The sequence below is a fragment of the Streptomyces sp. NPDC050508 genome, assembly GCF_040655155.1.
In the GTDB taxonomy this organism is placed as follows: domain Bacteria; phylum Actinomycetota; class Actinomycetes; order Streptomycetales; family Streptomycetaceae; genus Streptomyces.
Genome location: NZ_JBFAJJ010000003.1, coordinates 633,631 through 689,916 on the forward strand (window position 1 = coordinate 633,631; position 56,286 = coordinate 689,916).

Consider the following 56,286-nt stretch of genomic DNA (forward strand, 5'->3'; position numbering starts at 1 on the left):
CAGACGGCCAGATACCGCCTGGGCCTGGAGGGCGACGGGGGTGTCGTCGAGGCCCAGGCTTCTTCCGGGGTGCTCGTGGGAACGGGCACCGGGGCCACGGGTTGGCTCCGGTCGGTGTGGCAGGAGCGGGGCAGCGCCCTGTCCCTGCCACACCCCTCGGAAGACCGACTGGTGTGGTTCGTGCGGGAGGCGTGGCCGTCACCGGTCACCGGGACGTCGCTGGTGGCCGGTGAGCTGGCCGGTTCGGCATCGCTCCAACTCGTCGTCGAGTCCGAGCAGTTGATCGTGTTCGGGGACGGGATGGAGGGGGACGCGCTGGAGCTCACGTGGGGGCAGACGGTGCGTGTGGGGAGGGCGGCGACGGCTCTGCGGCTGACGGGCTGACGCCCTCCCGCGTCCCCGACGGCGCCCACATCGTCGCCGCCGACGCCAGTGCCACCGCCGCCGACGCGACGAGCACCGGCACATTGCCCAGCCAGGCCGCCAGCACCCCGCCGCCCAGCGCTCCGACCGGCACCGTCACCAGAAGCGCGGCCTGGGTGAAGCCCGCGACACGGCCCTGCATGTCCGCCGGTGTGGCCAGTTGCTGCGTGGTGGTCATGGAGATCGCCCAGACGGTGCCGGACAGTCCGTAGAAGAGCTGGTAGGCGAGCAGGAGCGGGAAGGCGGTGCCCCAGGACGCGGCCGGGATCAGGAACACCGAGGCGCCCGTGAGCAGCCCGCAGACCCGGGTCGCCCGCCACAGTCCCATGGTTCTGCCGAGGCGCCCGGCCAGCAGGATTCCGATCACCGTGGCCGCGCTCAGCGTGGCGTAGACGATGCCCAACTGCCAGGCGGGCAGCCCCAGATCACGGGTCGCGTAGAGCACGAAGAGGGCAGCCGCGGCCCCGCTGCCGAGGTTGAGCCCGGCGCCCGCGAGGACCATGCGCCACAGCTGCCATTCGCCGCGTACGACGGCAAGTCCCGCCCGTAGCGCGGCAGTCGGCGATTCGCCGGAGGCGCCCCGCCGGCCGACCGGGGCGTTGAGGGCGACGGGCAACGCGAACAGCAGCAGCGCCTCCACGGCGTACGCCGCGCTGCCCGCCTCCAGCGCGGGGGCGGCGCCGACGAGACCCACGAGCACACCGCCGAGCGCCGGTCCACCGATCTGGCCCGCTGTACGGGCCCCGGTCAGCACCGAGTTGGCGCCCAGCAGCCGCTCGGGGCCGACGACCCGGGGCAGCGCGGCCTGGAGACCGACCGAGAGGGTGAAGGTCAGGGCGCCGGAGACGCCCGCGACCACGTAGACGTGCGGCCAGGTCACCCGACCCACGGCAGCGGCGAACGGCACCGATCCGACGACGAGAGCCTGCGCGGACGTGGCCAGCGCCAGCAGCCGGCGCAGCCGCACCCGGTCGACCAGCACTCCGGCGAACGGGCTCAGCAGCGCTCCGGGCAGATACGTCAGCGCCAGGATCACCGCCGCGCCCAACGGCCCGGCGTCCAACTCGGTCACGGCCAGCAGCGTCAGTGCGAGCGCCGTGACCTGCCGGCCCACGGAGCCGGCGGTCTGCTCCGCGCACAGCAACACGAAGGGGCGGTGCCGCCGCAACGGGCGGTCGTCGAGCAGCAGGGACATCCGTCAGATACCTGTGCAGGGAACGGGCCAGCGCCGCAGACGCGGTGGCAGGGCCACCGCCCAGCCGTCGGTGACCAGGGCGAGCCGCTCGGCCGCCAGCAGATCGAGAGCCTCCCGGTGCACGGGGGTCAGCGCGTCGACGGGCGTGGCCGTCTGCAGGGTGTCGAACGCGGCGATCAGATCGGGGTGGTCGAGGGTGAACCGCGCCGAGGCGGGGCGGTTCCTGCGGTCCATGACGGAGACGAAGTCCGGGCCACGACGGTGATAGAACATCCCGTACGCATACCCGGCCCGCCAGTCCGTCAACTCGCCTGTCTCACCTGGGCGTTCGGCGGGCGGCGGAAGGTGGCGCAGGATCCGTACGTCGTACGCCGTCGCCCCGCCCGCCGTCTTCCCGTCCGCCGTCTCGTTGTCCGCCGTGCGCCAGTGCGTGTCGAGGCCGTGGCTCTGGCACTCGCGCAGGAACTGGACGGCCACCGCTGTCTCCCGCCCTCCCGCGCCCAGTCGGAGCGGCTCCGCCACGTCGATCCGCCGGCCGGTGGTGCGGTGCGCGACGCCCTCGGGCAGCCCGAGCCCGGTCATCCCGCCGCCGCCTGCGCGGCCGGGCCGCGGTCGATGCGGACCGGCAGATCACGCGTCGGCAGGGCCACGTACGTCCGCCCGTCACGGAACACCAGCCCCAGCGACAGGACTTGTCGCAGCCACTCGTCCAGCGCGCCGGCGGGGACGTCGTGTCCGTCTCCGGTCAGCAGCCGGTGCAGCGCGGGCCCGGTCCGGCCGTCCTCCAGGCGGCACAGCGCGTCGGCCTGCCAGCCGGTGAAGCGGTGGGTGCGGTGCGGCATTCCGTGTCGCCGGTCGTGGACCAACAGGGCGCTCCCACTGTCCCCTTCGTCCTCCATCAGCAGGCTCGATCCCGGATGCCCGGTGATCCAGGCCTCCACGGCCCTCTTGAGGGCCGCCTCCGTCTCCCCGCCGACGCCCGCGTCCTCCGTGTCGAACAGGTAGACCAGATCGGCGAGTTCGTCCTCGGGCAGGTCGTAGACGTGCTGGTACATCTCGGCCGGACGGCGTTTGCCGAAGCCGAGGCCGGGGTCGGTGAAGTGCGGGCTGAACCGTTCGAGCTGGATGCGGTGGGCGCCGCCCGGCGGCTGGAGGTGGACGAGCGCGGGCATCTGCTCGATGACGGCGGCGTAGTCCTCGGCGGTCTCGCCCGGGAATCCGTACAGGTAGTTCCAGGTGCAGGTTATCGAGTGGTTCTCGAACTCCCGGAGCGTACGGATGTTGCGGGCGCCGGCGACCCCTTTGTCCATGAGGTCGAGGACCCTGCTGCTCAGGCTCTCGATGCCGGGCTGCAGGAGCACCGCGCCCGCTCTGCCCAGGAGTTCGATCTGCTCGCGGGTGAGGTTGGACTTGACCTCGTAGTGCATCCGGAGGTCCCAGCCGCTCTCGGCGGCGAGCGGGAGGAAGTCCTTGAAGTACGCCATGTCGATGATGTTGTCGACGGTGACGACGTCGAGGATGCGGTGCCGGCGCACCAGGCGGTCGACCTCGCTCCACAGCCGCTCCCCCGGCTTGGCGCGGAAGGCCATGGCGGAGCCGTTGAGCCCGCAGAAGGTGCAGTGGTGCTTCTCCCCCCACCAGCAGCCCCGCGCCCCCTCGACGACCAGTTTCGGGTACACGTACTCGATGACCGGGGACGCCTCCAGGTCCGCCTGCCACTGGTCGTAGTCGGGCGAGGGGATGTCGGCGGGCGCCACGGTCCGCCGGGTCTCCGTGTTGGCCCGGGACACCTCGCCGTCCCGCCAGCACAGGCCGGGGACGTCCGCGGGCGGCGTGCCGTCGTCGAGGTGGCGCAGGAGGGCGGGGAAGGCGTACTCCCCTTCGCCGCGCACCACGTGGTCGACGAACGGGTGGTTGCGGTGCAGGGCGTGCCCCATGGGTCCGTCGCAGTTGCTGCCGCCGAAGACGACGACGAGTTCCGGGCGGCGGCGCTTGAGTTCCTTGGCCAGCGCGAGGGAGGGCACGTTCTGCATGAAGGTGGTGGTGAACCCGACGACCTCGGGGTCGTCCGCGAGCACCTCGGTGGCGCTGCGGTCGATGAACTCGGCCGCGTGGAGCCGCATTTCGGCAGCGGTGTCGACGGAGATCCCGCGCTGCGCCGCGTAGTCCCCGAGGCGGGCGACACCCCAGTCCGGGTCGTCGTACAGCACGCCCGAGAAGACCCAGTCGCCGAGCCCGTGGAAGATCGAGTCGCTGCCGACCGCCTCGTAGTCACCGGGACGCAGATGGCCGCCGGACCGCTCAAGGAGCAGCTCCGCCCAGCGCAGTGAGCCGTGGTACTCGCTCACCTCGTCGTCCGGACGGGCCTGCCGCAGCAGAGTGTGCAGCAGGCCCACCTGGAGCGAGGGCAGGTCGATCGGATGCCAGGGCATGGTCACCAGCCGAACGCGCATACCGCCCTCTCCGCGGACCTCCGCCTCCGCTCCTGGCCCGGTCAGCGGGTCGGCCGCTTCTCCATGACGGCCGGTCGGCGGTTCGTGCGCTCTTCCTCGCGGATCACGGTCTTCTTGATGTCCATCGACGCGCCCCTCCCGAACTCCCGTACGCAACAAGGCTGTTCACCCTACGGACGGAGACGGGAGGGACACAAGGGTGCCGTGCGCATCCTGTGGGCACCCCGGCCCACAGGCCAGGTCACAGCCGCGGGTCCACCGGCTCCGACTCCAGCGCCAGCACCCCGAACACCGCCTCGTGCACCCGCCACAGCGGCTCCCCCTCCGCCAGCCGGTCAAGGGCTTCCAGGCCGAGCGCGTACTCCCGGATCGCCAGCGACCGCTTGTGGTTGAGGAAACGGCCCCGCAGGCGGGCGAGGTTGTCGGCGCGCGTGTACTCCGGGCCGTAGATGATCCGCAGGTACTCACGGCCACGGCACTTGATACCCGGCTGCACCAACCGTCCCTGTTCGCTGCGCACCACCGCGCCGACCGGCTTGACGACCATGCCCTCGCCGCCCCGCCCGGTCATCTCCAGCCACCAGTCGACGCCGGCCTGTACCGACTCTGGGTCGCCGGTGTCGACGTACAGGCGGCGGGTGGTCTGCAGCAGGCCGGTGCTGTCGTGCTCCACCAGCCTGTCCAGCAGGGCGAGTTGCTCGTCGTGCGGGAGTGCGGCGAGGCTGCGGCCCTGGACCGCGAGGAGCTGGAACGGGGCGAGCCGGACGCCGTCGAGGCCGTCCGTGGTCCAGCAGTAACGGCGGTACGCGTCCGTGAACGCCGAGGCGTCGGCGGCGCGTTCGCGCTGCCGGGACAGCAGGGCGTCCACGTCGACGCCCCGCCCGGCGGCACCCTCCAGCGCGGCCAGGGCACCCGGGAACACCGCACCCGCCGCCGCGCCGACCGCCGCGTACTGACCGCGCAGCAGCCCGGACGCCTTCAGCGACCACGGCATCAACTCCGCGTCCAGCAGCAGCCAGTCGGTGTCCAGCTCTGCCCACAGGCCCGACTCGTCGAGCGCCGTCCGCAGTCGGCCGAGGATCTCTTCAGTGACCGCCTGGTCGTCGAAGAACGGTCGGCCCGTGCGCGTGTAGAGCGAACCGGTCGGACCGTCCACGCCGAAGCGCTTGGCCGCCGCCTCCGCGTCCCGGCACACCAGCGCCACCGCCCGCGAGCCCATGTGCTTCTCCTCGCACACGACCCGCGCGACCCCGTCCTGCGCATACTGCGCGAACGCCTCGGCCGGGTGCTCAAGGTAGCCCTCCACGTGCGAGGTCGCCGTCGGTGCCATCGTCGGCGGGAGGTACGGCAGCAGGCGCGGGTCGACCGCGAAACGGCTCATGACCTCCAGGGCCGCCGCCGCGTTCTCCTCACGGACCGACACCCGGCCGGAGTGCCGGGTCTCGACGACCCGTCGGCCGTGCACGTCCGGCAGGTCGAGTGGGCGGCCGTCCTGTCCACCGGGTGCTTCCGTGCGCAGCGGGCGGGTCGGCTCGTACCAGACCTGCTCGGCCGGTACGTCGACCAGTTCCCGCTCCGGCCAGCGCAGCGCGGTCAGCTTGCCGCCGAAGACGGCACCCGTGTCGAGGCAGATGGTGTTGTTCAGCCAGGTGGCGTCCGGGACCGGGGTGTGGCCGTAGACGACCGCGGCACGGCCCCGGTAGTCCTCGGCCCACGGGTAGCGCACCGGCAGGCCGAACTCGTCGGTCTCGCCGGTCGTGTCGCCGTAGAGCGCGTGCGAGCGGACCCGGCCGGAGGTGCGACCGTGATACTTCTCCGGCAGGCCGGCGTGGCAGACCACGAGCTTGCCGCCGTCGAGGACGTAGTGGCTGACGAGGCCGTCGATGAACTCCCTTACCTGGGCGTGGAATTCCTCGGTCTCCCCCTCCATCTGCTCGATGGTCTCGGCGAGGCCGTGGGTGTGCTGCACCTTGCGGCCCTTGAGGTAGCGGCCGTACTTGTTCTCGTGGTTGCCGGGCACGCACAGCGCGTTGCCCGAGCCGACCATCGACATCACGCGGCGCAGCACGCCGGGCGAGTCGGGGCCGCGGTCGACGAGGTCGCCGACGAAGACGGCCGTGCGGCCCGCCGGGTGGACGCCGTCGTCGTAGCCCAACTTGCCGAGCAGGGTCTCCAGTTCGGCGGCGCAGCCGTGGATGTCGCCGATGATGTCGAAGGGGCCGGTGAGGTGGGTCAGGTCGTTGAAGCGCTTCTCGGTGACGATGGTGGCGTTCTCGATGTCCTCCACGCCCCGCAGGATGTGCACCTTGCGGAAGCCCTCGCGCTCCAAGCCCCGTAGGGAGCGCCGGAGTTCGCGGGTGTGGCGGGTGATGACGCGGCGCGGCATGTCGGCCCGGTCGACGCGGGCGGCGTTGCGCTCGGCGCACACCTCCTCCGGTACGTCGAGCACGATGGCGATGGGCAGGACGTCGTACTGCTTTGCCAGGTCGATCAGTTGGCGTCGGCTGTCCGACTGCACGCTGGTCGCGTCGACGACCGTGCGGCGGCCCGCGGCGAGGCGCTTGCCGGCGATGTAGTGCAGGACGTCGAAGGCGTCCCGGGTGGCGCTCTGGTCGTTCTCGTCGTCGGAGACCAGGCCCCGGCAGAAGTCGGAGGAGATGATCTCGGTCGGCTTGAAGTGGCGGTGCGCGAAGGTGGACTTGCCGGAGCCGGAGGCGCCGATCAGCACCACGAGGGAGAGGTCGGTGACGGGCAGGGTGCGAACCTTCGCGGGGGTCTCGTTCGTCATGCGGCCTTCTCCTCCTTCACGGTACTTACGGTGAACACAGCCATCTGGGTGGGCGGTCCCACCTCGGGGTCGTCGGGCCCGACAGGCACGAACTCGACGTCGTAGCCGTGCCGTTGGGCCACCTTCCCCGCCCACTCCCCGAACTCGGCACGCGTCCACTCGAAGCGGTGGTCGCCGTGCCGGACGTGTCCGGCCGGGAGGGTCTCCCAGCGGACGTTGTACTCGACGTTCGGGGTCGTGACCACGACCGTCCTCGGGCGGGCTGCGCCGAACACCGCGTACTCCAGGGCCGGCAGTCGGGGCAGGTCGAGGTGTTCGATGACCTCGCTGAGCACGGCGGCGTCGTAGCCCTTGAGGCGGTTGTCGGTGTAGGCGAGCGAGCTCTGGAAGAGCTGGACGCGCGAGGCCTGTCGCTCTCCCATGCGGTCGAGCTTGAGGCGGCGCCCGGCGATGGTGAGCGCGCGCATCGACACGTCGGTGCCGACGATCTCCGTGAACCGGGTGTCCTTGAGCAGCGTCTGCACCAACTGGCCCTGCCCGCACCCGAGATCGAGCACGCGGGCGGCACCGGACGCCTTGAGCGCCTCGACGATCGCGTCCCGGCGCTGCACGGCGAGGGGCGTCGGCTTCTCCTCGGCCTCCGTCTCCGGCTCGACGGCGTTGTCGATCTCCTCGACCTCGCTGTCGTCGGCCTCTGCGAGCCGCACCAGTTCCAGGCGCTCCATGGCCTCCCGGGTGAGGGACCAACGGCGGGACAGATAGCGGCTGGTGATCAGCTTCTGCTCGGGGTGCGCGGGCAGCCAGCCCTCACCGGCGCGCAGCAGCTTGTCGACCTCGTCGGACGCCACCCAGTAGTGCTTGGCGTCGTCGAGCACGGGCAGCAGGACGTACAGGTGGCGCAGCGCCTCGGCGAGGGTCAGCGTCTCCGACTCCAGTACGAGGCCGACGTAGCGCGAGTCGCCCCACTCGGGGAACTCGGCGTCCAGCGCGACCGGTTCGACGGTGACCGTCCAGCCGAGCGGCGCGAAGAGCTTCCGTACGAGTTCGGTGCCGCCCCTGGCGGGCAGCGCGGGTACCTCGACGCGCAGCGGCAGCGGCTGCCCGGCGCGCTCGGGGCGGGCGTTGCACACGCCCCGCATGGCGCTGGAGAAGACCGCGCTCAGTGCCACGGCGAGCAGTGAAGAGGCCGCGTACGGACGGTCGTTGACGTACTGCGCGAGTGCCGCGTCGGGCGCGCCGCCGCGGCCCTTGCCCTTGCCGCGCCGGACCAGTGCCACCGCGTCGACCTCCAGCAACAGCGCCGCCGTGCAGCGCTGGGCATCCGCCTCGGGGTAGAGGACGTACGCCTTGCCGTAGGACGTGGAGAACGCCTGCGCCTTGTCGGGATGCTTGTGCAGCAGGAAGCCGAGGTCGGTGGCGGGGCGTTCGGGTGTGCCGGTGGTACTGATCGTCAGGAACATGCGGAGGACCTCTCCGACGGATGGACGGTTCTGGGCGCCGTGCGTACGAAAGCCCCCAGGGACGGTGATCCCGGGGGCTCGGCAGGACGACCGTCTCACCTTGGCACAAGGTGGGCGAACTGCGCCTTCGGTTATCCGGGGGCACGTTATCGCGCGGGCTTCGCCGCCAGGCGTTCCACCGTCGTGACCGTCTGGTCGAGGATCGTGTCGTAGAGACGCGCGTGGGCGGCGGGCAGGCCGGCGAGCAGGGGGCGCAGGGCGTTCGCCGTGGGGTCGGGGGCGGGGAGTTCGTCGAGCAGGGCCGTCATCTCCTCGTCGGGCCTGCGGTAGCCGTCGTAGACGACGTGGCCGAGCATCGTGGAGCAGATGAGCGCCACGGCGAGGGCCAGGTCCTCGTCGCAGAGGCCGGCCGGGGTGAGGATCTCGCGCAGCCGGGTCAGGCCGGGGAGCCAGGCGGGGTGCCGGGTGGTCGTCATGTACGGCATGAGCTGCGGGTAGGGGCGGAGGTTGGCGTGCCCCGCTCGCATCCAGGCGCGGAGCCGGTCCGGCCAGGGGCCGTCGGCGATGGGGTCGCGCTGCATGGCTTCCAGGACGTGGTCGGCGGTTGCCTGGAGGAGGGCGTCGCGGTCCGGGAAGTAGCGGTAGAGGGCCATGGGGGCGGCGCCTACGACGTCGGCCACGCGCTTGATGGTGACGGAGACGGCCGGTTCGGCGAGCAGCACCTCGACCGCGCCCTCGACGATCCGCTCCCGCGACAGCCGGGGCGGGCGCCCTCTGCCCCTGCGGCCCGGACCCGTCGCCACCTGCGTCATCGACTGCGCCTCTCCGTCCACGACGGCCTCGCCCGGACAGCAGAAGGCTACCGCTCCGGTACCTCTCCCTCCGGGCTCCGACTATTTTGCGTACGTCATACGAAAAACATGCCAGACTCATTTCGTCCAGCCCCGCCCCGTGTCGCACGCATCAGCCGGAGGCTTCGCCATGTCCGCGTCCAGCGCCCCCTCCCCACCCGATCCCGTCGACGCGGCCGGGCCCTCGCGCTCCGGCGCCGTCGTCTGGGTCCTGGCTCTCGGCGGGATCACCGTCTCGCTGATGCAGACGCTGATCATCCCGATCGTGCCCGAACTCCCGAAACTGCTGAACTCCTCGCCGTCCGACGCCACTTGGGCGATCACCGCGACCCTGCTCGCCGGTGCCGTCGCGAACCCGGTCGTGGGGCGGCTCGGGGACATGTACGGCAAGCGGCGGATGCTGCTGGTCAACCTGGTGCTGCTGATCGTCGGTTCGGTGGTCGGCGCGCTCAGCGACTCGCTCGCGCCGATGATCGTGGGGCGGGCGCTCCAGGGGTTCTCGATGGCGGTCATTCCGCTCGGCATCAGCATCATGCGGGACGAACTGCCGCCCGAGCGGCTGGGATCGGCGACCGCGCTGATGAGTGCGTCGCTGGGGGTGGGCGGTGCGCTCGGGCTGCCCACGGCCGCGTTCATCGCCGAAAAGGCCGACTGGCACGTGCTGTTCTGGACGGCCGCGCTGCTCGGTGCCGTCGTGACCGTGCTCGTCGTGACGCTCGTACCGGAGTCGGCGGTGCGCAGCGGGGGCCGGTTCGACGTGGTGGGCGGCGTCGGGATGTCGATCGGTCTGGTGTGTCTGCTGCTGGCCATCTCCAAGGGGGCGGACTGGGGTTGGGGCAGCGGCACGACAACGGGCCTGTTCGCCATGGCAGTTGCGGTGCTGCTGGCGTGGGGCTGGTGGGAGCTGCGTACCGTACGGCCGTTGGTCGATCTGCGGACCAGCGCGCGCCGCCAGGTCCTGCTGACCAACCTCGCGTCCGTGGTGTTCGGTTTCGCCATGTTCGCGATGTCGCTGGCCGTGCCGCAGCTGCTCCAACTGCCCACGCTCACCGGCTACGGCCTCGGTCAGACCGTGCTCGCGGCGGGGCTCGCGCTCGGCCCGTCCGGCCTGGTCATGATGGCGACCGCGCCGCTCTCCGCCCGGATCTCGGCGGCTGCCGGACCCAAGGTCACCCTGATGCTGGGCGCGCTCGTCGTGGCCGCCGGTTACGCCCTGGGGGTCGTCATGATGGCCGCGGTCTGGCAGGTCGTGGTGGTGTGCTGTGTGATCTCCGCCGGGGTCGGTTTCGCCTACGGCGCGATGCCCGCGCTCATCATGGGGGCCGTGCCGCTGTCCGAGACGGCCGCCGCGAACAGCCTCAACAGCCTGATGCGGTCCATCGGTACGTCCGCGTCCAGCGCCGTCGCCGGAGTCGTACTGGCCCATATGACGACGGACTTCGGCTCCCTCACCGTCCCCTCCCACAACGGCTTCCGCGTGATCATGGGCATCGGTTCGGCGGCGTCCCTGGCGGCCCTGGTACTGGCCGCGTTCCTGCCGGGACGGCGGCCCCGCGTCGACGCGGAGGTGCCTGCTGCGGCCTCCGCCGGGGCGGGGGCAAGGTAGGAGTCCTGGAAAAGTGTGTCAGTTTCCCCGAAAGTGTCACACTTTTTCGGGGAGGGGTGGGCGCGGCGGGCGGGGCTCGGCACCCCGCCCGCACGGTGTCACGACAGCTGCGACTGCACCTGGGCCGAGATCAGCTCCAGGTGGTCCAGGTCGGCGAGGTCGAGGACCTGGAGGTAGAGGCGCTCGGCGCCGATCTCGGCGTAGCGGCCGATCTTGTCGACGACCTCGGACGGGGTGCCCGCCAGGCCGTTGGCCTTGAGTTCGTCGACCTCGCGGCCGATCACGGCGGCGCGGCGGGCGACCTCCTGGTCGTCCTTGCCGACGCAGACCACGAGGGCGTTGGAGTACGTGAGGTCGTCGGCCTTGCGGCCGGCCTCCTCGGCGGCGGCGCGGACCCGGCCGAACTGCCTCTCGCTGTCCTCGACCGAGGCGAACGGCATGTTGAACTCGTCGGCGAACTGCGCCGTCAGCTTCGGGGTACGGCTCGCGCCGTGACCGCCGATCAGCACAGGGATCCTCGCCTGCGCGGGCTTGGGCAGCGCGGGTGAGTCGGTCAGGTCGTAGTGCGTGCCGTGGAAGTCGAAGGTGTCGCCGGGCTTGGTCTCCCACAGCCCGGTGACGATCGCCAGCTGCTCCTCCAGGCGGGCGAACTTCTCCTTCGGGAACGGGATGCCGTACGCCTTGTGCTCCTGCTCGAACCAGCCCGCGCCCAGGCCGAGTTCGACCCGGCCGCCCGACATCTGGTCGACCTGCGCGACCTGGATGGCGAGGACGCCGGGGAGGCGGAAGGTGGCGGCCGTCATCAGGGTGCCCAGGCGGATGCGCTTGGTCTCACGGGCGAGGCCGGCCAGGGTGATCCAGGCGTCGGTGGGGCCGGGTAGGCCGTCACCGGAGCCCATGGCGAGGTAGTGGTCGGAGCGGAAGAAGGCGTCGAAGCCGAGGTCTTCGGTGGCCTTGGCCACGGCGAGCAAGGTGTCGTAGGTCGCCCCCTGCTGGGGCTCGGTGAAGATGCGAAGATCCATGCCTCCATCCTGCACGCCCGGGTGCCGGTCAACCCCACCGGTCCCTCCGGCCCCTCTCGTCCCCGGTCGGGTGAAATTACGTCAACCGTGCGCACGGGGGCCGCCCGCGCCAGTGACCGGCCCCGTTGATGATCGTTGGCTCGGGCGGAGCCGGACCGCCCGGATTCCCGCACCGGCAGGACGACGTCGGGGCGACACCCGCATCGGCCTCCTCCCAGGTGGGGAGGCCACGGGCCGAGGAGGCCGTCATGTCCGAAGAAGCCGTGCCACAGCAGGCCGGGCCTGCACAACCGAAGGGGTTGTTGCAGCAGATGGAGGAGCTGATGGCGTCCTTGAACGCGGACCTGTCCGCCCTGGACGCGGACCTGCAGTCGGCCGGAACCACGGAGCCGACACAATCAGCACAGGCCACGTGAGGCGCCCCTAAAGGGGCGCGGGGAACTGCGCGACCAGCCACGACGGCGTCGCGCAGACCCTACGAACGCAACTCCCCCGCACCGTCACCCCGCCTCCCGCTCCGGTATCCCCTGCTCCCGGTCCGCCAGTCTTCGGAGCATCTCCAGGACCCGGTCCCGGGACTCGTCCGCCGCGTCGATCGCCTCCATGCACTGCCAGTACGTGCCCTCGTCGTCCGCCGCGCAGGCGACGCCGACGAGGGCGATGCCGACCTCGCCGAGCAGCCCGCCCAGGCACAGCAGGGCGAGGCGGGCGTCGCCCAACTCCGTGAGCTGGGCCGCGCGTAAGTCCTCGACGGCGAGCACGGGAGTGTCGAGCACTCCGCAGCCCCGGCCCGCCAGCTCGGTCAACCCCAGTGCCTCGCCCCGCAGTTCGGGCGGGCCGAAGACCGCGAGGCGGCTGCCTATCGCCTGGGCGAGGGCCTGCGCCTGCCACACCTCCGTCATGGTCTGAGGCACGTCGCCGCTTCCGGCCAGGGCGCGCCTGCTCGTCACGATGAGCCGCATCGCGTCCATGCGCTGCCCCCGTCATATCCCGACGTGCTGTTCGCACGTCCGCCCGAACTCCCTTGTCCACTACCCAGAGTGAGAGTCCCTGAGACGAAAAGCCAGAGGAAGGCGGAAATCTGTGGACAACAAATCGGTTGCGGACAGATGAATGACTCCGGAGAGTGAAAATGGACGCGCGGACTCCCCCAATCGATCGACTACGGCGAGGACTTGCGGCTACGGCGCCGGGAACCTGTGCTCGTTCCGGTCGATCTTCGCGTCGAGTGCGGCGAGCGGGTCGATGCCGAGCACCTCGCACAGTTGCAGCAAGTACGCGAGGACGTCGGCGACTTCGTCCGTCACCCGGTGCGCGCTGTCCGGGTCGTCCATGACCCGTGCCGACTCCTCGGGGGTCAACCACTGGAAGATCTCGACGAGTTCGGAGGCCTCCACGCTGAGCGCGGCGACGAGGTTCTTGGGGGTGTGGTACGGCTGCCAGTTCCGCGTGGCCGCGAACTCGGCCAGTCTGCGCTGCAGTTTCGCCACGTCGAGATGTTCTGTCACGGCTCCAGGTGTACCACTGTGACGCCGTCGGTCCGAGTGGCCCAGGATGCGTCGCTCACCGCGCCGACCAGGCGGATGTGACCGCGTTCGCACATGCGCGTCGCGAGCCGCAGGAGTTCGGCCCGTTGCCGTACGTCCACTCCGCGGTCGAGGCCGTCGGCGAGGACGGTGAGGGTCTGCATCGCGGCGGGGACCTCGCCGGGCGGGTCGACCTCCAGGACGCCGGGGCCGGTGAGGAGCACCAACGCCAGTGCCGCGTACCGGAGTTCGCCGTCGCCGAGCCGTTCGAAGCCGGTGCGCAGGCCGTCGCCGCGGTCGAGCACCGCACGGAGCAGGCCGTTGCCCAGGGGTTCCGCGAGGAGGTCCACGACGGGTCCGGCGCAGCCGGTGCGTACCGCCGTGACGAGTTGCGCGTGCCGTCGCCCGCACTCGGACCGGGTGCGCCACAGCACGTCGGCGAGGTTGCCGCAGTCCCGCAGCAGCCGCCCGTCGCCGATCGGCACGGCCGCGCGCATCCGCTCGGGTGCCGGATCGCAGGCGAAGACGGAGCGCAGGGCGACCACCATCTGTTCGGCGGCGGCGAGGACTTGGCGCTGCCCGTCCGTCTTGCCGGCGACGCGCAACGGCAGCAGGGCGGTGCCGAGCCGGTCGTCCGGCAGCGGGGCGCGGGTGACCGGCGAGGAGCCCGCCGTGTGCCAGGCGGCCTGGACCGAGCGGCGCGAGGGGTCGCGCAGCGCGGTCTCCAGGAGGACCAGCCCGCCGGACGTCAACCGCTCGCCCACGATGCGCAGTTCGGGCTCGGCCTGGACGGCGACGTCGAGCCGTACCGGACCCTCGGGCCCGTCCGCCGTACAGCCGATGCGGAACCCGCGCCGGCGCTGGGCGTCGGGCCGGGCGCGCTCCGGGACACAGGCGACCGGGTCCGGGAACACCTCCCCCAGCTCGCCCCCGCCGCCGAGCCGCGCGAGTGCCTCGTAGGCCCGCAGCGCGCTGGTCTTGCCGCACCCGCTGGGCCCGGCGAAGAGGGTGAGCGGCCCGAGCGGGAAGGCGGCTCCTCGGTGCGTGGCGAACGCCGACAGCCGCAGCTCGGTGAGGTGCGGTCGGTCGGAGTGCGCCTCGGGGCGCGCGGGGCCCGTCGGCGAGGGCCGGGGCGAGACGGCTTCCGGCGGCGGCGCCTGCGGCGGCACACGGGACTCGCACGGCTGGGAGGACGGGGAGGACTGGGGCGACACTGCCATATCCGGACCGTAGGCCTCCGCTGGCAGGTGAACCGTTCCGCCCGGGGAACCTTCCTACGATCGGGGGATCACGTCTGCCACCGGCCTCACACGCCCGGGACTCCCGCCCCCTCCATCAGTCCCCGCACCTCGGTGCCCGGGGGTGTGAGCAGGAACACGTTCCGGTCGACGCGGGTCATTCCGCTCGCCAGGCCGAAGACGACGCCCGTGCTGAAGTCCAGCACCCGCTTGGCCACATCGGTCTCCGCGCCGGTCAGGTCGAGGAGCACCGGTATGCCCGCCATCAGGGTCTCCGCGACCTCGCGGGCGTCCCCGAACACGTTCACCCGGAGGACGACGAAGCGGCGGCGGGGCTCGGTCTCGGCCTCGGGTATGGAACGGTGGCTCACGGCGGACGGCCAGGCGTCCCGCCCTCGCAGCGGCACTACCTGGGCGAGCCCCTCCCACTGTTCGTCGGTGACATCGTGGCTGTTCACCGGCATGCTCCGTCCTGGGTCGCGCTGGCAGTCTGCATCCGGCAATTGTTGCGCACTGTCACCCGTTCGGCCCACCAGCGACACACTCCGCGACAAGATCTGGCGCATCTCACAGTGGCCCCCGGACGGTTGTGCAGTGCGCGTAACCCCTCATGATCGAGCCACGTGACATCGGCGTAACGGGCAATTCGTACGGTCTACGGCATGACGACGCCCAGGACGCAGCAGGTACGGACGGTCTGCTCGTACTGCGGTGTGGGCTGCGGCATGCTGCTCGACGTAGGGGCGGGTCCCGACGGTCGGCGTACGGTCCTCAGGGCGTCCGGCGACAAGGCGCACCCGGCGAACGCGGGCCGGCTGTGCACCAAGGGCGCGACCACGGCCGAGATGCTCGCCGCGCCGGGTCGGCTGACCGGCGCGCTGGTGCGGGACGAGCGGGGCGCGGAGCCGGTCTCCGCGCCCGTGGCCGACGCCGTCGCCGAGACCGCGCGGCGGCTGCGGGGGATCGTCGACGAGCACGGGCCGGACGCGGTCGCCCTCTATGTCTCCGGGCAAATGAGCCTGGAGGCGCAGTACTTGGCGAACAAGCTGGCCAAGGGGTTCCTGCGGACGAACCAGATCGAGTCCAACTCCCGGCTGTGCATGGCGAGTGCGGGCGCCGGATACAAGTCGTCGCTGGGCGCGGACGGGCCGCCGGGGTCCTACGAGGACTTCGAGCGGGCGGACGTGTTCCTGGTCATCGGCTCGAACATGGCCGACTGCCATCCGATTCTCTTCCTGCGGATGATGGAACGGGTCAAGGCGGGCGCCAAGTTGATCGTCGTCGACCCGCGCCGGACCGCCACGGCGGCGAAGGCCGACCTCTTCCTGCAGATCGCGCCGGGCACCGATCTCGCCCTGCTCAACGGCCTGTTGCATCTGCTGCACGAGAACGGGCACACGGACCCGGAGTTCATCGCCGCGCACACCGAGGGCTGGGAGGCGCTGCCCGCGTTCCTCGCCGACTACCCGCCGGACGCCGTCGCCGCCCTCACGGGTCTCGCCGAGGACGACATCCGTACGGCGGCCCGGCTGATCGGCGGGGCGGGCGAGTGGATGAGCTGCTGGACGATGGGGCTCAACCAGTCCACGCACGGCACATGGAACACCAACGCCCTCATCAACCTGCATCTCGCGACGGGCGCGATCTGCCGTCCGGGCAGCGGCCCGTTCTCCCTCACCGGCCAGCCGAACGCGATGGGCGGCCGTGAAATGGGCTACATGGGCCCGGGGTTGCCGGGTCAGCGGTCCGTACTCGTCGCGCAGGAACGGGAGTTCACCGAGGAGCTGTGGGGCCTGGCGCCCGACACGATCCGCGCGGACGGCGTCGGCCGGGGCACCGTCGAGATGTTCCGGAAGATGGCCGACGGCGACATCAAGGCCTGCTGGATCATCTGCACCAACCCGGTCGCCTCGGTCGCCAACCGACGGACCGTCATCGAGGGCCTGGAAGCAGCCGAGTTCGTCGTCACCCAGGACGTCTTCGCCGACACCGAGACCAACGCGTACGCCGATGTCGTCCTGCCCGGCGCGATGTGGACCGAGTCCGAGGGCGTCCTCGTCAACAGCGAGCGCACCCTCACACTGGCCCGTCCCGTCGTCGACCCGCCCGGCGAGGCGACGGCCGACTGGCGGCTCATCGCGGCCGTCGCCTGCGCGATGGGGTACGAGAAGGGCTTCACGTACGACAGCGCGGAGGAAGTCTTCGAGGAGATACGGCAGTTCTGGAACCCGGTGACCGGGTGGGATCTGCGCGGGGTGACGTACGAGCGGCTGCGGGCCACGCCGGTGCAGTGGCCGGCGGCGCAGGAGGACGGGCCGGACCGCAACCCCATCCGGTACGTGGGCGGGAATGAGCTGCGCTTCCCGACTGCCAGTGGACGGGCCGCCTTTCACGCCCGCCCTCATATGCCGGCCGCCGAACTGCCCGACGACGACTACCCGTTCGTGCTGAACACCGGACGGCTTCAGCACCAGTGGCATACGCTGACGAAGACGGGCAGGGTCGCCAAGCTCAACAAGCTGAACCCCGGGCCCTTCGTGGAGCTCCATCCGCAGGACGCGCGGGAGTTGGGCATCGCGGAGGGCGACTCGGTGGAGGTCGCGTCGCGGCGGGGGCGGGCGGTGCTGCCGGCGGTGGTGACCGACCGGGTGCGGCCCGGGGGCTGTTTCGCGCCGTTCCACTGGAACGACCTCTTCGGCGAGTATCTGAGTGTCAACGCGGTGACGAACGACGCGGTGGATCCGGTGTCGTTCCAGCCGGAGTTCAAGGTGTGCGCGGTGTCGCTGGCGAAGGTGGCGAGTGCGGCACCGGCGCCGGCGCCCGCGGAGGTCGTCGTCCCGACCGCCGTGACCCCGGGCACGAATCCCTTCGGCCTCGATCTCGCCCCGCCGCCCGTCCTGACCTCGCAGGAACGCCGCTACCTGACCGGCTTCCTCGCGGGTATCGCATCCGGCGCCCCGGGTGTGCCCGTGCTGCCGCCGGACGCGCCCTTCAGTACCGAGCACGCGCTGTGGGTCAACGGCGTTCTCGCGGGGATGTATTCGAGGTCGACGCCCGCTCCTCCGCGTCAACAGCCGCAAATCGGACGGCAGATAGTCGTCCTGTGGGCCTCGCAGACCGGTAACGCTGAGGAGTTGGCGGCGGCCACCGCCGAGCGGCTGGGCTCGGCCGGGCACCGGGCGACCCTGGTCGGCATGGACCAGGCCGACGTCGGCACGCTCCCGGGTGACGCCGATCTCCTCTTCATCACCAGCACGTTCGGTGACGGCGACGCCCCGGACAACGGCTCCGGCTTCTGGGACACACTCGCCGACGAGCAGGCGCCCCGGCTGGACGGAGTGCGGTTCGCGGTGCTCGCCCTGGGCGACTCGTCGTACGACGACTTCTGCGGGCACGGGCGCCGACTGGACGCGCGGCTCGACGAGTTGGGCGGGGTACGGCTGACTCCGCGTGCGGACTGCGAGCCGGACTTCGAGCCGTCGGCGGACGCGTGGCTCGGCCAGGTACTCGACGCGCTGGGCACCGACACCGGGACCCCTGAATCACCGCCCCGCACCCCGAAACACACCCTCACCACCGCTCGTCTCGTGGGCAACCTGCTGCTGAGCCGACCCGGCGCGGGCAAGGAAGTCCGCCGGTTCACCTTCGACACCAGCGGCACGGACCTGACGTACGAGACCGGTGACGCACTCGGCGTGCGGCCGGTCAACTCCCCCTCCCTGGTGGACGAATGGCTCGCCGCCACCGGCACCGATGCCGGGGCGGTCGTAGCACTGGAAGGCATGGGAGAACTCCCCTTCGCCGAAGCACTCCACCGGCAGTTGGACATCACCCGGATCACCCCGGACCTGCTCCGGTTCGTGGCCGAACGGGCGCGGGACGACCGGGAGTTGCGCAGGCTGCTGCGGCCCGACAACAAGGACGGGCTGGCGAAGTGGAGTTGGGGGCGGCAGGCGGTGGACGTGCTGGCCGAGCATCCGGTGCGTGCGAGTGCCGTGGAATGGGCCGGAGTCCTCAAGAGGCTTCAGCCGCGCCTGTATTCGATCTCGTCCAGCCCACTCGTCGACCCGCACAGCGTCTCACTGACGGTGTCGGTGGTGCGTTACGAGAATCTCGACGGCCGTCCGCGCGGCGGGGTCTGCTCACCGTTCCTGGCCGATGCCGATGCGGGGACGGAGGTGCCGGTGTTCGTGCAACGCTCGCCGCACTTCCGGCCGCCCGCCGATCCCTCGACGCCGATGGTGATGGTCGGACCCGGCACCGGGGTCGCGCCGTTCGTCGGCTTCCTTCAGGAGCGGCAGGCGCTCGGGCATCCCGCGCCGAACTGGCTGTTCTTCGGCGAGCAGCACCGCGCGACGGATTTCTACTACGAGGAGGAGCTGACGGCGTTGCTTGCCGAGGGCGCCCTCGACCGCCTCGACACGGCCTTCTCGCGCGACCAGCGCGCCAAGGTGTACGTGCAGGACCGGATGCGGGAGCACGGGCCGGAGTTGTGGCACTGGCTGCAGGAGGGCGCCCACTTCTATGTGTGCGGCGACGCCTCGCGGATGGCGAAGGACGTGGACCGGGCGCTGCGCGACATCGCGGTCGCGCACGGCGGGCTGGACGAGACCGAGGCGGCCGCGTACGTGAAGCAACTGGCGGCGGCCAAACGGTATGTGCGCGATGTTTACTGAATGAACTGATGGCTTCGGTCAGTTGAACAATGCCGTTCGCTTTTGCGGCTTTCCCGCCACAAAAGCGGACTTCTTACCGCCCTCACACCGGACTCTTCACGACTCGCGACACCTCGCTCACCAGGGCCGATTAGCCTCCTATGTCGTGCACTTGGCAGAAACACCACAGGTGACACCCGGTCGGCGGACACAGTCGGCGGTGTCCGCCCCGGAACCTCCCGCGCAGTGGCACCGCATCCTCACTCTGCTCGCCGACATCAGTCTGTTCATCGGCGTCCGCCCGGTGTGGACGCAGGCCGCCAGCCACCGGCTCGTCGTGGCCGCGGCGGTCTCCCTGTGCTACGTCTCGATCCTGGTGTGCGGCGTCATGGCCCTGGTGGTGCGCCGGGCGCGGTCGTTGGCCCGGATCGACCTCATCGTGCTGGTGACGGCGGTCCTGCTGACGCTGTCCGCGTGGTCCGTGTTCCACAACGGCGGCGACGAGGCGGTCCTCACCACCCAGGCCGCCAAGGAACTGGTCGCCGGGCACCCGATCTACGGACAGCCCTGGCCGTGGCTCTTCCACTCCGGAGGGGTCGCGCTGACCCCGACCGTGAGCGGCGGCTACGACTACACCTACGGATATCCGCCGCTGGAAACGCTGTTGACGGCGCCCCTGCTGTGGATCGGGCACGGCGGCGCCCCCGCGACGGCCGTCGCCACCGGCGCGCTCATCGCGGGCGCGGTCCTCATGTGGCGGCTGCTGCCCACCCAGTGGCGGCCCGCGGCCACCATCGCGTGCCTGGGCCTCGGCCTGCTGCCGACCTACGGCCGCCAGGGCTACCCCGCCGTCCTCGCCATGGCGTTGCTGGTACCGGTGGTGATCCGCTGGCCCCGGATCGGCAGGGGCGGCCGGCTCGGCCCTGCCGGGATCGCCCAGGCCGTATGCCTGGGGGCGGCCTGCGCGGCGCAGCAACTCCCCTGGTTCCTCACGCCGTTCCTGCTCGCCGGGATCTACGCGGTGCGCCGCGGTGAACTGGGCGCCCGGCAGGCGGCGTTGGTGCTGCTACGGATCGTCGGCATCGCCGTCACCGTATGGCTGCTGATCAACACGTACTTCATCGTGCACGAGCCGGGCACCTGGCTGGAAGGCATCGCGCTGCCGCTGACGCAGGGCGCGGTGGTGCACGGCCAGGGCCTGGTGGACATCTCGCTGTACTTCACGAACGGCAGCGACCGCCTCGACTGGTACTCCCACGCGAGCATGCTGCTGGCGGCCGGCCTGCTCGCCGTGTTCGTGCTGTTCGTACGGCGGTTGGGCCCGGCGGCGACGGTCCTGCCCTGGTGCGCCTTCTTCCTGGCGACCCGCTCGCAGGACGGCTACTACCTGATGATGACCCCGCTGTGGCTGGCGGCGGCGGTCACCACGCCCCTCTCGGAGTTCCGCGACGCGTGGCAGCCGCGCCCCCGGCTGCTGTCCGGTCCGCACCGGCTCCGGGCCCGGGTCGCGGCGGCCGTGCTGCTGGTCACGCCCGCGCTGGCGAGTGCGGCCGTGGCGGCGACGGGGGCACCGCCGATGAGCATGAAGCTCGCCGAGGTGCGGCGCGCGGCGCCCACCGTCGTGACCCGGCTGACCGTCCGGGTGACCAACACGTCCGGCACCGCGCTCTCGCCGCACTACATGCTCACCACGGGCCAGGGCATGAGCAGGTTCTGGTCCCAGGTGGGCGGTCCGGCGACGCTGCCCGCGCACAGCACGGTGAGCATCGAACTCCGTCCGCCCGGCGGGAAGTTCACCCTTCCTCACAAGACCGTCCGGATCCGGGTGCGCGCGTTCACCGCCACCCCGCAGACACTGTCCAGTTCGGACGTCCGGCTGCAGCCGACGCGTTGACGGTCCGTCAGGCGGCGGACGTACGCAGGAAGCGGAGCGAGGCGGTGACCGTGGTCAGGCCGCGCAGCATGCCCAGCTGGTTCCAGCCCAGGCCGAACTGGTCGCGGTCCACGGTGAATTCGGTGTCCAGAGTGAGTGCTTCGCCGGTCGCGTCCTTGAGGCGGGCCGTGAAGGTCTGGGGGCGGCTTATGCCGTGGACGGTCAGCTGACCGACGACGTGCACGGTGTCACCGTCGCGCAGTTCCGCGCTGCGCACGGCGAAGGTGATCTCCGGGAACTTGTCGGTGTCGAACAGGTCGGCGGACCGCAGATGCTTGTCGCGCTTGGGGTTCTTGGTGTCCAGGGAGGCGGCGTCCAGGGTCAGCGTGCCGATCGCGGATCCGTCGCCCCGGACCTCACCCTGACCGCTGAGGGTGCCGAAGGTGCCCTTCACGTTGACCAGGCCCCAGATCGTCTTGTGGCTGATCCCCACGGTGGAGACGGCCTGGTCGAGCTGCCACACCCCGGTTTCGACGGCGACGGTCATGATCTCTCCCACTGGTTCCGGTAGTCCAAATTTGAATGAGCCTCACGCTAGCCCATTATCCAAATCTGGACAACCACCTCCTCCAAAATTGGACAACAGGTAGACTCGACACCATGGCCGACCCTGTTGAGCATCCCGCCGACCAGCCCCAATGCCCCTCCCTGCAGGCCGACGGGCTGCTCCCGCCCGAGCTGCGTGCCTGGATGCTGCTGCTGGCGGCGACGGGTGCGGTGGAGCAGGAGCTCCGCTCGGTCGTGAAGGGGAACCTGGACGTGTCGCACGACGAGTTCCTGGTGCTGTGCCTGCTGGCCGAGCAGCCCAAGGAGGGGCTGCGGATGACCCGGATCGCGGAGCTGCTGGGCCGGCCCAAGACCCGGCTGACGTATCAGATCGCCTGTCTCCAGCACGCGGGCCTGGTCACCCGGAAGTCCGTCTGCGGCGACAAGCGCGGCATCGAGGTCGCCCTCACCGAGAAGGCCCGCGAGCTGCTGCGCGAGGCCTCCGGGTCACTGGCCGAGACGGTCAGGCGGGGACTCGTGCAGTTCGTGGGGCGGGAGCAACGGGAGGCGCTGGACGCCCTGTTCCCCGATCGCGCGGCCAGCTGACGCCGTTCTCCTACGACTTCGATCGCGCCGCCAACTGACGCCGCTCTCCCACGACTTCCTCAGCTGGACTCCCGCACCACCAACCGGCACGGCACCGTGTGCAGCCCGGGTGCCGGGTCGGCGTCGATCGCCTCCAGGAGCCGTAGGGCCGCGATCCGGCCGATCTCGTCGAGGCTCATGTCGATGGTGGTGAGGGGCGGGCGGCTGGCCAGGGACATGGTGTCCCAGTTGTCGTAGCCGACGACGGCGATGTCGACGGGGACGCTCACCCCGCGCTCGCGCAGCGCGTCGGTGACACCCCTGGCGATCTGGTCGTTGCCGCAGAAGAAGGCGTCGGTGTCGGGCGCCGTGCGCAGGACCGCGTCGGCGGCGCGACGACCCCACGCCTCGCTCCACTCGCCGAAGTGGACGCGCCCGGTGGCGAGTTCGAGCCCGGCACCCTTCAGGTGGTCGATCGCGTGCCGGGCCCGGTCCTGGGCCGCGGCGTGATGGGCCGGGCCGGTGATGTGCGCGATCCGGGTGCGGTCGGTGGCCAGCAGATGTTCCACGGCCAGGCGGGCGCCGCCCTCGTCGTCGGAGACGACGGAGGTGTCGTCGGGGTCGGTGGACGGGGACAGCGCGTAGACCACCGGGACCTCGTCGACGCCGGTGAGCGGCGGGCGGGGGTCGGTGCGGCGGCCGGTGACGATGATGCCGTCCACCCGCCGGTCCATGAGGTTGCGCAGATGGTGCTGTTCGCGGATCGCGTCGCCCCGGGTGTCGCACAGCAGCACCGAGATCTTGCCGGCTCCGAGCGCGTCCTCGGCACCCAGCAGCACCGGCGTGCTGAACCGGCCGATGCCGTCCGTCGTCATCAGCCCGACCGTCCAACTCCGCCCGGTGTGCAGGCTTTGCGCGTACTGGTTGGGCCGGAACCCGAGGGCCTCGACCGCGTCCAGCACCCGCTGCCGGGTCTCGGGCCGCATCCGCCCGCCGCCGTTCAGCGCCTTCGACGCGGTGCCCACGCTGACGCCCGCGAGCGCGGCCACATCGGCGAGTCTGGCCCGGCCCGCGGAGGGTGAACGAGAAGCAGAGGTCACGGGCAATCCTTTTCCTTCTCGTCGACGACACGTCGGCGCTGACGGCCTCATCGGCGACAGTAGCAGCCCCGGGGCGAGCTGAAAAAACCTTTGCTCCACTACTTGACCCCTCTCTGCCACTTCCCTCTACTGTCCTGCAGGAAAACGGTTGCTCAAACGAGTTCCCGAGAAGAACCGGAGAGCCATGCCCCGCATCCCTTCCGCCGCGTCCCCCATCGGTCCGGTCCGGCTCGGCCCCGCCGCCCGCGCGGCGCTGCGCCCCGGCTCCGCCGACGTCACGGCAGGCTTCTGGCACACCCGCCGGGAGGTCAACGCCCGGGTGTCCCTGCCCCAGGGCCCCGGTCTGCTGGAGTCCGCCGGCAATCTGCACAACCTGCGACTGGCCGCCGGCACGACCGAGGGTGAGTACCGGGGCGCGTACCCGTTCGTCGACACGGACGTCTACAAGTGGCTGGAGGCCGCCTCCTGGCAGCTCGCCCAACAGCCGGACGGGGAGCTGGAGTTCGAGGTCGACCGGATCATCGCCCTGGTCGCCGCCGCCCAGCAGCCGGACGGCTACCTCAACACCTGGTTCCAGGTCCGGGAGGGCGGTGCACGCTACCAGGACCTGCGCTGGGGACATGAGCTGTACTGCGCGGGCCATCTGATCCAGGCGGCGGTGGCGCATCACCGGGCGACCGGCCGCCCCGAACTCCTCGCCGTGGCAAGCCGGTTCGCCGATCACCTCGGCCTGGTCTTCGGGCCGCCGGGCAGCGGCAGGCCGATCGACGGCATCGACGGGCACCCGGAGGTGGAGACCGCGCTGGTCGAGCTGTACCGGGAGACCGGCGACCGCGCCCACCTCGACCTGGCCGGCTACTTCGTGGACCGGCACGGCCACGGCCTCCTCGGCGGCGAGGCCTACTGCCAGGACCGCGTCCCGGTGCGCGAGGCCACCACTGTGGAGGGCCACGCCGTACGGCAGTTGTACCTGCTGGCCGCGGTCGCCGACCTCGCCACCGAGTCCGACGATCCTCAACTGCGGTCGGCCGCCGAGCGGTTGTGGCACGCGATGACCACGACCAAGACCCACCTCACCGGCGGCCTCGGCGCACACCACGACGAGGAGGACTTCGGCGACCCGTACGAACTCCCCAACGAACGTGCCTACTGCGAGACCTGTGCGGCCATCGCCTCCGTCCAGTGGAGCTGGCGCATGGCCCTGCTCACCGGCGAGGCCCGCTATTCCGACCTGATCGAACGCACCCTGTACAACGGCTTCCTGGCCGGGGTGTCGCTCGACGGCGAGCGCTGGCTGTACGTCAACCCGCTCCAGGTCCGCGACGGCCACAACGACCCCGGCGGCGACCAGTCGGCCCGCCGCACCCGCTGGTTCCGCTGCGCCTGCTGCCCGCCGAACGTCATGCGGCTGCTGGCCTCCCTGGAGCACTACCTGTCGTCCGGCGACGAACAGGGCCTACAGATCCACCAGTTCGTGACGGGCCGGTACTCCCACGGCGCGATGTCCGTCCGCGCCGAGACCGACTACCCCTGGCACGGCACGGTCGCCCTCACCGTCGAGGAGACCCCCGACCGGCCGTGGACGCTCTCGTTGCGCATCCCGCAGTGGTGCCGCGAATTCCGCGTGCGTGTCGGGGAGTTGTCGTACGACCAGACGGACGCGCCCGTCTCCGGCGGCTGGCTGCGGCTCGAACGGACCTGGGCACCCGGCGACTCGGTCGTCCTGGAGCTGGGCCTCGAACCCCGCCTGACCGGCGCCGACCCGCGGGTGGACGCCGTGCGCGGCTGCGCCGCGATCGAGCGCGGACCCCTCGTGTACTGCCTGGAACAGGTGGACCACCCCGGCGGCGGCCTGGACGACATCGTCCTCGATCCCACCCGCCCGCTCGCCGTGAAGCACCGCCCGGATCTGCTCGGCGGGGTCACCACCGTCGTCGCGGCCGGGCACCGCAGGCACCTTGCGGAGAACGGGAGTTGGTGGCCGTACCCGGCCGCCGGACCCGACGCCGCACCGGCCGGCGACCTGGTCGAGCTCACCGCGATCCCTTACTACGCGTGGGCCAATCGTCAGGACGGCAGCATGCGCGTCTGGCTGCCGACCTCCTGAACTCCCTTGTCCTTCAGCCCGGTTCACCCTGACAACGAGGTCACTCCCGTGCGAAAAACCCGCCGAACCCTCCTCATCGCGCTCACCGCGACCAGTGCGCTCGTCTCCGTCGCCGCGTGCGGCTCCGGCTCCGGTTCCTCCTCGTCCTCCGGCGACTCCAAGACCTACGCCTTCTGGGACCCCTACCCGCAGTTCGACGCTTCCTCCGACTGGGGCAAGCGGGTCGCGCAGTGCGGCACGCAGGCCGGGGTGAAGATCAAGCGGACCGCGTACGACACGTCGGACCTGGGCAACAAGGCGCTGCTGGCCGCACAGCAGGGCAACGCGCCGGACGTGATGCTGGTGGACAACCCGGTCGTCTCCACGCTGGTGGAGGCGGGCATCCTCAACAAGACGAGCGACCTCGGGCTCGACACGTCGGCGATCCAGAAGAACATCATCGGCGCGGGCACGCTGGACGGCTCGGCGTACGGGATACCCGTGGGGGCCAACACCCTTGCCCTCTACTACAACAAGAAGATCCTGGCCGCCGCGCATGTCGATCCCGCGTCGGTGAAGGACTGGGGCTCGCTGACGGCGGCGCTGAAGAAGGTCAAGTCGGCGGGGAAGAAGGGCATCACGTTCTCCGCGATCAACACGGAGGAGGGGAGTTTCCAGTTCCTGCCCTGGTTCTGGGGTGCGGGCGGCGACCTCACGAAGCTCAACTCCTCCGAGGGGGTTGCCGCGTTGACGTTGTGGAAGGGCTGGGTGGACTCGGGGTACGCGCCCAAGGACGTGCTCAACAACACCCAGACCACCAGCTGGCAGGAGTTCGCCACGGGGAACTACGCGTTCAGCGAGAACGGGACGTGGCAGCTCGGCAACGCGGACAAGGCGGGGTTCGGGTACGGGATCATCAACATCCCTGCGCAGAACGGGGGTTCGGCTCCCGTGCCGACCGGGGGTGAGTTCGTCACCGTGCCGGTGCAGAAGGACACCGGGCGGTATGGCGTCAGCAAGAAGATCGTCACGTGTCTGACCAGCGCGGGCAGTCTGCTCGCGACCGACACGACGCTGATGTATGTCGCGCCGACTGCTGCTGTGCAGGCTGAACAGGTCGCCAAGAACGCGGAGTTGAAGCCGTGGGTGACTGCGGTGGCCGCTGCGCGGGGGCGGACCAGTGGGGGGTTGGGTACGAAGTACCCCACTATCTCGCAGCCGTTGTGGACGGCTGTGCAGTCGGCGTTGTCCGGGGGGAAGAGTGCGCAGGCTGCGTTGGATGTGGCTCAGTCCGCTGCGGGCAAGGGCTGACGGGTGGCTCTGAATCCGCGGGCCGGTGGGGGCTTGTCGCGCAGTTCCCCGCGCCCCTTTGGGGCGCCGGCAGCCGGCCGGTACTGGGGAGTTCGCGCCAGCTTCAGCCTCCGTAGGCTGGCCTCGCTTGCATTCGTCGCTCCCCTCCTTGTCTACCTCGTCGCCTTCTACGCCTATCCGCTCTACCGCAACCTCGACTTGAGCCTGCGTGACTACACCGTTCGGTCGTTCGTGCAGGGGAACGCGCCGTACTCCGGGTGGGACAACTTCTCGACCGTTCTGCACGATCCGACGTTCGGGCCGGCGTTGCGGAACACGATGGTGTTCACGTTCGTGTCGATCGTCTTCCAGTACGCGGCCGGGCTCGCGCTCGCAGTGTTCTTCAACCGGCACTTCCGACTGGCCGCCACGCTCAGGGCGTTGTTCCTGATCCCGTGGCTGTTGCCGTTGATCGTGTCGGCGTCGACCTGGTCGTGGATGTTCAACAGCGAGTCGGGGGTGGTGAATTACGGGCTTCATCTGGTCGGTGTGGACCCGGTGGGCTGGCTCACCTCGCCGGACTGGGCGTTGACGTCGGTGATCGTCGCGAACATCTGGATCGGCATCCCGTTCAACCTGGTGATCCTTTACAGCGGGTTGCAGAACATTCCGGCGGAGTTGTACGAGGCGGCCTCCCTGGACGGGGCGGGTGCCTGGCAGCAGTTCCGGCGGATCACCTTCCCGCTGCTCCGCCCGGTGTCGGCGATCACCCTGCTCCTCGGGCTGGTCTACACGCTCAAGGTGTTCGACCTGATCTGGATCATGACGAAGGGCGGTCCCGGCGACTCCTCGTCGACGCTGGCCACTTGGTCGTACCAGCTCGGATTCGGCACGCTGCTGCCGAAGTTCGGGCCGGGGGCGGCCGTCGGCAACATCCTCATCCTCATCGCGCTCGTCTTCGGGCTGCTGTACATCCGTGTCCAGAGGAGGCAGGAGGCGTGAAGTCCCGTACGGGCAGGCGGCGTTATACCGTGATCGGCCTCTTCCTCACCGCGCTGATGCTGTTCCCGGTGTACTGGATGCTGAACGTGTCCCTCACCCCGCAGCAGGACATGCGCAAGACCCCGCCCGATCTGCTCCCGCTGCACCCCACGTTCGAGGGCTACCGGGCGGTGCTCGACGACCAACTCCCCTACCTGGGCACCAGTTTGCTGATCGGGCTCGGCACGGTCGCCCTGACTCTCCTGATCGCCGCCCCGGCCGGCTACTGGCTGGCGAAGCTGCGACCGCGCACCGGCGGCGCCCTGAGCCTGACCCTGCTGATCGCCCAGATGATCCCGGGCATCGTCATGGCGATGGGCTTCTACGGCGTCTTCCTGGACCTCGGCCTGCTCAACTCCTGGTGGGGGCTGATCATCGCGGACTCCACCATCGCCGTGCCCTTCGGCGTCATGATCTTCACCGCGTTCATGTCGGGCATCCCCGGAGAGCTGATCTCGGCCGCCCTGATCGACGGCGCCGGCACCTGGCGCACCTTCCGGTCGGTCGTCCTCCCGCTGAGCCGCAACGCGATCGTCACGGTCTCGCTGTTCGGCTTCCTGTGGGCCTGGTCCGATTTCGTCTTCGCCAACACCCTTGACGGCGGCGGCAGTTGGCGGCCGATCACCCTCGGCATCTACAAGTACATCGGCAACAACAACCAGGAGTGGAACGCGATCATGGCCACCGCCGTCGTCGCGTCGATCCCGGCGGCCGTCCTCCTGGTCCTCGCCCAGCGCTACGTGGCCGCGGGCGTGACCGCGGGCGCGGTGAAGGACTGACACCGCACCACTGACACCCCCACTTCTGACACCCCCACTCCTTGAGGAGATCCATGTCATGAGCCGCACATCCCTCAGAGCCATCCTCGGAGCCGCGTCCCTCACGGCCGTCGCCGCGCTCGGTACCGCTGCCCCCGCCCAGGCCGCCCCCACCTCCGCGACCACCCTGGTCGTCAACGCGGCCTCGGCCCTGCGCCCGGTCACCCATGTGGCGACCGGCAGCCTCTACGGTCTGGCCGACGCGAGCACTCCCGCCGACAGCCTGGTCACCCCGCTCAAGCCGAACACCTTCGTGCAGATGGCGCCGGGCGGCGCCCAGTTGCCCAACGGTGAGCCGAAGCCCGCCGGTGACGCACTCGTCGTGGCGTCGAAGGCGGCGCGGGCCGGTGCCAAGGTGGTGGTGCGGATGCCCGATTGGTATCCGAACTTCCCCTATCAGTGGGTGAGTTGGAGTGACTGGTTGTCGGCCGTGGACAAGCAGGTCGCCGCCGTGAAGTCATCCGGCGCCACCAACGTCAGCGCGTACGAGCTGTGGAACGAGCCCGACTGGACCTGGAACACCTCGGCGGCCGGTGCCTTCGACGCCGGGTGGGCGACGACGTACAAGGAGGTCCGCGCGAAGGACGCCAACACGCCGATCCAGGGGCCGAGTTACTCGGCGTGGAACCAGAGCTGGATGAGCACGTTCCTCACCGACGCCAAGGCGAGCGGGACCGTCCCCGGCATCGTCAGCTGGCACGAGTTGCAGGGCTCGCAGAACATCGCTGCGCACGTGGCCGCGTACCGCTCCCTCGAATCGAGCCTGGGCATCAGCCCGCGCCCGATCTCGATCGAGGAGTACGGCACGACGAGTGAGGTGGGTGTCCCGGGCCAACTGGTGGGCTATGTCGCCAAGTTCGAGCGGGCCGGCATCCATGACGCCGAACTCGCCTTCTGGAACCACTACGGCACCCTCGGCGACACCCTGACCGACACGGGCGGCTCGCCCAACGGCTCGTACTGGCTCTACAAGTGGTACGGCGACATGTCCGGGAACATGCTCACCACCACTCCCCCGGCCCAGACGGGCATCGACGGCGCCGCCGCGCTGACCGGTGACGGGAGGCAGATCAGCGTGATCTTCGGGGGTGGGGTCGGAGCAACGGCCGTACAGGTGAACGGGCTTGGGTCGTTGTCCGCCTTCGGCGGCACCGTGCACGTCAAGCTGGAGTACACGCCGTCGAAGGGGCGGACCACGGCCGTCTCGGCGCCGATCACCGTCTCGGACGCCGACTACACCGTGTCGAACGGCTCGATCACCGTGCCCGTCGCGATGAACGCGTCCGACGGCTACCACCTGGTCGTCACGCCGAGCGGGACTTCGACCTCGCTGGCGGGGACGTACCAGATCAAGAACAAGTACAGCGGGCTGGCGCTGGACACGCAGGGAGCCGCAACTGCCCAGGGGACAGCGGTCGTTCAGGCGACGTCGAGCACCGGTACCAGTCAGTCCTGGACGCTGACGGCCGCCGGTTCCGGGCTGTACAAGATCAGCAACAGGGCGAGCGGGCTGCTGCTCGGCATCACCAACGCGAGCACCGCGGACGGCGGTACCGCCCTCATCTGGGGCGACAACGGCACCGCCGACCACCTCTGGCAGCTGATCCCGGCCGGGGACGGCACGTACAAGATCGCCAATTACAACAGCGGACTGCTGCTCGGCGTGACCAACATGAGTACCACCTCCGGTGCGCAGGTCCTGCAGTGGGACGACAACGGAACGGCCGACCATCTGTGGAGCCTGACCGCGCGGTGACCCGATAGGGAATCCGGCTAAGGAGTGTGCGCCGCGCCCCCTTCAGCCAGCAGGTCCACGAGGGTGGCCCGGGCCCGGGACACCCTCGAACGGACCGTTCCCACAGGGCAGTTGCTGAGTTCCGCCGCCTCCTCGTAGGGCAGGCCGAGGAGTTGAGTGAGGAGGAACGCCTCGCGGCGTTCGTCCGGCAGGACGGCGAGGAGGTCGAGCAGCGCCACCCCGTCGTCGAAGCCCGGCAGGCCCTGGGGCTGGGCGAGTTCGACGGCCAGTTGCCAGTCCTGGACGTCTGACAGGCGCGGGCGGACGGCGGCGCGGCGGTAGCTGTCGATCACCGCGCGGCGGGCGATGGACAGCAGCCAGGTGCGGGCCGAGGAGCGGCCCTCGAAGCGGTGCAGGCTGCCGAGCGCCCGCAGAAACGTGTCCTGCGCGAGGTCGTCGACCGCCTGCGGGTCGGCTCCGAGGTACGCGACGTAGCGCAGGACGTCGCGGTGCAGGGCGCGCATGAGGTGGTCGACGGCGGCGGAGTCGCCGTGGCGGGCGGCGAGCGCCCAGTTGGTCAGCGACTCGTCGCTCGACTCCGTCGCGTCGGGCGAGGCGGGCAGGGTAGGAGTGATCACCTGAGGTCCTTCTCGGTCATCCGTGAACGGGGACCGGCCGTCCTGCGGCGCCCGGAGACGGCGCGAGGGTGCGGCCGAAGCCCGAGGCACGCACGAGCGGCCCCGGGGTGTGCCGGCTGTCGTCAGGCGACAGCGGTCCCCAGGGGCGGACCCCGAGAGGTGATCGCGTGAACGAGAAGGAGAAGCCGCGGCGCCCGCTCGGAACGGGGGCGGCGCGGACGGAGACGCGGGCGGTGCGGCGGGGCGGGGAGCGCGAGCAGCAGTCGTAGCGGAGCCGCCAGTCGTCCGGCGACGGCCCGCAGCACACGGAACGCGGCGCGCTCGCCGTGTGCCAGCCACAGGCCGCAGAGCAGGGCGGCGAGGAGGTGGGCGGTGAGCATGCCGGGCGAGGAGGTGCCGGTGGTGGTGGCCGACATATGGCCCATGTCCATGGAGTCGGTGGCGCTCATGTGCATGGAGCCCATGTCGGCCGACCCCATGTCCATGGACACCGGCTGACCTGTCATGGGCTGCGCCAACGAGAACGCCGAGTGGAGGGCGGCCTGGGTGGCGACCACGAGGGTCACGATCAGCGGGAGGCCGCGTTCACGGCCCGCCAGGGACCAGCCGGCCACACCGGTCACGGCGAGCCCGGCGGCCAGTGCCCACGGGGGTACGTGGTGGCCGGACATCAGGACGTGTGCCAGGGCGGCGAGCAGCACACAGACGGCCGCGAACATCACGGCCCTCACTGTGCGCGCACACCATCCTGCCCTCATGGCGCCTCATCCTGGCATCCGAACCTTGGTCTCACCCGTGGGTACGGTATTTCCCTGCCCGGTGCTCAGGAGCGGTCGCCGCCGGACCGGTCCTACTCCTCGATGACGAGGCCCTTCACTGCGAGCACCGGCGCGAGGTTGCACATCTCGACGACCGTCCTGCCCGCGCGGTACGCGGCGATGAACCCGGCCTCGGCGTCGACCCGTTCCTGCGAGAGGGCGGCTGCCTCGGCCGCGTCCTCGCGGCGGACGACGACCACGCCGTCGGCGTCGGCGCGCATGATGTCGCCGGGGCGGACGAGCACGCCGCCGATGGTGATCGGCTCGCACATCGGGCCGACGGTCTCCTTGACCGTGCCCTTGATGGAGACGCTGCGGGAGAAGACCGGGAAGCCCAGGGCGCGCAGGTCCTCGGTGTCGCGGACGCCCGTGTCGGTGATCAGCCCGGCGAGGCCCTTGGACTGGCAGGCGTTGGCGAGGACGTCGCCGAAGGAGCCCGCCTCCTCGTAGTTGCCGGCGGACACGACCACGACGTCGCCGGGCCGGGCGTAGGCGATGGCGGTCTGGAGCATGAGGTTGTCGCGCGGGGCGCACTGGACGGTGAAGGCGGGACCGCACAGGGACATGGTGTGGTCGACCGGCTTGATGGCCGAGTCCAGCGCCCCGAGACGGCCCTGCGCCTCGTGGACGGTGGCCGACGAGAAGGCACTCAGCTGCTTGACGACGGAGGGCTCCGGCCGGTCAAACTTGGTGCTGACGCGGATCATGATGACCTTTCAGGTGAGTCAGGCGGAGGGCTCGGCGGGGGCGGCCGTCAGTTCGGCGCACGCCGTCGCGATGCGCTCGCAGGCCTCGGCGAGGACGTCCGTCGACGTGGCGAACGAGATACGGAAGTAGCCGGGAGCGCCGTACGCGGCTCCGTGGATCACCGCGACCTGTTGGCTGTCGAGGAGGTGGCGGGCGAAGTCCTCGTCGTTCTCGATCCGGGTACCGGCCGGGGTGAACTGCCCAATGGCAGCACGGCAGTTGACGAGAAGGTAGAAGCCGCCGTCCGGGACCGTGCAGCTCAGCTGCGGGACGTCGTTGACGAGCTTCACGGTCTCATCGCGGCGCGCGCGGTAGACGCGCACCGTGTCCTGGACGAAGTCCTGCGGTCCCGTGAGCGCGGCGGCAGCGGCGGCCTGGCTCACGGACGAGGGACACGAAGAGGTCTGGGACTGGAGGGTGTTGATAGCGGTGACCAGGTCGGCCGGACCCACTCCGTATCCGATACGCCACCCCGTCATCGCGTACGTCTTGGAGACACCGTTGGTGAGGAACACCCGGTCGGCCAGGCGGGGTTCGACGGCCGCGAGGGACGCGGCGCTCTCGTCGCCGTACCAGATCTCGTCGTAGATCTCGTCGGTGAGGACGCCGACGTGAGGGTGGGCGAGCAACACCTTGGCGAGGGCCTGGAGTTCGGCGGTGGTGTAGGCCGATCCGGTGGGGTTTCCCGGGGTGTTGAGGACGACCCAGCGGGTGTTCTCGGTGATGGCCGCTGTGAGCCGCTCCGGGGTCAGCTTGAAGCCTTCCGCCTCGGGGCAGTCGACGATGACCGGGGTGCCGTCGTTGGCGCGGACCATGTCCGGGTACGACACCCAGTACGGGGCGGGGACGACCACCTCGTCGCCCTCGTCCAAAGTAGCCATCAGGGCAAGGAAGATGACCTGCTTCGCGCCGCCGCCGACCGTGATGCGCGCGTCGGTGACCTCCAGGCCGTGGCGCTCGCGGAGTTTGCCGATGATCGCGGTGCGCAGGGCCGAAGTGCCGTTCACCGGCGTGTACTTGGTCTCGCCCGCCTCGATCGCCTTGATCGCGGCGGCCTTGACGTGGTCCGGGGTGTCGAAGTCGGGCTCGCCCACGGTCAGGTCGAGGATGGTGAGGCCCTGGCTCTTCAGCTCGCGCACGCGCTGTGCCGCAGCCGTGCTGGGCGAGGGCTTGATACGGCCGAGTCGCTCTGCCGTCTTCACTGTGATCAGCCTTCCCTGCGCTCGAAGTTGAGGCCGCCGGGCACCTGGAAGGTGGGGAGGATCTCGATGTGGCCGATGTTGACGTGCCGGGGCGAGTCGACCGCGAACTCGATGGCGTCGGCGATGTCCTCGGGCTTCAGGGACTCGTAGCCGTCGTAGAACTCGCGCTGGGCGGCCTCCATGTCGCCGAGCAGGCGGCCGAAGATCTCCGTCTCCACGCGGCCGGGGCAGATCTCGCTGACGCGGACGCGGCGGCCGTAGCCGTCGACGCGGAGCTGGCGGGAGAGGGTGTGCACGGCTGCCTTGGTGGCGTGGTAGATCGTGTTGCCGCCGAAGTTGTAGACGCCGGCGATGGAGCTGATGTTGACGATGTGGCCGAGGTCGCGCTCGACCATGCCGGGCATGAGCAGGCGGACCAGGTGCAGGACGGCCTGGATGTTGACGGCGATCTGCTCGTCGATGGCGAACTCGTCGGCGGTGAGGATGTTGCCGGTGCGGGAGACGCCCGCGTTGTTGACGAGGACGTCGATCTCCAGGCCGTCGAGGACGGCGGTGAGCGCCTCGGTGTCGGTGATGTCGACGGCGTGCGGGATGCAACCGGTCTCGTCGGCAAGGGTGTTGAGCCGGTCGGCGTTGCGGGCCACGGCGTGGACTTCGAGGCCGCGCTTGGCGAGTCGCTCGACGACCACGGCTCCGATGCCGGTCGACGCTCCGGTGACGAGGGCCGTCCTGTAGTCGGAGATGGGCATGCTGAGGGCTCCTTGCTGTGCGGGTGGGGGTGGGGGGTTGTACGGCGTGCGGGTGCGGGAGATGCGTGAGGCGTGGCGCGGTCAGGCGTCGCGCAGGGGCAGGTGGGCGCGGTCCTTCACCTTGGACACGGCGAGGAGCGTGCCCAGGGCCGTGATCACGGCGTAGAAGGCCGGCATGTTGACGTTGCCCGTGCGGTCGATCAGGTAGGTCATCAGGAGGGGCGCCGTGCCGCCGAAGAGGGCGGAGGAGACGTTGTAGCCCAGGCCGTAGGCGGAGTAGCGCACACGGGTCGGGAAGAGTTCGACGAGGAGTATGTGGATGACGCCTGTGTGGCCGGCGAACACCACCGCCATGATGCAGGCACCGAGCACCGCGAGGGCCACGTTGCCGGTGCCGATCAGCAGGTAGCAGGGGATGCCGACGATCGCCATCGCGACGGCGGCTCCGGCGAGGACCTTCTTGCGGCCGACGCGGTCGGAGAGGCGGCCCATGTAGGGGATGGCGAAACAGATCGCGACCAGGCTGGAGGCGGTCACGAGGAGGCCCTGCACCTTGCTGAAGTTCAGCTCGGTGCTCATGAAGGTGGGCATGTAGCTGAACAGGACGTAGTAACCGGAGCCGTTCATCAGGGGGATGAAGAGGGCGAGCAGCATCGCGCGGCGGTGCTCGGCGGACGCGAACGCCTCCTTGAGCGGGTTCTTGGAGAGGCCGTCCTCTTCTTTCAGGCGCGTGAAGTTGGGGGTGTCGCTGATGCGCTTGCGGATGTAGATGCCGGCGATGCCGAGCGGCACGGCGAGCAGGAACGGGATGCGCCAGCCCCAGGACTCCATGCGCGCGGAGCCGAGTCCGCTGGTCATCGCGGCGGCGACGAGTGTGCCGGTGAGCAGGGCGAGGAACGAGGCGATCTGCGCGTAGCTGGTGTACAGGCCGCGCTTGCCCTCCGGGGCGTGCTCGGCGAGGAAGCTCATCGCGCCGGAGGCCTCGCCGCCGACGGAGAAGCCCTGGGCGACGCGGAGCAGGATCAGCAGGGCGGGTGCGGCGACGCCGATGCTGGCGTAGCTCGGCAGTACGCCGATGGCCGCGGTGGCGGCGCTGATGAGGAGGATGACGAAGACCAGCATGCGCTGGCGTCCGATGCGGTCGCCGAGGTGGCCGCAGATGACGGCGCCGAGGGGGCGGAAGAAGAAGGAGACGGCGTAACCGAGGAAGACGAGCTGGACGGCGTTGTCGGAGCCGGGGAAGAAGACGGCGGCGAGCGATCCGGCCATGAAGCCGAAGATGCCGTTGTCGTAGAGCTCGGCGAAGATTCCGACGCAGCCCGCGAGGGTGACCTTGCGGGCGGTTCTGGGATCGACCGTGTTGGGGACTGGCTGAGCGGCCACGGTACTCATGGCGTCTCCTGTCTGGGCAGCAGGCGTGGGATGAGGGGTGTTGCGGCTCCGTGCGGGTGCTTCCAGCGGGTGAGCGGGAGCTGTTGAGCGGGGGTGAGTGTGGTGCGGGTGGGTTTTGTTGGCGTTGGTTGCGGTTTGGTGTGGCGTGCGGGTCGGTGTGGCGTGCGGGTCGGTGGGGGCTGGGCGCGCAGTTCCCCGCGCCCCTTTGAGGCGGGCCTGTGTTGGAGAGGTGCCGGTGGTCAGGTCCCCGCAGGCGCACGGATGCGCAAGGCATCGAAGGCCGTGTGGACCCTGGTTCTCAGGGCGTCTATCGCTTGGCGTTGGGCGCGGTGGGCGGTTATCGCCTGGGCGAGGGTGCGGTGGCGGAAGTGGAGGGTCTGGCCGGGGCGGACCTGGCCCAGGGCGGACAGGCCGGTGGCGGTGACTACGGCGAGGACGGGGTAGCCGGCCGTGACGCCGCGACCGCGGTGCAGGACGAGGAGTTCGTCGCCCGCGGGTACTTCTACGGCGCCGATGGGGACGCCGCGGGAGAGGACCTCGCCCTGGGTGACGCGGCGGGGTACTGCGCCCTGGAGGCGCAGGCCTATGTGGTTGCTTCGCGGGGTGACCGTGAAGGGGGCGTCGAACAGGCGCCGGCCCGTGTCGCCGAACTCGGCCCGGTCGGGGCCGTCGGTGACGTCGATGGTCCAGCTGGTGGGGAACGGGGGGACCGGCGCCTTCAGGCGGAACAGCGGGATGCGGGAGAAGGGGTGGTCGATGGGCGGGCAGGCCGTGCGCAGGGTGAGTTCGTCGCCGGCGCGGAGAGTGGGGCCGAAGCCGAGGATCGTGTCGGGGGCGCAGCTGCCCTGGAGGTAGTCGGCCTCGAACGAGCCGAGTACGGCCAGGTAGACGCGGAGGCCGCGGTGGATGCCGGCGATCCTGATGGTTTCGCCGGCTCGGACCGGGACCGGTTCCCACTGCGGGCGTACGACTCCTTCGACGCTGACGTCGGCGGGGGCGCCGGTCACCGCGATGAGGATGTCGCCGGAGGGGACGCAGGCGAAGTCGAGGGCGGTGATCTCCAGCAGCGGGGCGCGGTCGTGGTTGCCGCACAGGACGTTGGCTACGCGCGCCGAGTGCTGGTCGGCGGCTCCGTTGGCGGGCAGGCCGTAGCGGGAGCGGCCGACGCGGCCGAGGTCCTGGACGGTGACGATGCCGGCGGTGCGGATGGTGAGGGTGTCAGCCATGGCGCACCACCGGGTCCGTACAGTCCGCGAGGCTCAAGTCGGTGTAGTCGTCCCACTGTTGGGGCTCGATGGGACGGAAGCGGAAGGTGTCTCCGGGGCGGTACGCGGTGATCGGGTCGCTGTGCAGGTCGAGGACGCGTACCGGGGTACGGCCCAGGAGCGGCCAGCCGCCGGGCGAGGGCATCGGGCAGATGACCGCCTGGCGTCCGGCGACCGCGACCGAGCCGGCGTCGACGCGGGTGCGGGGCGAGGCCAGCCGCGGTACCGGCTTGGGGAAGGGCGGGCCGTCCGTCATCGGTGCTCCGGCGGGGGCGCCGAGGCAGCGCACGGTGAGGTCGGAACCGGAGTGCAGGGCGATGATCTCGCCCTCGGTCAGGCCGAGTTGGGCGGCGACCTCGGGGAGGTCGGGGCCGTACTCGCCGCCGTAGACGACGGGGACGACGAAGCGGCGCGGGGGTGTCGTCGGCGCGGGGTGCGGGCCGAGGCGGGCCGCCTCGTGGGCCAGGACTCGGCGGACGGTGTCGTGGTCGGTGGCGGCGCAGTCGAACTCGACGAGCAGGGCGTCGTAGGTGGGCACCACGTCGTGGACGCCGGTGAGTTGGACGGCGTGCAGGGCGTCGGCGAGGGCGTGGACGAGTTGCCAGGCGGGTTCGGCGTCCAGGCCCACGGTCTTGGCGACCAGGGCGGAGTCGCCGCAGTCGGCGATGGTGACGTTGGCGTTGGCCTTGGAGCAAGTGCCGTCCGCGTCAGGAGCCCTCATGACAAGGCTGTTCATGTCGGTCACCCCTTGCCGCTCAGTACTTTGTCCAGCGAGGTGATCTCGACCCCGGCGGCGAGGAGTTGCTCGCGGATGCGGCCGGCCAGGGCGATGGCGCCGGGGCTGTCCCCGTGCAACAGGACGGTGTCGCAGGCGACTTGGATGTCCGTGTCGTCGACGCTGCGGATGACGCCTTCAGTGACCATGCGGAGGGTGCGCCGGGCGACCTCGTCGGGGTCGTGGATCACCGCGCCGGGCTCGGAGCGGGGCACGAGCGTGCCGTCGGCGCGGTACGCGCGGTCCGCGATGCCGACGATGCCGACGCGCAGGCCACGGGCGCGGGCCGCGTCGGCCAGCTCGCCGTCCTGCGCGAGGACGATCAGTGAATCGTCCAGTGCCGCTACGGCGTCCACGACGGCACGGGCGTAGTCGGCGCGTACGGCGACCAGGTTGCCGAGGCGGCCGTGCGGGGCCATGTGCTGCACGCGGGTGCCGTGGGCGACTGCGAAGGCCTGGAGGGCGCCGATCTGGTACAGCATGTCCGTGCGGACCTCCTCGGGCGTGAGGTCCATCGCGCGGCGGCCGAAGCCGACCAGGTCGGGAAAGCTCGGGTGGGCGCCCACGGCGACCTGCTTCTCCACGCACGTCCGCACGGTGGCGTCCATGATGCGTGGGTCACCGGCGTGGAATCCGCAGGCCACATTGGCGGACGTCAGCAACTCCAGAAGGGCCGTGTCGTCGCCCATTGTGTAGGCGCCGAATCCCTCGCCGAGATCGGCGACGAGATCAACCATGGGAGTCATGACGTCCTCCGGGAGGGAATGCGGAAGGGAGGAATTCCGGGAAGGGGAATTCCGGCGGGAGGGGAAGGAGATGCCATCACGTCTTCGTGAAACCGGGAGCGGGGAATGGCCCGGCGTGGATGTTCCGCTCAACTTATTCCGCCGGTCGCGTGATCGCCAATATCCGTTCGGTCTGGCGTTATCGCGAACCGCTATGACTCCCCTCACAGCCTCCGCCCACCGGGGCTGTGCTTCGGGGTGAACCCTCCCTACGATGAGGCTTCGCTCCATCTGGAAGGCCCCGCGCAATGGACACCAGGCGTCTCTACTCGTTCATCAAGATCATCGACGCGGGGAGCATCACGCGCGCGGCCGACATCCTGCACATCGCCCAGCCGGCGCTGAGCCAGCAACTGTCCGCCCTGGAGGCACAGTTCGGGCAGCAGCTGCTGATCCGCAGCAAGCGCGGGGTCGCCCCGACCGAGGCGGGCCGCGCCCTGTACCTGCACGCCCAGCTCATCCTCCGCCAGGTGGACCTCGCGCAGGCCGCCGTCGACGTCTCCGGCCGGGCCCCCGCCGGCAGCGTGTCCGTGGGCCTCGCGCCGTACAGCCTGGGCGCGGCCCTCGCGTTGCCCCTGCTCAAGAGCGTGCGCGAGCGCTACCCGGACATCCTGCTGCACATCAACGAGAACTTCGGCGGCGTGATCAGCGAGGCGATCATGACGGGCCGCATGGACATGGCCTTCATCTACGGCGCCGGGCCGCTCCGGGGTGTGCAGTTCGAGCCCGTCCGCACCGAGGACCTGTATCTGATCGGCGCGCCTGGTGACACGGCGCCGCCGGGACAGGGCGAGGTGAAGCTGGCGGAGCTCGCGAACCTGCCCCTGCTGCTCCCCAGCCGTATCCACACGATCCGGCAGGTCGTGGACGCCGCCTTCCAGCAGGCGTCGCTCCGGCTGAACGTGGTGGGCGAGGTCGAGTCCGCGTTGACACTCGTCAACGCCGTGGACGCGGGCATCGGCGCGACGGTCCTGCCGTGGTCGGCGGCGCGGGCCATCCTCGACGTCCGCGAGCTGTCCGTGCGGCGGATCGTGGAACCCGTCATCACGGTCAAGCTGTCCGTGGTCACCTCGGACAACCAGCCGCTCTCGGAGCCCGCGCTGGCCGTGCACGACCTGTTCCTGGAGCTGATCGACACCGACAAGAATAAGGACGACCAATAGCGTCACACGAATCCGCTATTTGTTTCCGGTGACCGCCGCGGCTAGCGTCTTTCGAATAATCCGCCCGGCCGGTAATGCACGGCTGTACACGGCTGTACATGGCTGTACGTGGCTCGTCACTGGAGAAGAACATGAAGAATCGTGTCCTCGCCACCCGTGAAAACCTGCCCGGTGAAGGCCTGCAACGCCTGTCCGAGAGCGCGGAGTTGGTGGCCTGGCCCGGTGCCGGCAAGCCCGAACCCGCCGACCTCGCCGCACTCGCCCCCGGCGTGAGCGGAGTACTGGCCCTCGGCAACGACCCGGTGGACGCCGCCCTGATGGACGCGGCGGGCCCCTCGCTGCGCGTCATCGCACTGGCCAGCATGGGCTTCGACAACGTCGACCGCGCTGCCGCCGCCGAGCGTGGCATCGTCGTGACCCACACGCCCCGCGTGCTCGCGGAGACCACCGCCGACCTCACGTTCGCGCTGATCCTCGCCGCCCGCCGCCGCATCGGCGCGGCGTCCGCGAACCTCGCGGACGGTTCCTGGGGACTGTTCCAGATGCACGACTATCTCGGCCTGGACGTCCACGGAGCCACCCTCGGCCTGGTCGGCTACGGCCAGATCGGCCGCGCGGTGGCCCGCCGGGCCCACGGTTTCGGGATGCGCGTGATCCACCACGACCCGTACGCCCCCGACGACGACCTGTCGACCTCGGTGGGCCTGGCCGCGCTGCTGGCCGACTCCGACGTCGTGTCGCTGCACGTGCCGCTCACCGAGGAGACCCGCCATCTGATCTCGGCCCGCGAACTGGCCGCGATGAAGCCCACGGCCACCCTGGTCAGCACCTCGCGCGGCGGAGTCGTGGACGAAGAGGCCTTGTTGAACGCCGTCCGTGAAGGGCGGCTGCACTCAGCCGGGCTCGACGTCTTCGAACGGGAGCCGATGGGAACGGAGTTGTCCCCACTGGTGGCCGAGCCGCACGTCGTCACGCTGCCGCACATCGGGTCGGCCACCGAGGCGACCCGGGCCGCGATGGTCGACCTGGCGGTGGACAACATCCTCGACGTGCTGGCCGAACGGCCCGCTCGCACGCCCCTTCCCGGCAGTTCGGCGGTGGCGGGCACGCCGGTCGGCGGCTGAACGCGCCGGTTCACCCCGCCCGAGTGCTGCTGAGGCCGACCCACTGCAACAGGAACCGCAACGCCTCCTGCGAGGGCGAGTCCGGCGGGGCCGTGTAGGCGACGAGGAACTGCTCCGGGTGCGTGTCGACGGTGAACTGCTGGACGTCCAGGGTGAGTTCACCGGCGACGGGATGGACGTACGTCTTGGTGAGTTGCCGCGGTCCCCGCACCTGATGTTCGGCCCACCACCTGCGGAAGTCCGGGTCGCGGGCGGCGAGTTCGGCGATCAGGGTGTCAAGTGCCGGGTCGTGCGGGGTGCGGCCCGCCTCCATGCGCAGTACGGCGACGCACTCGCGGGCGGCCCGGGGCCAATCCGCGTACAGGGCACGGAAGTCGGCGTCGAGGAAGGTGAGCCGGATCAGGTTGCGCTCGCTCGGGGGAAGGGCGCCGAAGTCGGTGAGGAGGGCCGTGGCCGCGCGGTTCCAGGCGAGGACGTCCATGCCGCGGTGCAGCACCATCGCGGGGACGTCGTGCATGGTGTCCAGCAACTGCCGTAGCCGCGGGGCGACTTCGGAGCGGCTGGGCGGACGGGTGGACGCTCCCGGTGCGACCTCGGCCAGCGTGAAGAGGTAGGCACGTTCGTCCTGGGCGAGGTGGAGCGCGTCGGCCAGGGCGTCCAGGACGGCGCGGGAACCCCGGCGGGTACGGCCCTGTTCCAGGCGGACGATGTAGTCGACGCTCACGTGCGCGAGGTGGGCCAGTTCCTCTCTGCGCAGTCCGGGTACGCGTCGCAGGCGGCCGTCGTCGGGGAAGCCCGCCTGGTGCGGGTCGCGGTCCGCTCGGCGGGCGCGCAGGAAGTCGCCCAGTTCGTTGCCGGAGGGGCCGGCGGGGGACGGCGTGTCACGGTCTGCCATGGCTCCAGTGTCCCCGGGTCGGCGGGGGCGTGCCTGGTACAGAACCGCATAGGCAGAGCCGTCCCTGGTGGCGCCGGGTGGAGTGGAGTGACGGTGGGGGCATGGCCGTACACCGGCTCCCCTCCCCCACCTCCGACTGGAGTGCATCCCCATGCGTACCGATGTCACCTTCCTCAGCGCCGGTCTGAAGCTCGCCGGTCACCTCCACACCCCGGACGGGGAGGCTCGGCCCGGGTCGCCGCGTCCCGCGATCGTGATCGGGCATCCTGGCACCGGGGTGAAGGAACAGGCCTCCGGCCTGTATGCCCGCCTGCTGGCCGAGCGCGGGTTCGTCACGCTCGCCTTCGACGCCGCCCACCAGGGTGAGAGCGAGGGCGAGCCGCGCAGTCTGGAGGATCCGGGGCAGCGGGTCGAGGACCTCAAGGCCGCCGTCTCCTTCCTCGGCACCCTCGACGAGGTCGACCCCGACCGCATCGGAGCGCTGGGCATCTGCGCCTCCGGCGGCTACGCCCTGGCGGCGACCGCGACCGACCCGCGCATCCGGGCCGTGGGCGCGGTCAGCGCCGTAGACATGTCACGGCAGTTCCGGCTCGGTGCGGACGGCGCCCAGGACCCGGCCGTCGTGGAAGGCATGCTGGCCGCCGCCTCCGCGGCCCGTACCGCCGAGGCCCATGGCGCGGATGTCCAGCGGTTCCCGGTCTTCCCCGCCACCGAGGAGGAGGCGCGCACGGGTGGCCCGCATGTCTACGAGGGCTGGGAGTACTACTGCACTCCGCGCGCCCAGCACCCCCGCTCGGCCAAGTCGCTGACCTGGACGAGCGTCGACCGCATCGCCGCCTTCGACACGTTCGCGTCCGTCGCGCTGATCGCGCCGCGGCCTCTGCTGCTGATCGTCGGGCGGGCTGCGGTGACGTCCTGGATGAGCGTGGAGGCGTTCCAAAAGGCTTACGGGCCAAAGGAGTTGGCGTGGATCGAGGGCGCTTCGCACGTCGACCTCTATGACAAGGACGAGTACGTGACGCCCGCCGTGGAGAAGCTGGACGAGTTCTTCGGAGCCCACCTGGCGGTGTGATCCAGTAGACAGGGAAAACTGCACAAGTAACTTGGCAAAGTTACTTGTGCAGTTTTACGTTGGAACCATGAACACGAACCCCGGGCCGCAGCAGTACGTCGCGACCGCGCAGCGGCTCAACGACGCGATCACCCGGCTGCGCGCACGGCTGCGCGCGGAATCGGGGCAGCATGCGACCGGCCTGACCCTCACGCAGCTCGGCGTGCTGGCGAGCGTCGTACGGGAGGGGCCGGTCACCGCCGCGCGGCTGGCCACGCTGGAGCGCGTCAGCGCGCAGTCCATCGCGCAGAGCCTGGCGGTGCTGAAGGCCGCCGGACTGGTCCGCAGCGAGCCCGACGCGCAGGACGGCCGTAAGAAGCTGATGAGCGCCGACCCGTCCGCGACCGAACTGGTCGACAAGCTGCTCGCGGGCCGCGCCTCCTTCCTGGCCCGGGCCGTCGACCAGCTGGTCGACGGCCCGGACGAGCGTGAGGACGTGGAGAAGGCCATCGAGCTGCTGGAGCGCCTCGCCGATGTCGACCTGAACGCCGGCGGCATATGAGGACCGACACCGGCAAGGCCGCCACCCCGGCGCGCGGCCTCTCGCGCAAGCCGTTCGCCTGGACCTTCACGACCCCGCTCTACGTGGGGTCGAGCCTCAACCCGATCAACAGCTCCATCATCGCGACCGCGCTCGTGCCGATCGCCACCGAACTGCACGTCTCGGTCGGCAGCACCGCCACGCTGGTCTCCTCGCTCTACCTGGCCAGCGCCATAGCGCAGCCCACCGCGGGCAAGCTGGCGGAGGTGCTCGGCGCGCGCCGGATCTTCCTCTTCGGCATCGTCATGGTGCTGCTCGGCGGTGTGGTCGGCGGCCTCGGCCAGGACCTGGCGATGCTGACCGTCGCCCGGGTCCTGATCGGCATCGGCACCTCGGCCGCGTTCCCCTGCGCGATGGTGCTGATCCGGCGCCGCGCCCAGGACGCCGGTCTCGACGCCCCGCCGGGCGCGGTGCTCGGCGGTATCGCCATCGCGGGCATGGCCACCGCCGCCGTGGGCCCGCCGATCGGCGGACTGCTGGTCGGCGCCGCGGGCTGGCGCTGGGCGTTCCTGATCAACATCCCCGTCACCGCCGTCGCGATGGTGATGGCCGTGCGCTGGCTGCCCAAGGACCCGGTGCTCGACCGCGAGAACAGGCGTTTCCGCAGGGTCGCCGACCGGATCGACCTGCCCGGCATCCTCGGCTTCGCCGTGACGATGAGCGCGCTGGTGATCTTCCTGATGGGCCTCCCCCGGATCGAGTGGGCCGCGCTCGCCGTCTTCGCCCTGGCCGCGGTGCCCACGGTCTGGTGGGAGCTGCGCACGACCGGGCCGTTCTTCGACTTCCGCGGCCTCGCCGCCAACGGCGCCCTCACCCGCACCTATCTGCGGCAGGGTCTCACCCTGCTCGGCACCTACTCCGTGATGTACGGCATGACGCAGTGGATGGAGGCCGCGCACGGGCTGTCCACCGTGACGGCGGGACTCCTGCTGCTGCCGATGGGCGCCGTGTCGGCGCTCCTCTCGCACCCGCTCGCCCGCCGCAACCTGATACGCGGCCCGCTGATCGTCTCGGCGGTGACCATGCTGATCGGCTCGGCCGGCATCATGCTGCTCACCTCGCACAGCCCGGCCGTCGCGATCGTGCTGGTGTCCCTGATCTTCGGCGTCACCTCGGCCACCACCACCGTCGGCAACCAGACCGCCCTCTACCTCGAAGCGCCGCCCGACCAAATAGGCACCGCCTCCGGGCTGTTCCGCACCTTCGGCTACCTCGGCACCATCACCTCCGCCGTGATCGGCTCCATCGTCTTCCACGACGGCGTGAGCGACCACGGCCTGCACACCCTCGGCCTCGTCCTGGTCGGCGCCGGCCTCGCGGTCCTCCTGCTGACCGTCCTGGACCGCCGCCTGATGGGCCGCAGCACCAAGACCACCTGACCCCCCTAGTAAGAACCCCACCAAGGAGAACCTCGCGTGAGCACCCCCTCCCTCCCCACGATCACCCCCGAGCGGACCGCCCTGCTGGTCATGGACTTCCAGAACGGGATCGTCCCCATGGCTCCCGACTCCGACGCCCTCGTCGAGCGGGTCAAGGACACCATCGCCGACGTCCGTGCCGCCGGCGGCGCCGTCGGCTACGTCCGGGTCGCCTTCACCGAGGACGACTGGGCGGCGATCCCCGAGACCAACAAGTCCTTCAGCGCGGTCGCCGCGGCGAAGATGCTGCACCACGAGGACGACGCCACCCAGATCGACAAGCGGATCGCACCCGAGGACGGCGACATCGTCGTCCGTAAGATCCGCTTCGGTTCGGGCTCGACCACCGATCTCCACGAGCAGTTGGACGACCGCGGCATCGACACCCTGGTGCTCGCCGGGATCAGCACCAGTGGCGTCGTCCTGTCCACCGTCATGGACGCCGCCGACCGCGACTACCGCGTCTTCGTCCTGTCCGACGGCGTCGCCGACCCCGACGCCACGACCCACCAGGTGCTGGTCGAGAAGGTGTTCCCGTCCCGGGCCCACGTCATCGACACCGTCGGTCTACGAGAGCTGCTGCGCTCCGCCTGACACAGCGCTCACGCCGGTGCCCCGGGCGGCGTCCCGGGGAAGACCACGCGGAGTTTCCGCACCCGTCCGTCCTGGCGGAACATCAGCCAAGCCAGGGTGGGCGGGCAGGGGTTGGAGATACCGGCGGGGTTGACGGCCTCCATCTCCCAGATGGCGATGTCCCGGCTGGCCACGACATGGCGCAGGTGCTGGGTCACGCCCTTGTCCCGGGTGCTCCGCATCGCCGGGAAGGGATGGCGGCGTTCACCGTCCTTGTTGAGGACGCCGACCAGTTCGGTCTCCGCCGGCCACAACTCCAGGATCTCGCTGGGCAGTTGGCCGCGCATGGCGCCCTCCAGCGTGACCTCGGCCTCCTGCCGGCTGTCCTCGGTGAGCGCGGAGGCGTCGTCGTGGCCCTGCGTCTCGGTCGACAGCAGCACCTCAGCCATCTTCGCCCGGGCCTGGTTGAGCCGGCTGCGCACGGTGCCGACCGGGACCTCGCAGGCCTCGGCGATCTCCTGGTACGAGGTGATGCCGCTGAAGTGCCGCAGCATCAGCACCAGCCGCTGCTGCTGCGGCAGTTCCTCCACCGCGTCCCAGATCCAGTCCCGCATCGCGTGCTGCTCGACGACCCGTTCCGGATGCGAGGGCTCGTCGTCCCGCACCCGCACCTGCTCCAGCCCGTCGAGACCGGGCAGCTCCCGGACGGCCCGCAACCGCATCCGCGAGGCGTTCCGCACGATCGCCCGCAGCCACGCCCCGACTGCCGCGTGATCCCGTACGTCGCCGATGCGCCGCAGCGCGGTCAACGCGGCGTCCTGCACCGCGTCCTCCGCGTCCGGACCGTAGCCGAGCAGGCTCAACGCCACGGCACGCATGGGCGCCTGATGGCGCGTCAGGAGAAGCCCCAGGGCGCCTGAGTCGCCCGCCTGGGCCCTGCGGGTGAGTTCCTCATCCGTGGGGTGGTCGAGGGACACCATGAACCGAAGCCTCCATGCCGACGAAGCAGACGCCGTTGTGTCGGGTCGAGGGGACCCTTGCCGAGGAAGATACGCCGCTACGGCTCCTCGTGGGCCCCCTCGACCGGGCAGGTCAACCCACCGTTGTCCCGGGCTCGGGCAGCCAGCTGCCGTGGAAGCCGGACGGGACCGGGTACGGCAGTTCCACGACCGCCTGCACGGAGAGGTCGGTGGCGTCGAGGACGAGCAGTTCGCCCGCCGCGCCGTCGTCGTCCGAGACGAGCGACAGGAGCCAGCCCTCGTCCTCGCCGGTGCCGTCCGCCGCCGGTACGAAGACCGCCTCGCCGGAATAGCGACTGCCGGGCATCTTGTGGACGTCACCGGTCTGGCGCGCGAGGTCGTGCTTGGCGATGCCGTCCCCGTTGACCGTGTAGAGGTAGCGGTTCGGGCGTCCGGTGAGGGTCTCGTTGTGGGTGGGGAACTCGGCCTCGCGGTCGTCCAGTTGGGATTCGAAGACCCGGCCGGCCACCGGGTCCAGGATCCACCGGTACAGGACGGAGGGGGCCTGGGTGTGCCCCGGTTCCCGCACCCCGACCTGGCCGTTCGGCACACTCGGCGTGCCCTGGCCGGTGGGTCCGCCGATGTCGCCCCAGACCTTCCGGAAGCCGGCGTCGTCGTAGCGCACCGCGTCCAGCACCACACGCCCCTGCGCGTCCTCGTAGGCGTTGCCCACATGGAAGACGTAGCAGGGATCGACGTCGAACCAGCGCACATCGGTGGAACCCGGCTCGCGGGACATGATCCCGATCCGTGCGCCGTACGCGTCGGCCCACCGGTAGGGCATGCCGCCACGCCCGGCCAGGGTGTGGTCGAAGACGACGGGCAGGTCCATCCACACGATGTGGTGCTCGGTGATGGCGAAGTCGTGCGTCATCGTCGGCCCCGGCACGTCGATCGGCCGGCTGTCGAGCAGCACGCCGTCCGGGGTGACCCGGTGGTAGGTGAGATAGGGCTGCGCGAACCCGGTCCCGAACAGGTGCAGTTCACCGGTGACCGGGTCCTCCTTGGGATGCGCGGTCATCGCGGTGGTGAGCTTCCCACCGAAGTCGTACGGCCCGACGGTCTCCAACTCCGGTGTGACCCAGTAGGGAAGACCGACCTCGCACAGGGCGAGCACGGTGTCGGCGTGCCGGATGACGTGGGTGTTGGCGGGCGTCGCGGCCAGGTCGATGCTGAAGTCCTCGCGGACGAAGGGGTGACCCTCCAACTCCCTTGTCCTGACCCACCTGTTGCGGTACCACTCGGCACGGCCGCCGCGCAGCCGTATGCCGTGGAGCATGCCGGGGCCGGTGAACCAGTGCCCCCGGTCCTCGCCGGGCAGCGGGTTGGGGCCGTTGCGCAGATAGCGGCCGTCCAGATCGGGCGGCAGGGAGCCCCGCACGGTGAGCTCGGCCGCGGTGTACTCCTCGGGGACCGGCGCGAAGCGGCCCTGGAGGTAGAGGGGAACGGGTGTCTCGTTCTCGGTCGTCATGCTGCTTTCCTTTTTCCTTCAAGAAGTCATAGGGGTCGGAGAGACCTCACGCGGTGGTGCCCGATGCCGCCGTCCTGATGAACGCGGCGACCTCGGCGGGCTTGGACACGTACACGGCGTGGCTGCCGCCGGTCTCGGTCACCGTCGCGCCGGCCCGCTCGGCCATGAGGCGCTGGGCGGGCGGCGGGATCATGTGGTCGTCGGTGGCGACGAGGTAGTAGCTCGGCCTGGTCTGCCAGGCGGGCTCGGTGACCGCGCCCGCCAACGCGTCCACGCCCCACGGCACTTGGGAGTCCGCGAGGAACTGCGCGTCGTCGGCGGGCAGGTCCCCGGCGAAGGACGCGGCGAACTTCTCCCGGTCGAGGAAGAGGAACCCGTCGACGGGCGGCAGGATCGGCGGAACGGGGGCGCCGGGCGGCGGATCGGCGATGAGGGTGTTCACCGACTCGCCCTTGTCGGGCGCGAACGCCGCGATGTAGACGAGCGCCGACACGTTCTCGTGGTTGCCGGCCTCGGAGATCACCGCGCCGCCGTAGGAGTGTCCGACGAGGACGGTCGGGCCGTCCTGGGCGTCGAGGACCCGTTTGGTCGTGGCGACGTCGCCTTCGAGTGACAGGGTGGGGTTCTGGACGACGCTCACGTGGTAGCCGTCGGCGCGGAGTGCGTCGTAGACGCCCCGCCAGCCCGATCCGTCGACGAATCCGCCGTGCACGAGCACGACGTTCCTCGCTGTGGTGGCTTCCTGTGTGGTGCTCACGATGCGCCAACTCCTTCGTGGGGTGAGTGCTGTGGTGCGGAGAGGTCGTGGAAGTCCGGATGTCCTGAAGTCGTGGGACGGGGACGGCAGTTGGCCGCCCGTGGGGTTACGGAAGGGCGGTCACCGGCGGCTGGGTCTGGGCCTGCGCCAGGAGGCGCGCCTGGGCACGGGCGGGATAGACCTTCGTGAAGACGGCGGGGGCGACGAGCCCGACGACGTGCGCGGTGATGCCCACCCAGGCCGGGGCGTCCACCGCGTTGGAGATGGCCAGGCTGACGGCGATGAAGGTGAAGCCGGCTCCCCAGGCGCTGGTGATGTAGTTGTTGACCTGGACGAACTCCGGCATGTCCCAGTACTCGCGGGGCGTCTGCCGCTTGGCGATCCCCAGCGTGAAGGGGCTGCGGACCATCAAGCTCCCCCATGCGGTGCCGCCCAGCCAGACGAACGAGATGACGTCGGTGTGGTCGGCCAACGAGGAGTCCGGCCGGGCGACGGCGACCGCGCCGATCACGACGAAGTACGCGAGGGTGCTGATCTCCAGCACCAGAGCGTCGAAGGCGACCCCGCGGCGACGGTCGTTCAGCATCATCAGCAGCCCTGTGACGAGACCGCCGATCGCGCCCCAGCGCCAGTCGAAGGACGAGAGGACGCCGGCGACGATCCAGGGGGCGAATCCGGGCAGATAAGCCAACATTGATTGTTTCCTCGGTGGATTGGAGTGGACGCCGACTAGATGCACGGCGGCCCTCGAAGTTCGGACCTTGCAATGTGATGCCGATCACACGATCGACGGGCACCCACGAGCCTCTAACCGGATAGATCTATCCACTTAATGTAGGGTGGTGAGCACGACCTGTCGAGAGGAGTCGTGATGGGAGTTCCGATGTCACGCAAGATCCGGCTTCCGCTGGGAGCGGCCGTCCTGGTGCTGAACGCGGTGCAGTGGGTGGTGTCCGAGGCGGTCGCCGCAGCCGCCTGGACGTCACCGCCCTACAGCTACGCCACGAACTACATCAGCGACCTGGGCGTCCCCAAGTGCGGCACGCACTACCAGGGCCGCACCATCTGTTCGCCGGACCACGCGCTGATGAACACGTCGTTCATCGTCCAGGGCATCCTGTTCGCGACCGGTGTGGTCCTGCTGGCGGCCACCCTGCTCAGTGGCCGCGCGCGCCGCGTCGTGATCGCCCTCGCGGGCGCGCACGCGGTGGGCTTCCTGCTGGTCGGCCTGTTCCACGGCTCCCCGGACGGCCCGGGCTACAGCCTGGCGCTGCACGTCGCGGGCGCGTCGATCGCCATCCTGTGCGCGAACACGATCGTGATCCTGGCGGGCTCACTGAAGAGCCTCCAACTGCCGCGCGCGTACCGCGTGTTCAGCATCGCGGTCGGCGCGCTCGGCCTCCTGAGCGAGGCCTTCGTGGGCGTCTCGGCGAGCACGGCCGGCATCTTCGAGCGGGGCGGTGTGTACTCATGGCTGCTGTGGAGCGTCGTGACGGGCGTATCACTCCTGGTCGGGCAGACGCGCCGAGCCACCGAGGCGAAGATGCCGGAGAATGTCCCGGCGTGAGCCCGGATACCCCACACCCACGCCCGCTGCGAGCGGACGCGGAACGAAACCGCCGCCTGATAATGACGACGGCCGACCGCCTGTTCGCCCAGCGCGGGGCCACGGTCCCCCTCAACGAGATCGCCCGCGAGGCGGGCCTCGGCGTAGGCACGGTCTACCGCCGCTTCCCGGACCTCCAGTCCCTGGTGGACGCCCTGTTCACGGAACGCTTCACGGTGTTCCTGCACCTGGCGACCAGATCCGCGGAACACGAGGACCCCGCAGAGGCCCTACGGCACTACCTGCTGGAGGCGGCCCGGATGCGGGCCGAGGACCGGGCCCTGGAAGTCATCCTGGCCAACGCAAGCGTGGACGCGGGCCCCGTCGCCCGGACCCGCGACCACCTCGGCCGCCTCGTGGACGGCCTGGCGGAGCGAGCGGTGACAGCGGGCGCGGTCCGCAAGGACTTCGCCGGCGCCGACGTGTACGCCTTCCTGTACATGATCGGCGCCGTCGCCGACCGCACGAACGACGTCGCCCCGGACGCCTGGCGCCGATACGCCGAGTTCCTGATGGTGGGCTTCGGGCTGGAGCGGTCACCGAGGGAACGCACGTCGGCGTTGACGGACGAGCAACTGCTGGACAGTTGGCCAAAGCCTTTGGGCGAGCGGGGATGAACGGATCGCCTCTCCGGGCGGACCACTACTGCACGGGCCGGTGACCGGGCGCGTCCCCGAGGTCGGCCACGGGCTCACCCAGCGCATCGAACTCGGAGATGAACCGTTGCCGCAGCGCGGCCTTGTCGGCGTCGGGCAGCCAGCAGGCGTCGACACCGGCGAGTGACATGGCGCGCAGCGCCGACCGGCTCAGACCCAGGTCGTCCGCGGCGATCCGGTACTCGTCGGCCAGCGTCGTCGGAAACAGACCGGGGTCGTCGTCGGCGATGATCACATTCAGCCCGGCGTCGACCATCGCCGCGACGGACGCCCGGCGCCAGGGCCGCCAGGAGCGGCGTGACGTGGTGAACGCGACGACGAACGGCACCCGTTCGGCGCGGCACCGGGCCACGACCTCGTCGTCCTCCAGCACGTAGTAGCCGTGGTCGATGCGGTCACAGCCGAGCAGGTCCAGGCAGGTGACGGTGTTGACCGCGACCGGCGCGTGCTCGGACGAGTGCGCGGTGCGGCGCAGCCCCGCCTCCCCCGCCAGCCGGAAGGCGTCCGCGAAACGCTCCGGAGGGCCGACCGTCTCCAGGTTGTCCAGACCGATCCCGGCGACGTACTCGTGCGGGTTGTCCACCACCTCGCGCACCCGCGCCAGGGCCTGCTCGGCGGTGGTGCTGCGGTCGACGGCGGCGATGAGCCTGCCGCTCATGCCGAAGTCCCGCTCGGCCAGCCGGACTCCCTCCGCGTACGCCTCCACCGCGCCGCGGTAGCCGAGAGAGCGCAGATGCGGCGGCACGCCGTCGAACGACAGCTCCAAGTGGCGTACGGAACTGGTGCGGTGGGCCGCCTCGAACGCCTCGTACGTGATCCGCGTCAGGTCATCGGCGTCCCGCAGCGCCTCGATGACCCACCCGGACACCTGGAAGAGCGAGTAGGACACTTCCGGCTCGTCGGCGGCTCGCCCGCGCGGCACCGGGATGCGGGTGTTCTCGTACAGTTTCGGGTCCGGCGGAAGGGAGTTGACGTCGCGGAAGATCGTCTCGGGTGCCGCCGGAAGATCGAGCCGGTGACGCCGGGCGAGTTCCGCGAACGTCTCGGACCGTACGGTGCCGATCAGATGGCAGTGCAGGTCCGTCTTCGGCATCCGCCGCAGATAGTGGTCGGTATCGAGGGTGTTGGTCATGGTGTCCAAGCGCGGGTGGAGTGGGGGAGGTAGGAGCCGGCGGAAGTGGAGGGAAGGCGGGTGGGGCGCTCTCTCGCCGCCCCACCCGACGGTCACTTGGAGCTGACCTCGCGGGCGAACCGTTCGACCCACGTGTCGCGGTTCTTCACGATCGTGTCGGGGTCGAGGGTGCGGAAGCCCGCGCCGACCGGGTCCGTCGCCGCCTTCCCGGCGACCTTGCCGAGCACCGCGGGGACCGTGGCGGCCGGGTTCACCGGCATGTCGCCGATGGTCTTCGCGGCCTGGGTCTGCGCCGCGGCGGACAGGTAGTAGTCGATGAAGGCGTACGCGGCCTTCAGGTTCTTCGCGTTCTTGGGGATCATCATCCGGTTCGTCGCCATGTACTTGCCCTTGCTCGGCGCCACCCAGCTCACCGGCTCACCGGACTGGATGAGAGAGGTGGCGAACGCGCTGATCGCGGGGGCGGCGACGATCTCGCCCTGGGTGAGCAGGTTCGTCACCTCGGTCGAGGACGAGTAGAACTGCAGGGTGTGCGGAGCCCAGGAGCCGAGCTTCGCGTACGCGGTGTCGATGTCGTACGGCCCGCTGCCGTACGCCTCACCGACCCCGGAGACGGTCAACTGCCCCGAGGTGACCGAGATGTCGGGCAGCGCGGTCTTCTTGGCGTACTTCTTGTCGCCGTACACCGACCAGTCGGCGGCGGTCTTGGCGTCGAGCTTGTCGGTGCGGTACAGGGTGCCGTTGAGCTGATAGGTGTACGCCGGTCCGTCATACGCCTTGTCGAGGGCGAAGCTGCTGAGCTTGGACATGTTCGGCACGTCCTTGGCGTCGACCTTCCGGAAGAGCCCCTTCGACTGGCCCAGGGCGGCGTAGTAGTCGGAGATGAGCATGACGTCCACGTCCGACCTTCCCCCCGCCGCCTCCAGCTTCGTCAGGCGGGTGGCGTTGTTGCCCGTGTCGAGCTCGACCTTGTAGCCCGTCTTCTTCTCGAAGGGCTCGATGACGGCCTTCGTCAACTCGTCCGACCCGAAGGGGAAGGAGCTCACGACAAGGGTCTTGCTGTCGCTCCCGCCACTGCCGACGGCGGAGCAGCCGGCGACGGTCGTGGTGAGCGCGGCGGTGACGACGACGGCCGTCGTGGCGCGGTGGCGCCGGAGAGTGGTACGCACGAGGGGATCCTTTCGAGGGCATGGCGAGGGGAGAGTCGGCAGGGAAGGGAGGCGGGAAGGGGGACGGAGGGGGTGGGAAGGGCGGTGGGTCGGCGAGAGACGGTGCCGTCGCTGCCGTACCGAACTCCGCGGTTCAGTCGGTCAGTTCGACCACGTGCTCCGGCCGGGCGGCCACGGTGACCCGGTCGCCGGGATGCCAGTCGGCCCGGGACCCGTCCGCCCGTACCGTCGCGATCAGCGTCACGTCGTCCTCGCCCGCGCTATCGCCGCTGCGGGCCGACAGGGTGAGGTGTCGGTCGACCCCTCGGTAGGCGATGCCGGTGACCGTTGCGGGCAGGGACAGCCGGGCCCCGTCCGGCGCCGGTCCCGTGACGACCGTCAGGTGCTCCGGGCGCACCGTCAGGGTGGTGTCGCTGCCCGCGGTCGCGGGGCTCGCCGGGACGAAGTTCTCGTAGCCCAGGAACTCGGCGACGAAGCGGTTGGCGGGGCGCGGGAAGACCTCGGCCGGTGACCCGCTCTGCATGACATGTCCGGCGCGCATCAGGACCATCACGTCGGACATCTCCAGCGCCTCGTCCTGGTCGTGGGTCACCAGGACCACGGTGAGGCCGGTCTCGGCCTGGATCCGGCGGATCTCGGCGCGCATCTGCACCCGCAGCCGGGCGTCCAGGTTGGACAACGGCTCGTCGAGCAGCAGCAGGGACGGGCGGACGGCGACGGCACGGGCGAGCGCGACCCGCTGCTGCTGGCCGCCCGAGAGCTTGCCGGGGCGCTGTGCGGCCAGGTGGCCGAGGCCCACCAGGTCCAGCGCCTCGGCAACCCGGCGGCGGCGCTCGGCGGGCGGGACCTTGCGGAGTTTCAGCCCGTAGCCCACGTTGTCCGCGACGCTCATGTGCGGGAACAGGGCGTACGACTGGAAGACCATGCCGAGGTTGCGTTTCTCCGGAGGCAGCCGGGTGGCGTCCTTCCCGGCGATGCGGATCGTGCCCGCACTGGGCGCGGTGTAGCCGGCGAGCATCCGCAGCGTGGTCGTCTTGCCGCAGCCGCTCGGGCCGAGGAGCGTGGTGATCTTTCCTTCGGGGACGTCGAGGTTCAGGGACCCGACGGCGGTGAAGTCGCCGAAGGTCCGGGTGACGTCGATGAACTGGGCAGCGGCGGTCATCGGTTGATCCCCCCGAAGATCCTGGTGAAGCCGACGGTGCGTTCGGCGACGACGGCGACCACGATGGTGGCGGCCAGGACGAGCGTGGACATGGCGGCGATGACGGGGTCGTAGGACTGCTGGACGTAGTCGAGCATCGTCACCGGAAGCGTGCCGAAGTCCCGGCTCTGGAGCAGCAGCGAGAGCGGCACGTTGTTGAACGACGTGATGAAGCCGAGCAGGCCCGCCGACATCACGCCGGGACGCAGCAGCGGCAGGGTGACCGTGCGGAACGCGCGCCAGGGCGTCGCGCCCAGCCCGCGCGCGGCCTCCTCCAGAGCGGGGTCCGCCAGCGTGAGCGCGGCTCCCGTGACCCGCACCGCGTACGGCATGAGCAGAACGGAGTGCCCGATGAGGAGGGCGGTGAACGAGGTCAGCCCGAGCCCGATCACCAGTTGCTGGTACAGCGCGAGTCCGATGACCAGTTCCGGCACGACCAGGGGGGACAGGAACAGCCCCTGCAGCAGGGACCGTCCGGGTATCGCCCCGCGGTGCAGGCCGAGGGCCACGGGAATGCCGAGCACCAGGGCCAGGGCGGTGGCACAGCAGGCCAGCAGGAGGCTGGAGACGAGCGCGTCGCTGAACGGCTGGTACCCGGCCGCCTTGCCGAACCACCGCAGCGAGAAACCCTGGGGCGGGAACGTCAGGGTGTTGCCGGCGGTGAACGCGCCGGCCACGACGAACAGGATCGGGACGAGCATGATGACGTAGCCGAGGACGGCCAGTGCGGCGGCTGTCGGTCGTGCCTTCATGCGACCCGTCCCTTCACTCGCGCCACGGCCGATCCGATGCCGGAGACCGCGAAGACGAGCACGGTCATCACGAGCGCCGTCGCGGAGGCGGCGGCCCAGTCCACGGTCACGTTCGCGTAGTCGTACAACTGGGTGGCGAGCATCCGCTGGGAGGATCCGCCGAGGAGATAGGGGGTGGTGTACGCGGTGATGCTCCCGGCGAACACCAGGGTGGCGGCGACGGCGATGCCGGGCAGAGACAGCGGGATCACCACGGTCCACAACGTGCGCAACCGGCTCGCGCCGAGACCTCGGGCGGCGTCGTCGAGCCCCCGGTCCACCTGGGCGACCGCCGAGTAGCAGGAGACGACGGCGAGCGGCAGGAAGAGCTGGACCAGGCCGAGCACGACGGCCAGCGGTGTGTACAGCAGCTGCGGAGCCTGCCGGGCCAGGCCGAGGCCGGTGATGATCCGGCCCAGGACCCCGTTGGACCCGAGAATCACCAGCCAGCCGAAGCTGCGTACGACGTTGCTGAGCAGCAGCGGGAACACCGCCAGCGCCAGCCACAGCCCCGTCCAGCGGGAGGTGGAGCGGGCCAGCAGGCTCGCGATGGGGAAGCCGAGCACGACGCACAGTGCGGTCGCGATCAGTCCGAGGGTCAGGGTGCGACCGATGATCCGGAGGTCGTATCCGTCGGTGAGCATCTTGGTGAGGCGGGTGAACACGTCGGACGGGCTGACTCCCGGCGGCGCGAAGAGCATCGCGGCGGACGGCACGGCGAAGCCAAGAACCATCAGGAGCAGCCCGGGGAGCAGCAGCAGTGCGCCTGCTCGGGGCCTGTGGACCATGGGCGAAGTTCGATTCCTTTGACAGCGAGTGATGGGTATCATCACTGCAACCGGTTGCAGGCAACATAGGTGACGAAGCGCTGCCGTGTCAGCCATCCGCGTGACGTTGATGTAAAAACTGTTGTCTCAGAGGGCCAGGAGTCTTCGCTGCGGAGTTCCCGGGGCGGGACACCGGCCCGCCCGAGGACGATCCCCCGGTGAGATCCGGA

51 protein-coding genes (1 of these 51 only partly in view) are annotated in these 56,286 nt (G+C 70.4%); 19 read left to right on the forward strand and 32 right to left on the reverse strand.

What is annotated here, in order from left to right; all coding sequences use genetic code 11:
• Positions 1-384, forward strand: partial view of a hypothetical protein gene (locus AB0I69_RS12085; protein ID WP_363095488.1) — the 3' portion only. Its footprint begins 516 nt before the window's first position; the window shows 384 of its 900 coding nt (coding positions 517-900); the start codon falls outside the window, past its left edge; its stop codon occupies positions 382-384.
• Here the strand turns inward: AB0I69_RS12085 and AB0I69_RS12090 are convergent.
• The 6 genes from AB0I69_RS12090 to AB0I69_RS12115 all read right to left on the reverse strand — a co-directional run bounded on the left by AB0I69_RS12090 (position 323) and on the right by AB0I69_RS12115 (position 9,131).
• Positions 323-1,618: an MFS transporter gene (locus AB0I69_RS12090; protein ID WP_363095489.1), complete on the reverse strand. Its 1,296-nt coding sequence runs from the start codon at positions 1,616-1,618 to the stop codon at positions 323-325. The two genes, AB0I69_RS12085 and AB0I69_RS12090, sit on opposite strands and share 62 nt — an antisense overlap.
• Before the next feature lie 3 nt (positions 1,619-1,621).
• Positions 1,622-2,200: a DUF5825 family protein gene (locus tag AB0I69_RS12095; protein ID WP_363095490.1), complete on the reverse strand. Its 579-nt coding sequence runs from the start codon at positions 2,198-2,200 to the stop codon at positions 1,622-1,624.
• Positions 2,197-4,071, reverse strand: coding sequence for a RiPP maturation radical SAM C-methyltransferase (locus tag AB0I69_RS12100; RefSeq protein WP_363095491.1), 1,875 nt, complete (start codon positions 4,069-4,071; stop codon positions 2,197-2,199). The genes AB0I69_RS12095 and AB0I69_RS12100 overlap by 4 nt, the downstream gene beginning before the upstream one ends.
• A gap of 241 nt (positions 4,072-4,312) precedes the next feature.
• Complete coding sequence (locus tag AB0I69_RS12105; protein ID WP_363095492.1) at positions 4,313-6,859, reverse strand: polynucleotide kinase-phosphatase; 2,547 nt, start codon at positions 6,857-6,859, stop codon at positions 4,313-4,315.
• Positions 6,856-8,319 (reverse strand): 3' terminal RNA ribose 2'-O-methyltransferase Hen1, encoded by a 1,464-nt coding sequence (locus AB0I69_RS12110; RefSeq protein ID WP_363095493.1) that lies wholly within the window; start codon positions 8,317-8,319, stop codon positions 6,856-6,858. The genes AB0I69_RS12105 and AB0I69_RS12110 overlap by 4 nt, the downstream gene beginning before the upstream one ends.
• Before the next feature lie 146 nt (positions 8,320-8,465).
• A complete protein-coding gene (locus AB0I69_RS12115; protein WP_363095494.1) occupies positions 8,466-9,131 on the reverse strand; it encodes a TetR/AcrR family transcriptional regulator in 666 nt (221 codons plus the stop codon).
• A gap of 169 nt (positions 9,132-9,300) precedes the next feature.
• Here AB0I69_RS12115 and AB0I69_RS12120 point away from each other — a divergent pair, with 169 nt between their 5' ends.
• Entirely contained in the window at positions 9,301-10,776 is a 1,476-nt protein-coding gene (locus AB0I69_RS12120) for an MFS transporter (RefSeq protein ID WP_363095495.1), read from the forward strand.
• A gap of 98 nt (positions 10,777-10,874) precedes the next feature.
• Here the strand turns inward: AB0I69_RS12120 and AB0I69_RS12125 are convergent, their stop codons facing one another.
• A complete protein-coding gene (locus AB0I69_RS12125) occupies positions 10,875-11,798 on the reverse strand; it encodes an LLM class F420-dependent oxidoreductase (RefSeq protein WP_363095496.1) in 924 nt (307 codons plus the stop codon).
• Between the two features lie 248 nt (positions 11,799-12,046).
• Between AB0I69_RS12125 and AB0I69_RS12130 the strand changes: the two genes are divergently transcribed.
• Positions 12,047-12,214 carry a hypothetical protein gene (locus tag AB0I69_RS12130; RefSeq protein WP_363095497.1) on the forward strand — a complete coding sequence of 56 codons (168 nt, stop codon included), beginning with the start codon at positions 12,047-12,049 and terminating at the stop codon, positions 12,212-12,214.
• An 84-nt stretch (positions 12,215-12,298) separates the two neighbouring features.
• Here AB0I69_RS12130 and AB0I69_RS12135 read toward each other — a convergent pair whose 3' ends face one another.
• The 4 genes from AB0I69_RS12135 to AB0I69_RS12150 all read right to left on the reverse strand — a co-directional run bounded on the left by AB0I69_RS12135 (position 12,299) and on the right by AB0I69_RS12150 (position 15,026).
• Positions 12,299-12,769: a DUF6099 family protein gene (locus tag AB0I69_RS12135; protein WP_363095498.1), complete on the reverse strand. Its 471-nt coding sequence runs from the start codon at positions 12,767-12,769 to the stop codon at positions 12,299-12,301.
• Positions 12,770-12,979: 210 nt separating this feature from the next.
• Positions 12,980-13,306, reverse strand: coding sequence for a nucleotide pyrophosphohydrolase (locus AB0I69_RS12140; RefSeq protein WP_363095499.1), 327 nt, complete (start codon positions 13,304-13,306; stop codon positions 12,980-12,982).
• On the reverse strand, positions 13,303-14,544 hold the full coding sequence (locus AB0I69_RS12145; protein ID WP_363095500.1) for an ATP-binding protein: 1,242 nt from the start codon (positions 14,542-14,544) through the stop codon (positions 13,303-13,305). Before AB0I69_RS12145 ends, AB0I69_RS12140 begins: the two co-directional genes overlap by 4 nt.
• Positions 14,545-14,630: 86 nt before the next feature.
• A complete protein-coding gene (locus AB0I69_RS12150; protein WP_363095501.1) occupies positions 14,631-15,026 on the reverse strand; it encodes a cell division protein SepF in 396 nt (131 codons plus the stop codon).
• Positions 15,027-15,224: 198 nt separating this feature from the next.
• Here AB0I69_RS12150 and AB0I69_RS12155 point away from each other — a divergent pair, with 198 nt between their 5' ends.
• Together AB0I69_RS12155 and AB0I69_RS12160 are read left to right on the forward strand one after the other, a co-directional pair.
• Positions 15,225-19,238 (forward strand): bifunctional nitrate reductase/sulfite reductase flavoprotein subunit alpha, encoded by a 4,014-nt coding sequence (locus AB0I69_RS12155; RefSeq protein WP_363095502.1) that lies wholly within the window; start codon positions 15,225-15,227, stop codon positions 19,236-19,238.
• 199 nt (positions 19,239-19,437) lie between these two features.
• Positions 19,438-21,111 (forward strand): hypothetical protein, encoded by a 1,674-nt coding sequence (locus AB0I69_RS12160; RefSeq protein WP_363095503.1) that lies wholly within the window; start codon positions 19,438-19,440, stop codon positions 21,109-21,111.
• Positions 21,112-21,118: 7 nt separating this feature from the next.
• Here AB0I69_RS12160 and AB0I69_RS12165 read toward each other — a convergent pair whose 3' ends face one another.
• Positions 21,119-21,637, reverse strand: a complete 519-nt coding sequence (locus tag AB0I69_RS12165; protein WP_363095504.1) for a YceI family protein — start codon at positions 21,635-21,637, stop codon at positions 21,119-21,121.
• 113 nt (positions 21,638-21,750) lie between these two features.
• Between AB0I69_RS12165 and AB0I69_RS12170 the strand changes: the two genes are divergently transcribed.
• Entirely contained in the window at positions 21,751-22,242 is a 492-nt protein-coding gene (locus tag AB0I69_RS12170; RefSeq protein WP_363095505.1) for a MarR family transcriptional regulator, read from the forward strand.
• A gap of 59 nt (positions 22,243-22,301) precedes the next feature.
• On the opposite strand, the gene AB0I69_RS12175 is transcribed toward AB0I69_RS12170, so the two are convergent.
• Positions 22,302-23,321 carry a LacI family DNA-binding transcriptional regulator gene (locus AB0I69_RS12175; protein WP_363095506.1) on the reverse strand — a complete coding sequence of 340 codons (1,020 nt, stop codon included), beginning with the start codon at positions 23,319-23,321 and terminating at the stop codon, positions 22,302-22,304.
• 184 nt (positions 23,322-23,505) lie between these two features.
• Here AB0I69_RS12175 and AB0I69_RS12180 point away from each other — a divergent pair, with 184 nt between their 5' ends.
• Genes AB0I69_RS12180 through AB0I69_RS12200 form a run of 5 tightly spaced genes read left to right on the forward strand, consistent with a single transcriptional unit; the run spans position 23,506 to position 30,312 of the window.
• Positions 23,506-25,428 (forward strand): beta-L-arabinofuranosidase domain-containing protein, encoded by a 1,923-nt coding sequence (locus AB0I69_RS12180; RefSeq protein ID WP_363095507.1) that lies wholly within the window; start codon positions 23,506-23,508, stop codon positions 25,426-25,428.
• Positions 25,429-25,476: 48 nt separating this feature from the next.
• On the forward strand, positions 25,477-26,718 hold the full coding sequence (locus AB0I69_RS12185; protein WP_363095508.1) for an extracellular solute-binding protein: 1,242 nt from the start codon (positions 25,477-25,479) through the stop codon (positions 26,716-26,718).
• Between the two features lie 33 nt (positions 26,719-26,751).
• Positions 26,752-27,699 (forward strand): sugar ABC transporter permease, encoded by a 948-nt coding sequence (locus tag AB0I69_RS12190; RefSeq protein ID WP_363095509.1) that lies wholly within the window; start codon positions 26,752-26,754, stop codon positions 27,697-27,699.
• A complete protein-coding gene (locus AB0I69_RS12195; RefSeq protein ID WP_363095510.1) occupies positions 27,696-28,517 on the forward strand; it encodes a carbohydrate ABC transporter permease in 822 nt (273 codons plus the stop codon). The genes AB0I69_RS12190 and AB0I69_RS12195 overlap by 4 nt, the downstream gene beginning before the upstream one ends.
• A gap of 58 nt (positions 28,518-28,575) precedes the next feature.
• Complete coding sequence (locus tag AB0I69_RS12200; RefSeq protein ID WP_363095511.1) at positions 28,576-30,312, forward strand: RICIN domain-containing protein; 1,737 nt, start codon at positions 28,576-28,578, stop codon at positions 30,310-30,312.
• Between the two features lie 17 nt (positions 30,313-30,329).
• Here AB0I69_RS12200 and AB0I69_RS12205 read toward each other — a convergent pair whose 3' ends face one another.
• The 9 genes from AB0I69_RS12205 to AB0I69_RS12245 all read right to left on the reverse strand — a co-directional run bounded on the left by AB0I69_RS12205 (position 30,330) and on the right by AB0I69_RS12245 (position 38,623).
• The gene (locus AB0I69_RS12205; RefSeq protein WP_363095512.1) at positions 30,330-30,929 is read right to left on the reverse strand and encodes a sigma-70 family RNA polymerase sigma factor; all 600 of its coding nucleotides are present in this window, start codon (positions 30,927-30,929) and stop codon (positions 30,330-30,332) included.
• Between the two features lie 122 nt (positions 30,930-31,051).
• Positions 31,052-31,687: a hypothetical protein gene (locus tag AB0I69_RS12210; RefSeq protein ID WP_363095513.1), complete on the reverse strand. Its 636-nt coding sequence runs from the start codon at positions 31,685-31,687 to the stop codon at positions 31,052-31,054.
• Between the two features lie 92 nt (positions 31,688-31,779).
• Positions 31,780-32,454 carry a 4-carboxy-4-hydroxy-2-oxoadipate aldolase/oxaloacetate decarboxylase gene (locus AB0I69_RS12215; protein WP_363095514.1) on the reverse strand — a complete coding sequence of 225 codons (675 nt, stop codon included), beginning with the start codon at positions 32,452-32,454 and terminating at the stop codon, positions 31,780-31,782.
• Positions 32,455-32,472: 18 nt separating this feature from the next.
• Positions 32,473-33,696 (reverse strand): aspartate transaminase, encoded by a 1,224-nt coding sequence (locus AB0I69_RS12220; RefSeq protein ID WP_363095515.1) that lies wholly within the window; start codon positions 33,694-33,696, stop codon positions 32,473-32,475.
• A 5-nt stretch (positions 33,697-33,701) separates the two neighbouring features.
• Positions 33,702-34,445, reverse strand: a complete 744-nt coding sequence (locus AB0I69_RS12225; RefSeq protein WP_363095516.1) for an SDR family oxidoreductase — start codon at positions 34,443-34,445, stop codon at positions 33,702-33,704.
• A gap of 81 nt (positions 34,446-34,526) precedes the next feature.
• A complete protein-coding gene (locus tag AB0I69_RS12230; RefSeq protein ID WP_363095517.1) occupies positions 34,527-35,837 on the reverse strand; it encodes an MFS transporter in 1,311 nt (436 codons plus the stop codon).
• A 239-nt stretch (positions 35,838-36,076) separates the two neighbouring features.
• A complete protein-coding gene (locus AB0I69_RS12235) occupies positions 36,077-37,063 on the reverse strand; it encodes an allophanate hydrolase (protein ID WP_363095518.1) in 987 nt (328 codons plus the stop codon).
• Positions 37,056-37,838 carry an allophanate hydrolase subunit 1 gene (locus AB0I69_RS12240; RefSeq protein ID WP_363095519.1) on the reverse strand — a complete coding sequence of 261 codons (783 nt, stop codon included), beginning with the start codon at positions 37,836-37,838 and terminating at the stop codon, positions 37,056-37,058. The genes AB0I69_RS12235 and AB0I69_RS12240 overlap by 8 nt, the downstream gene beginning before the upstream one ends.
• A gap of 5 nt (positions 37,839-37,843) precedes the next feature.
• Positions 37,844-38,623: a 5-oxoprolinase subunit PxpA gene (locus tag AB0I69_RS12245; protein WP_363095520.1), complete on the reverse strand. Its 780-nt coding sequence runs from the start codon at positions 38,621-38,623 to the stop codon at positions 37,844-37,846.
• A gap of 287 nt (positions 38,624-38,910) precedes the next feature.
• On the opposite strand from AB0I69_RS12245, the gene nac reads away from it, so the two are divergent.
• Together nac and AB0I69_RS12255 are read left to right on the forward strand one after the other, a co-directional pair.
• Positions 38,911-39,825: a nitrogen assimilation transcriptional regulator NAC gene (gene nac, locus AB0I69_RS12250; protein ID WP_363095521.1), complete on the forward strand. Its 915-nt coding sequence runs from the start codon at positions 38,911-38,913 to the stop codon at positions 39,823-39,825.
• 131 nt (positions 39,826-39,956) lie between these two features.
• Positions 39,957-40,949 carry a D-glycerate dehydrogenase gene (locus tag AB0I69_RS12255; protein ID WP_363095522.1) on the forward strand — a complete coding sequence of 331 codons (993 nt, stop codon included), beginning with the start codon at positions 39,957-39,959 and terminating at the stop codon, positions 40,947-40,949.
• Between the two features lie 10 nt (positions 40,950-40,959).
• Here the strand turns inward: AB0I69_RS12255 and AB0I69_RS12260 are convergent, their stop codons facing one another.
• Positions 40,960-41,844: a helix-turn-helix transcriptional regulator gene (locus AB0I69_RS12260; RefSeq protein ID WP_363095523.1), complete on the reverse strand. Its 885-nt coding sequence runs from the start codon at positions 41,842-41,844 to the stop codon at positions 40,960-40,962.
• Positions 41,845-41,995: 151 nt separating this feature from the next.
• Here AB0I69_RS12260 and AB0I69_RS12265 point away from each other — a divergent pair, with 151 nt between their 5' ends.
• The 4 genes from AB0I69_RS12265 (at position 41,996) to AB0I69_RS12280 (ending at position 45,508) form a co-directional block, all read left to right on the forward strand.
• Positions 41,996-42,916 carry an alpha/beta hydrolase gene (locus AB0I69_RS12265; RefSeq protein WP_363095524.1) on the forward strand — a complete coding sequence of 307 codons (921 nt, stop codon included), beginning with the start codon at positions 41,996-41,998 and terminating at the stop codon, positions 42,914-42,916.
• Positions 42,917-42,983: 67 nt separating this feature from the next.
• Positions 42,984-43,457: a MarR family transcriptional regulator gene (locus AB0I69_RS12270; RefSeq protein ID WP_363095525.1), complete on the forward strand. Its 474-nt coding sequence runs from the start codon at positions 42,984-42,986 to the stop codon at positions 43,455-43,457.
• Positions 43,454-44,875 carry an MFS transporter gene (locus AB0I69_RS12275; RefSeq protein ID WP_363095526.1) on the forward strand — a complete coding sequence of 474 codons (1,422 nt, stop codon included), beginning with the start codon at positions 43,454-43,456 and terminating at the stop codon, positions 44,873-44,875. Before AB0I69_RS12270 ends, AB0I69_RS12275 begins: the two co-directional genes overlap by 4 nt.
• 36 nt (positions 44,876-44,911) lie before the next feature.
• Positions 44,912-45,508: a cysteine hydrolase gene (locus tag AB0I69_RS12280; RefSeq protein WP_363095527.1), complete on the forward strand. Its 597-nt coding sequence runs from the start codon at positions 44,912-44,914 to the stop codon at positions 45,506-45,508.
• An 8-nt stretch (positions 45,509-45,516) separates the two neighbouring features.
• Here the strand turns inward: AB0I69_RS12280 and AB0I69_RS12285 are convergent, their stop codons facing one another.
• The 4 genes from AB0I69_RS12285 to AB0I69_RS12300 all read right to left on the reverse strand — a co-directional run bounded on the left by AB0I69_RS12285 (position 45,517) and on the right by AB0I69_RS12300 (position 49,428).
• A complete protein-coding gene (locus tag AB0I69_RS12285; protein WP_363095528.1) occupies positions 45,517-46,467 on the reverse strand; it encodes a sigma-70 family RNA polymerase sigma factor in 951 nt (316 codons plus the stop codon).
• A 112-nt stretch (positions 46,468-46,579) separates the two neighbouring features.
• A complete protein-coding gene (locus tag AB0I69_RS12290) occupies positions 46,580-47,977 on the reverse strand; it encodes a carotenoid oxygenase family protein (protein ID WP_363095529.1) in 1,398 nt (465 codons plus the stop codon).
• Between the two features lie 46 nt (positions 47,978-48,023).
• Entirely contained in the window at positions 48,024-48,734 is a 711-nt protein-coding gene (locus tag AB0I69_RS12295; protein ID WP_363095530.1) for an alpha/beta hydrolase, read from the reverse strand.
• A 106-nt stretch (positions 48,735-48,840) separates the two neighbouring features.
• On the reverse strand, positions 48,841-49,428 hold the full coding sequence (locus AB0I69_RS12300; RefSeq protein WP_363095531.1) for a hypothetical protein: 588 nt from the start codon (positions 49,426-49,428) through the stop codon (positions 48,841-48,843).
• Between the two features lie 189 nt (positions 49,429-49,617).
• Here AB0I69_RS12300 and AB0I69_RS12305 point away from each other — a divergent pair, with 189 nt between their 5' ends.
• A complete protein-coding gene (locus tag AB0I69_RS12305; protein WP_363095532.1) occupies positions 49,618-50,301 on the forward strand; it encodes a DUF998 domain-containing protein in 684 nt (227 codons plus the stop codon).
• Positions 50,302-50,363: 62 nt separating this feature from the next.
• A complete protein-coding gene (locus tag AB0I69_RS12310; protein WP_363095533.1) occupies positions 50,364-50,957 on the forward strand; it encodes a helix-turn-helix domain-containing protein in 594 nt (197 codons plus the stop codon).
• Between the two features lie 25 nt (positions 50,958-50,982).
• Here the strand turns inward: AB0I69_RS12310 and AB0I69_RS12315 are convergent, their stop codons facing one another.
• The 5 genes from AB0I69_RS12315 to AB0I69_RS12335 form a co-directional block, all read right to left on the reverse strand.
• A complete protein-coding gene (locus AB0I69_RS12315; protein WP_363095534.1) occupies positions 50,983-52,128 on the reverse strand; it encodes a hypothetical protein in 1,146 nt (381 codons plus the stop codon).
• Positions 52,129-52,220: 92 nt separating this feature from the next.
• Entirely contained in the window at positions 52,221-53,297 is a 1,077-nt protein-coding gene (locus AB0I69_RS12320; protein ID WP_363095535.1) for an ABC transporter substrate-binding protein, read from the reverse strand.
• 133 nt (positions 53,298-53,430) lie between these two features.
• On the reverse strand, positions 53,431-54,459 hold the full coding sequence (locus AB0I69_RS12325) for an ABC transporter ATP-binding protein (protein ID WP_363095536.1): 1,029 nt from the start codon (positions 54,457-54,459) through the stop codon (positions 53,431-53,433).
• Positions 54,456-55,250, reverse strand: coding sequence for an ABC transporter permease (locus tag AB0I69_RS12330; RefSeq protein WP_363095537.1), 795 nt, complete (start codon positions 55,248-55,250; stop codon positions 54,456-54,458). Before AB0I69_RS12330 ends, AB0I69_RS12325 begins: the two co-directional genes overlap by 4 nt.
• Positions 55,247-56,077 (reverse strand): ABC transporter permease, encoded by an 831-nt coding sequence (locus AB0I69_RS12335; protein ID WP_363095538.1) that lies wholly within the window; start codon positions 56,075-56,077, stop codon positions 55,247-55,249. The genes AB0I69_RS12330 and AB0I69_RS12335 overlap by 4 nt, the downstream gene beginning before the upstream one ends.
• Positions 56,078-56,286: the final 209 nt, after the last annotated feature.

Coding starts and splice junctions, on each gene's coding strand:
- AB0I69_RS12090 (WP_363095489.1), bottom strand. CDS start 1,618: ATGTCCCTGCTGCTCGACGACCGCCCGTTGCGGCGGCACCGCCCCTTC.
- AB0I69_RS12095 (WP_363095490.1), bottom strand. CDS start 2,200: ATGACCGGGCTCGGGCTGCCCGAGGGCGTCGCGCACCGCACCACCGGC.
- AB0I69_RS12100 (WP_363095491.1), bottom strand. CDS start 4,071: ATGCGCGTTCGGCTGGTGACCATGCCCTGGCATCCGATCGACCTGCCC.
- AB0I69_RS12105 (WP_363095492.1), bottom strand. CDS start 6,859: ATGACGAACGAGACCCCCGCGAAGGTTCGCACCCTGCCCGTCACCGAC.
- AB0I69_RS12110 (WP_363095493.1), bottom strand. CDS start 8,319: ATGTTCCTGACGATCAGTACCACCGGCACACCCGAACGCCCCGCCACC.
- AB0I69_RS12115 (WP_363095494.1), bottom strand. CDS start 9,131: ATGACGCAGGTGGCGACGGGTCCGGGCCGCAGGGGCAGAGGGCGCCCG.
- AB0I69_RS12120 (WP_363095495.1), top strand. CDS start 9,301: ATGTCCGCGTCCAGCGCCCCCTCCCCACCCGATCCCGTCGACGCGGCC.
- AB0I69_RS12125 (WP_363095496.1), bottom strand. CDS start 11,798: ATGGATCTTCGCATCTTCACCGAGCCCCAGCAGGGGGCGACCTACGAC.
- AB0I69_RS12130 (WP_363095497.1), top strand. CDS start 12,047: ATGTCCGAAGAAGCCGTGCCACAGCAGGCCGGGCCTGCACAACCGAAG.
- AB0I69_RS12135 (WP_363095498.1), bottom strand. CDS start 12,769: ATGGACGCGATGCGGCTCATCGTGACGAGCAGGCGCGCCCTGGCCGGA.
- AB0I69_RS12145 (WP_363095500.1), bottom strand. CDS start 14,544: ATGGCAGTGTCGCCCCAGTCCTCCCCGTCCTCCCAGCCGTGCGAGTCC.
- AB0I69_RS12150 (WP_363095501.1), bottom strand. CDS start 15,026: ATGCCGGTGAACAGCCACGATGTCACCGACGAACAGTGGGAGGGGCTC.
- AB0I69_RS12155 (WP_363095502.1), top strand. CDS start 15,225: ATGACGACGCCCAGGACGCAGCAGGTACGGACGGTCTGCTCGTACTGC.
- AB0I69_RS12165 (WP_363095504.1), bottom strand. CDS start 21,637: ATGACCGTCGCCGTCGAAACCGGGGTGTGGCAGCTCGACCAGGCCGTC.
- AB0I69_RS12170 (WP_363095505.1), top strand. CDS start 21,751: ATGGCCGACCCTGTTGAGCATCCCGCCGACCAGCCCCAATGCCCCTCC.
- AB0I69_RS12180 (WP_363095507.1), top strand. CDS start 23,506: ATGCCCCGCATCCCTTCCGCCGCGTCCCCCATCGGTCCGGTCCGGCTC.
- AB0I69_RS12200 (WP_363095511.1), top strand. CDS start 28,576: ATGAGCCGCACATCCCTCAGAGCCATCCTCGGAGCCGCGTCCCTCACG.
- AB0I69_RS12210 (WP_363095513.1), bottom strand. CDS start 31,687: ATGAGGGCAGGATGGTGTGCGCGCACAGTGAGGGCCGTGATGTTCGCG.
- AB0I69_RS12215 (WP_363095514.1), bottom strand. CDS start 32,454: ATGATCCGCGTCAGCACCAAGTTTGACCGGCCGGAGCCCTCCGTCGTC.
- AB0I69_RS12225 (WP_363095516.1), bottom strand. CDS start 34,445: ATGCCCATCTCCGACTACAGGACGGCCCTCGTCACCGGAGCGTCGACC.
- AB0I69_RS12230 (WP_363095517.1), bottom strand. CDS start 35,837: ATGAGTACCGTGGCCGCTCAGCCAGTCCCCAACACGGTCGATCCCAGA.
- AB0I69_RS12235 (WP_363095518.1), bottom strand. CDS start 37,063: ATGGCTGACACCCTCACCATCCGCACCGCCGGCATCGTCACCGTCCAG.
- AB0I69_RS12240 (WP_363095519.1), bottom strand. CDS start 37,838: ATGAACAGCCTTGTCATGAGGGCTCCTGACGCGGACGGCACTTGCTCC.
- AB0I69_RS12245 (WP_363095520.1), bottom strand. CDS start 38,623: ATGACTCCCATGGTTGATCTCGTCGCCGATCTCGGCGAGGGATTCGGC.
- nac (WP_363095521.1), top strand. CDS start 38,911: ATGGACACCAGGCGTCTCTACTCGTTCATCAAGATCATCGACGCGGGG.
- AB0I69_RS12255 (WP_363095522.1), top strand. CDS start 39,957: ATGAAGAATCGTGTCCTCGCCACCCGTGAAAACCTGCCCGGTGAAGGC.
- AB0I69_RS12260 (WP_363095523.1), bottom strand. CDS start 41,844: ATGGCAGACCGTGACACGCCGTCCCCCGCCGGCCCCTCCGGCAACGAA.
- AB0I69_RS12265 (WP_363095524.1), top strand. CDS start 41,996: ATGCGTACCGATGTCACCTTCCTCAGCGCCGGTCTGAAGCTCGCCGGT.
- AB0I69_RS12270 (WP_363095525.1), top strand. CDS start 42,984: ATGAACACGAACCCCGGGCCGCAGCAGTACGTCGCGACCGCGCAGCGG.
- AB0I69_RS12275 (WP_363095526.1), top strand. CDS start 43,454: ATGAGGACCGACACCGGCAAGGCCGCCACCCCGGCGCGCGGCCTCTCG.
- AB0I69_RS12285 (WP_363095528.1), bottom strand. CDS start 46,467: ATGGTGTCCCTCGACCACCCCACGGATGAGGAACTCACCCGCAGGGCC.
- AB0I69_RS12290 (WP_363095529.1), bottom strand. CDS start 47,977: ATGACGACCGAGAACGAGACACCCGTTCCCCTCTACCTCCAGGGCCGC.
- AB0I69_RS12300 (WP_363095531.1), bottom strand. CDS start 49,428: ATGTTGGCTTATCTGCCCGGATTCGCCCCCTGGATCGTCGCCGGCGTC.
- AB0I69_RS12305 (WP_363095532.1), top strand. CDS start 49,618: ATGTCACGCAAGATCCGGCTTCCGCTGGGAGCGGCCGTCCTGGTGCTG.
- AB0I69_RS12310 (WP_363095533.1), top strand. CDS start 50,364: ATGACGACGGCCGACCGCCTGTTCGCCCAGCGCGGGGCCACGGTCCCC.
- AB0I69_RS12315 (WP_363095534.1), bottom strand. CDS start 52,128: ATGACCAACACCCTCGATACCGACCACTATCTGCGGCGGATGCCGAAG.
- AB0I69_RS12325 (WP_363095536.1), bottom strand. CDS start 54,459: ATGACCGCCGCTGCCCAGTTCATCGACGTCACCCGGACCTTCGGCGAC.
- AB0I69_RS12330 (WP_363095537.1), bottom strand. CDS start 55,250: ATGAAGGCACGACCGACAGCCGCCGCACTGGCCGTCCTCGGCTACGTC.
- AB0I69_RS12335 (WP_363095538.1), bottom strand. CDS start 56,077: ATGGTCCACAGGCCCCGAGCAGGCGCACTGCTGCTGCTCCCCGGGCTG.